Source organism: Flavobacterium sp. Arc2, from assembly GCF_041431385.1.
GTDB lineage: Bacteria > Bacteroidota > Bacteroidia > Flavobacteriales > Flavobacteriaceae > Flavobacterium.
In genome coordinates this window covers 1-57,671 of record NZ_JASMRH010000006.1, presented here as the reverse complement: position 1 = coordinate 57,671, position 57,671 = coordinate 1, and the positions used below count along the sequence as shown (strand labels likewise).

The following is a 57,671-nucleotide window of genomic DNA, read 5'->3' as shown; positions in this document are numbered from 1 at the left end:
ATTTTTAAATTTTCCTACCATCCTGGCTTAGAAACTAGCCTAAAGGAATCCAAATATAAATACAAAGTAGCAAGTTGGCTTCAAGAAATAGCACGTAACAACTATAGTTTTAGAAACGAACTCAACTTCGCGTATGCATTAGAAAAAAATGACGAACTAGTCGCTACTTATTTGAATTATAGGGAAAATCATTTTAACGTCATCAAGAGACAATTTACTCAGTTAATCTTTTTCAAAATTATTATTACTGCAGGCTTATTATCGGTTGGTGGCTATTTAGTACTCAGCCAGCAAATGAATATTGGACAATTTGTTGCTGCTGAAATCATTATTTTATTAGTTATAAACTCCGTCGAAAAAATAATTATTGGACTAGAAACTTTTTATGATGTTTTAACTTCTGTCGAAAAAATTGGACAAATCACCGACATGGATTTAGAAGAAGAATCAAAAAGTGACATTTTGAATTGCTTCACGGAAATCATCCTCGAAACAGACAACTTGCGATTTAATTTTCCAGATTCAAAACAGACGATCCTTAAGGCAATTTCATTAAAAATCGAGCAAGGTGAAAAAATATTCCTTGATGGAGAAAATGAATCAGGCAAAACAACTTTAATGCGTGTGTTATCCGGTTTAATGCAACCTACATCTGGTTCCTTTTTTATAAATGACGATACCTTTCAGAAAATTGATTTGAAACAATATCGTTCTCAAATAGGAAGTATTATTAAAGGAGAAACACCCTTTGAAGGAACAATAATTGAGAATATTGCTTTTAACGATAAAAATGTAAGTCAAGAAGATTTAAAATGGGCCATAGATGGTGTCCAGTTAACTTCCTTGATTAAAACGTTGCCCGAAGGGTTAAATACTAAAGTATTTCCTGAAGGCCGACAATTGTCTTCGTCAAATGCTCAAAAAATACTTTTAGCAAGGAGTATTATACACAAACCAAAAATTCTCTTTTACGAAGATCCGACAGATGCAATGGACGAGAACGTCGCTAATGAAATCATTGATTTCATAACATCTGATAAGAACAACTGGACCATAATTGTTTCATCCAAAAATCCGTATTGGAATACTAAATGCAACCGTAACATTACGATGCAAGGTGGTAAAGTCCTTTTAGATACTAAAAAATAGAAAAATGCTTAATATATCTGATAACAACAAACCTAAGCTTCAATCTCTGGATCATTATAAAACAATCCAGAATTTGAGTAATAAGGCGCATTATAAAATCTTAAACAGAATAATTGTTCTAATTGCTGTAATTGGGCTTGCTGCGCTTTTCTTGCCTTGGACACAAAATATATCTGGCTCTGGTGCAGTTACTACTTTAAAGCCTAATCAAAGACCGCAATCCATACAAAGTGTGATATCAGGACGCATCGAGAAATGGTATGTTCAAGAAGGTGATTTTGTCAACAAAGGAGACACAATTTTGTACATATCTGAAATCAAAGAAGATTATATGGATCCAAATCTTGTTGAAAACACTCAGAACCAAGTAAACGCGAAAAAACTGTCTTTACAATCTTATGGCTCGAAAGTAACTACACTTTCGAACCAAATTCAATCTATTGAAATTGAAAAAAAATTAAAACTAGAACAAGCACAAAATAAAATCCTACAGTCGCTTCTTAAAATAAAAAGTGATAGTATGGACTTAGTCGCTGTGAAAACACATTTGAAAATTGCAAACACACAATACAACAGATCGTTACAACTAAATACAGAAGGTTTAAAGCCAATGACTGATGTAGAAGAAAAAAGATTAAAGCTTCAAGAAGTAGATGCAAAGATTATAACGCAAGAAAACAAACTTCTTAGTAGTAAAAACGAATATATCAACTCTAAAGTTGAAACTAATAGAATTAATGCGGAATATGCAGAGAAGGTTGCAAAAGCAGAAAGTGACCAATACACAGCCTTAAGTAATCAATACGACACCCAAGCACAAGTAAGTAAACTTGAAAATCAATATGCAAATTATAGCATTAGAAATGGAATGTATTACATAAAAGCGGCACAAAGCGGCTATATCAACAGGGCTTTGCAGTCTGGAATTGGCGAGACTATAAAAGAAGGGACTCCTATTGTAACAATTATGCCCGCCGTATATGATATCGCGGTAGAAACGTATGTAAATCCTATAGATCTGCCTTTGATCAGCAGAGGAGCGAAAGTAAGAGTTTGGTTTGACGGTTGGCCAACGATAGTCTTTTCAGGCTGGCCGGATATGTCTTATGGTACTTTTGGAGGAGAAATAGTGGCTATTGAAAATTTCATAAGTGACAATGGAAAATACAGAGTACTGATTGCTCCAGATAAAAACGAAGCTAAATGGCCAAAACAACTTAGCATAGGTTCAGGAGCAGAAACAATTGCACTATTAGATACTGTTCCTATATGGTTTGAAATATGGAGAACCTTAAACGGATTTCCTCCGAATTATTACAAAAAAGCAACCACTGAAACTAAAGCAAAGAAATAATGAAGCACCTAATTCTCGTTTTTCTATTCTTAGGATTTGCTGTCTTTGGACAACAAAAAGAGGCAAACGAATTCACCTATAACGAATATTTGGGATATGTAAAAAAATACCATCCGCTGGTAAAAAATGCAAATCTAGAAATTAGTAAAGCCCAGGCTAACCTGATGATGGCTCGCGGTGGCTTTGACCCTAAAATAGACGTTGATTTTAATAAAAAACAATTTAAAGATAAGGAGTATTACTCAATTTTAAACAGTAGCTTTAAAATCCCCACTTGGTACGGAATCGAAATTAAAGCAGGTTTTGACAACAATGAAGGGATTTATCTAAACCCTGAAAACACGGTTCCTAATAAAGGATTGACATCACTAGGAATAAGTGTTCCATTGGGACAGGGTTTGCTTATCAACCAAAGAATGGCTGATGTAAGGAAAGCTAAAATACAAATTCAACTGAGTCAGGCGGAGCGAAAACTACAGGCCATCGCCGTTTTATATGATGCTTCCCTATCCTATTTTAATTGGAAAAAAGCCAACAATGAAGTAAAACTGTACGAAAGTTATAAAGTAAACGCCGAAATTAGATATAAAGGAATTCAATCCTTGATTAAATACGGCGACAAACCTGCAATTGACAGCGTAGAAGCAGGAATAATTATCAGAAACAGATTGCTTAGTTTAGAAGACGCTACACTTAAATTAAACAAAGCTAAACTTGAGTTATCTAATTTCCTTTGGTTAGAAAACAATATTCCACTAGAACTTTCGGATGACCTAATTCCAGAAACCCAATTGGAATTTACCATTCAGGAAACTTTAAAAACAAATGATTTAGTAAATCAAGATTTTGACATTGCTAATCATCCAAAAATAAATGCTCTTACTTCTAAAATTGATATTTTAACTATTGAAAAGAAATTAAAAGCGAATATGCTATTACCTAAAATCGATATTGGTTACACTTATTTATCTGAACCAAGTTATATCGACAACTATCAATTTCAAGATTACAAAATTGGATTGGATTTTTATTTTCCTTTATTTTTAAGAAAAGAGCGCGGAAGTTTGAAGTTAGCCAACTACAAAATACAAGAAACTGAGTTCGTTTTAAATTTAGAGAAAGTGCAGTTAAGCAATAAAATCAATGCTCAAAAATTTGAAATCGAATCTCTTTTGAAACAAAAAACATTAATTAAGGCCTTGGTTAAAGACAATAGCACCATGCTAAATGCCGAAGAACGTTTGTTCTCTATTGGCGAAAGCTCTCTGTTTTTAATCAATACTCGCGAGAATAATTTGGTGAGTGCGCAGCTTGCTCAAATAACTTTAGAGAATCGATTTTATGTTTCTAATTCGGAACTTTTTAAAATCATGGCCAATCCTGATTAAACAATTTTAAAATCGTACTTTTGCAAACTGAAAATAACAAAGTATGATCATAGTTAAATCCCGCGAAGAAATAGAATTAATGCGCGAAAGTGCTTTAATAGTATCGAAAACATTAGGAATGATTGCTTCTGAAATTAAAGAAGGAGTTACCACATTACATTTAGATAAATTAGCAGAAGAATTCATTCGTGACCATGGTGCTGTCCCTAGTTTCCTAGGTTTATATGGCTTCCCAAACTCATTATGTATGAGTCCGAATGCACAAGTTGTACACGGAATCCCAAACAATACGCCTCTTAAAAGTGGGGATGTCATATCAGTAGACTGTGGCGCTTATAAAAATGGATACCATGGAGATCATGCTTATTCATTTGAAATAGGGGAAGTAGATCCAGAAACTAAAAAGCTATTACAAGTTACTAAAGAATCATTGTACGTAGGTATCCGCGAATTCAAAGCTGGAAATCGCGTAGAAGATGTTGGTAATGCCATCCAGAAATATACTGAATCACACGGATACGGAGTAGTTCGTGAATTAGTCGGACACGGTCTTGGGCAAAAAATGCACGAAGATCCAGAAATGCCTAATTACGGAAAACGTGGTCGTGGAAAACTTTTTGTAGAAGGTATGGTTGTAGCAATTGAGCCAATGATCAACCTAGGAACAAAAAACATTAAACAGCACAAAGACGGTTGGACAATAACCACAGCCGATAATAAACCAAGTGCCCATTTTGAGCATGACGTTGCTCTTATCGACGGTAAACCAGAAATATTATCCACATTTGCTTATGTATATCAAGCCTTAGGAATTGTGAGTACGGAAGAGGACGAATTTAGAAAAGTACCATTAGTGTTATAATTATTTAGAACACCGATTTTTCAATAATTTTTAGAGACGTACATAAAAATTATTGAAAAATCTATGCAATAAAGTAAACTCAAAACTAACTTGTAGCCTCTAAAAACAAAATTGGATTGCTAGTTATTTGTGAAAAGAAAGATCTAAAATACAAAAGAATTATTTTATAAATTAATCTGTGAGCATCTGTGAAATATGTGTTTAAATTAATACTCAATACCATCCCTCGCCCATTGCTTATTCGTTTAAGTTATGTAGCCAGACCTGTTTTGGCTTTAGCTTTAAAAGGGGATAAATTTACCGATCCTATAGATGGAAAAAGTTTTAAATCGTTCTTGCCTTATGGCTACGGAACACAAAGGAACAATGTACTATCACCAAGCACACTTTCTTTAGAAAGACATCGTTTACTTTGGTTATTTCTTAATGAAGAATCAGATTTTTTTACTTCTAATGTAAAAAAGAAAGTACTTCACTTTGCACCTGAACAAGCATTTTATAAGTTATTTAGAAACCAGAAAAATCTGGATTATACGACTACTGATTTATTCTCTCCTCTGGCAGATGTAAAAGCAGATATATGCGATTTACCATTTGAAGACAATCAGTATGACGTAATTTTGTGTAATCATGTTTTAGAACATATCCCAGACGATACGAAAGCAATGCAAGAATTGTATCGTGTATTGAAACCTGGCGGAATGGCGATTTTGCAAATTCCACAAGATTTATCTAGAGCAGTAACTTTTTCTGACGACACAATAACCGATCAAAAAGAACGCGCTAAGATATTTGGACAGTATGATCATGTTCGTATTTATGGTCGTGATTATTTTGACAAACTAAGAAGCATTGGATTTAAAGTAATTGAAGAAGATTATACAAATAAAATTGCTCCAGAACTCGTGGAAAAATATTGTTTAGCAAAAGGTGAAATCATTCCTGTGTGTTTTAAATAACACACTTAAAACGCGGTAAATAACTGGCATAATCATGGTATAACTTAATTCGTTATATTTACATTTCAGCAATTTAATAATTATGCTTAATTCCTTTTTTCAAAAAATAGTACTGCTTTTCATCATTACTTCAGCTACTGCACAAGTAGAAAATGAAATCGCCCCGCCATTTAACATCAAGACCGTTTCCTTTATTCAGAACAATGAAAATGTTGTTCCTATATTTGAATTAGGCAGCGGATTCCAATTACAATTTGATGATTTATATGGAAATGAAGCAGATTATTATTACGAAATAATTCACTGCGACTATAACTGGAAACCATCAGAAATTCCTAAAAACGAATACCTACAGGGTTTTGACAACCAAAGGATTCAAAATTACACCAACTCGTTTAACACCTTACAGATTTATTCCCACTATACATTATCTATCCCAAATCAGTTTACGCAGCAGTTGCGTATTAGTGGAAATTACATTCTGAAAGTTTTAAATAATGATAAAGAGATTGTGTTTACACGAAAGTTTATTTTGTATGAAGATTTGGTAACAGTTCCCTTGCAGGTAAAACGAGCAAGAACGGTAAGCAATTTAGAATACAAGCACAACCTAGAATTTTCCATAAAATCGAATACGCTCGCTTTTCAAAATCCTTTAAAAAATGTAAAAGTAGTTTTACTACAAAACGGGAAATTCGATAGTGCAATGAAAAATATTCAACCGCAATATACCATTGGGAATGATTTAATCTATAAATACGATACTGAGACTCAGTATTGGGCCGGTAACGAATTTTTGTATTTTGAAAACAAAGATATTAGAGCCGCCAATAATAACGTCGCACGTGTTGATGCAACGACTGATATCTACAGTTCCTATTTATACACAAATAACGCACGTGCAAATTTTCCTTATACCGTCTACGAAGATATTAATGGAAATTTTGTCGTTCGCAATTTAAATGCGACTAATAATAGTGAGATTGAAGCAGATTATGCTTGGGTTTATTTCAGCCTCTCTGCTCCCACTTTTAACAACGACAACGCAATCTATATTAACGGGATGTTTAACAATTATAGCCTGACTCCTGAATTCAAGATGGACTACAATCCAAAAAAAGGAATATACGAAAAAGCCCTTTTGATAAAACAAGGATTTACAAATTTTGAATATGTGATTGTCGACCGTAAAGGAGCCATCGATAATAAAAATGCAATAGACGGTAATTTTTACCAAACAGAAAATGATTATACAATTCTAGTCTATTATCGTAAAAACACAGATCGTTATGATAGGGTAGTTGGAAAAGGAAACGCTAACTCCCTAAACATCATCAATTAAAAAAATAGTTAGAAAAGCCTCAATACAAAATCAAAATTTTGTAAATTTGTTATCTATTAGACACTTAACTACTATTCCATAATGGTATCTCAAATAACAAGAGGCATAAAAATTTCAGTATTGACTAGTTTTGAAGGCACGTACTTCAAGAACTATAAGATCCATTTTGCCTTTAGTTACCAAGTAACAATAGAGAACCATAGCAAAGATTCTGTTCAACTAACTTCTCGTCATTGGGAAATTTATGATTCTTTAAACAATATTGAAATTGTTGATGGCGAAGGAATTATTGGAAAAAAACCCGTTCTAAAACCTGGCGAACTTCATACTTACAGTTCTGGATGTTTATTAGGCTCTCCATACGGTGCTATGAAAGGTTATTTCAACATGATCAACTTTACGAGTACAAAAAACTTCAAGGTTTTTATCCCCACATTTAAATTATGTGCGCCGTTTGCATTGAACTAATCTTTACTCTTCTGAATATATTTCACTTTCTTATAGTTTATTTATCATATTTTTAATTTATCCTTTGTACTTTTGCTATGAAATAAATTATTCGCAACTTTTTGAATAATTTATTTGTTCAATTGTCTAATCTTACCTGTAAACTAACAGGTTATCAAATTACAATATCATGCTAAAAGGATTTTTTCACGTACCAAAAGCGGTAAACGAACCAGTAAAAGGGTATGCACCAAATTCACCTGAAAAAGCAGCCGTTCAAGCAGCTTATACTAAAATGTGGAATTCTAAAATCGACGTTCCTTTATATATCGGAGCCGAAGAAATTAGAACTGGAAATACTAAAAACATGTCGGCTCCTCACGACCATAAACATATCGTAGGAACATATCACCTTGCTGAAAAATCTCATGTTGAGAAAGCTATTGCAAATGCATTAGAATCAAGAACAGCTTGGGCAAATATGGCTTGGGAACAACGCGCAGCTATTTTCTTAAAAGCAGCTGAACTTATTGCTGGACCATACAGAGCTAGAATCAATGCTGCAACAATGATTGCGCAGTCTAAAAATGTTCATCAGGCAGAAATTGATGCTTCATGTGAGCTTATTGACTTTTTACGTTTCAACGTAGAATTCATGACTCAAATATACGGAGACCAACCAACATCTACTTCAGATATGTGGAACCGTCTAGAATACAGACCTCTTGAGGGATTTGTATATGCAATTACACCATTTAACTTTACAGCGATTGCCGGTAATCTTCCAGCAAGTGCTGCAATGATGGGTAACGTTGTTGTTTGGAAACCAAGCGACAGTCAAGTATTCTCAGCACAAATCATTATTGAAGTATTCAAAGAAGCAGGTGTTCCTGATGGAGTTATTAATGTGGTTTTCGGAGACCCTGAAATGATCACCGATACGGTTTTGGCAAGTCGTGATTTTGCAGGATTGCATTTCACCGGTTCAACTAACGTATTCAAAGATATCTGGGCAAAAATCGGAGCTAACATCCGCCACTACAAAACCTACCCAAGAATCGTAGGTGAAACAGGTGGAAAAGATTTCATCATAGCGCATTCAAGTGCGAACCCAAAACAAGTTTCTACAGGAATTGTTCGTGGAGCTTTTGAATTCCAAGGACAAAAATGTTCAGCAGCTTCTAGATCTTATGTACCAAAAAGTATATGGCCAGCAGTAAAAGAACAAATTATCGCTGATGTAAAATCAATGAAAATGGGTTCTCCTGAAGATTTTAGTAATTTCATTACTGCAGTAATTCACGAAGGTTCATTTGATAAATTGGCTAGTTTTATTGACCAAGCTAAAAAAGATACTGACGCTGAAATCATCGTTGGAGGAAACTACGACAAATCAGTAGGGTACTTTATTGAGCCAACAGTTATCGTTACAACAAACCCTCATTACTCTACAATGGCAACTGAATTATTCGGACCAGTAATGACTATTTTCGTTTACGAAGATGCTAAATGGGAAGAAACATTAGAATTAGTAGATACTACATCTGAATATGCATTAACAGGAGCTGTTTTTAGCCAAGATCGTTATGCTATTGAAGTAGCGACTGTAAAATTACAAAATGCTGCTGGTAACTTCTATATCAATGACAAACCAACAGGTGCCGTCGTAGGACAACAACCATTTGGTGGAGCAAGAGCTTCAGGAACGAATGACAAAGCAGGTTCTCCATTGAACTTATTGCGTTGGGCTTCTCCTAGAACAATAAAAGAAACTTTTGTAACTCCAGTAGATTACAGATACCCATTTTTGGGAGAATAGTTTTTTTAGTACCAAGTTTTATTTACGAAGTACAACATAAATAAAAACCCACAAGACTCAAATTCGTTTGAGATTTTGTGGGTTTTTCTATAAATAGGAATTCGAATTTCCTAACTCGTAAACTTCAAAGGTACGTGAACCACCTTCTTTGTCTCAAAGAATTCATCTTCGAAGAAATCAGCCAAATCGTATTGTGTTGCTTTTGGAAAGTCTTTCAACTCTTCCGTCAAATCTCCGCCTTTTAGATAGAGAATACCATTTCTCAACTCGTGCTTGCTTTTCTTTTTTACTTTGTCTTTTATCCAAGAAACAAAATCCGGCATATTAGTCACGGCGCGACTCACGATGAAGTCAAAATCACCTTTAACTAATTCTGCTCTTAATTGTTCTGCCTTAACATTTTCAAGTCCTAATGCATCAACAACAGCCTGAACTACTTTGATTTTCTTTGCTATTATGTCAATCAGATGAAAACGTGTTTCCGGAAAAAGAATCGCTAATGGAATTCCAGGAAATCCACCACCAGTTCCCACGTCAAGGACATAAGTACCTGGTACAAAATCTATAATTTTGGCAATCCCCAAAGAATGCAAAATATGCTTTGTATATAAAGCGTCAATATCTTTTCTCGAAATAACATTTATTTTTTCGTTCCAATCGTGGTATAAAAAGTCTAACTTTTCGAATTGCTCCTTTTGGATATCAGTTAAATTAGGAAAATACTTAAGAATCTCGTCCATCGTTCAAATTTTTTAACAAAAGTACAGTTTTTAACTCTTAAATATTTAACTCAATTTGGCATAGTTAAAATTTATAATAATTATCTTTACAACTTATTACATTATTATATGATCAAAACACCTCCTACATTTGCGAAGCAAGATAAATTAAAGTTCTTTAGAACGCTTAACTCACGGGTTAACAATTACTTCAAGGAAAATAATATCAAAAAAACGGGGAACTGGAAACTCCATTTAAAAACTATTATCCTGATAACCGTTTTTCTTGCGCCTTACTTTTTAATATTAACTCTTGATATGCCTTTCTGGGCACACCTACTATTAACAATCGTTATGGGCATAGGTATGGCTGGAGTTGGGATGAATGTAATGCATGATGGAAATCATGGTTCCTATTCTAACAAAAACTGGGTCAATAAATTCATGGGTGGTACCATTTACATTCTTGCCGGAAATGTACACAACTGGCAGGTTCAACACAATGTATTGCACCATACCTATACTAATATCCCTGGCCATGATGAAGATCTGGATGCTGGACGAATTATACGATTTACAAAAGATGCAAAATGGCATTCTTTCCATCGCTTTCAACAATACTACTCTGTCTTTTTATATGGTTTATTAACTTTCAATTGGGCAATTACAACCGATTTTAAGCAAATGAGAACCTACCTAAAAAGAAAATTATCATACGGTGAAGCCAAGAGCCCAAAAACACTTTGGACAACTTTGATTATCACAAAAGTAATTTACGTTTCTATCTGGATTGTATTACCTATCGTTATTGGAATTGCTTGGTGGAAAGTATTAATTGGTTTCTTTATCATGCACTATACTGCTGGATTAATTTTGAGTGTCGTATTTCAATTGGCACACGTTGTCGAAGAAACAGATAATCCTTCTCCAAACGAATTAGGAGAAATGGGCAACACTTGGGCAATTCACCAACTATTTACCACGACTAATTTTGCTCCAAAAAACAAAATAGTAAACTGGTATACTGGTGGTTTGAATCACCAAATTGAACATCATATTTTTCCAAATATCAGCCATATTCATTATGGTAATATTGCAAAAATCGTTAAGGAAACTGCAGCAGAATGCAATTTGCCATATTACGAATACAAAACAATGCGAAGTGCCGTTATTGCTCATTTCAAACATTTGAAAGATTTAGGAATGAAACCAGCAATGTAAGAACACACATTGTATAGATGATGCTTTACAGCGCATCTCGATAGAATCAAATAAATAATTAACCACCCTCATTTTCTATTAACAAGTTAGGGCAATCAACACTTTTTTAATGAATCATTTACTTTCAGACAGAATTAACAACCTTGCTACATCACAAACATTAGCAATGGCAGCATTAGCGCGAGAACTAAAAGCACAAGGAAAAGACATTATCAGTTTAAGTTTAGGAGAACCAGATTTCAATACTCCTGACTTTATCAAAGAAGCAGCTAAAAAAGCGATTGACGAAAATTACAGTACTTATTCTCCAGTAGACGGATATGCTGAATTGAAAGAAGCAATTTGCCGAAAATTCAAAAGAGACAATGATTTAGATTACAAACCATCTCAAATTGTAGTTTCTACAGGAGCAAAACAATCTTTATACAACATTGCACAAGTAATGTTAAACGATGGTGACGAAGTTATTTTACCAGCACCATACTGGGTTTCTTATTTCGAAATCGTAAAATTATCTGGAGGAGTTCCAGTTGAAGTACCTACTTCTATTGAAAGCGACTTTAAAATCACTCCAGCTCAGCTAGAAGCAGCTATCACACCAAAAACAAAAATGATGTGGTTCAGTTCTCCTTGTAATCCAAGTGGTTCTGTTTACAATAGAGAAGAATTAACAGCATTAGCTAAAGTATTAGAAAATTATCCTAACATAATTGTGGTTGCAGATGAAATCTATGAGCACATCAACTTCTCGGGAACTTTTTGCAGTATTGCATCTATCCCAGGAATGTTAGAAAAAACAGTTACCGTAAACGGAGTTGCAAAAGCATTTGCAATGACAGGATGGAGAATTGGTTATATTGGAGGACCTGAATTTATTGCTAAAGCATGTACTAAAATCCAAGGTCAAGTAACTTCTGGCGCTAATAGTATTGCACAACGTGCAACTATTACTGCTGTAGATGCTGATCCATCTGTGTTGAACGAAATGGTTCAAGCTTTCCACAGCCGCAGAGATTTAGTAGTAGGATTAATTAAAGAAATTCCAGGAATGAAAATCAACGTTCCAGAAGGTGCATTTTATGTATTTCCTGATGTATCTTCTTTCTTCGGAAAAACATTAAGAGGAACCTTAATTAAAGATGCTAACGATTTTTCTATGTATCTTTTGGGAGAAGCAAATGTAGCAACTGTAACTGGTGATGCTTTTGGAAATCCAAACTGTATCCGTTTCTCTTACGCAACAAGCGAAGACATCTTGATAGAAGCTCTAAAAAGAATAAAAGAAGCAGTAGCTTAATTCATTTTTTACCTATATATTACAGTGCCTCAAGATTCATTTCTTGAGGCACTTTTTTTAACTATATTCCTCAGTGAAAAATAGCCTAACCGCCATAAACATCCGAATACCAACTCTAAAGTTTAACGCGATAAAAAAAATAATCTATAAAATCTTGATTCCACAATTTTATAAAAAAGGATAGAAATGTTGTAAAACAATAAATGGATTCTATTCCCATCTTTGTATTATACATATACTTAAAAACAAATATCATGACAAATACAGATGAAAACAGAACAGAAATTGTTAGTACATTAGATGAATTAATTGCTGTTCTTGAAGACGGAAAACTTGGGTATACCAATGCCGCTGAGCATATAGAAAACTCAGCCATTAAAAGTGATTTTATACAATATGCACGAGAACGCGCCTTATTTATTGTAGAACTACAAGATGAAATTAACAGATTAGGAAAATCTACTGATACCGCTGGAGGTGGAGTATTAAGCACTTTACACCGTGCTTGGATTGACTTCAAATCAACTTTTACAAGTGGTGATACTGAGGCTATAGTTAATGCTTGTATTACTGGTGAAGAAGCTGCGATTGAAAAATACGAAGAGGCCTTAAAGAAAGAGGAATTACAAGCTAGTCAAAAAGCACTTCTTACAAAACAATTAAGTAGCATTAAAGCTATTTTAATGAAACTAAACTTAAATAATTAAGCTACCATACATACTTATATATCTTAAAATAGTTGTTAAAATCCCTTAAGAGATTTCGTGAGGGATTTTTTTTAGGCGTGTCCCAAAAGGGTCGGGCTATTCGCTGTATCTTTTATTCCGCTCCGCTACATAAAAGGATGCCGCTACTATCCCTCACGCAAACAGTGCTCTAAAAATGATCCAATTCTACCAAGCTCCGCAAAGTGTAGCTGCTCCGCAAATGTCTCCCGACTTTGCGGCACAAAATGAGTTCCTTTAAATTCCAACCATTTTTCTCAAAATAATTTGCGAATTTGCGGTCACCAAAAAAAGCAATTCAGTATTTTTACATTTCAATAAAGACAACAAAAACATGAAAATACTATTGCTAGGTTCAGGTGAATTAGGAAAAGAATTTGCAATCGCAGCGCAACGCATCGGGCAAACCATAATTGCTGTTGACAGCTATGAAAACGCACCCGCCATGCAAGTTGCACATGGTTTTGAAATTATTAATATGCTTGATGGAGTAGAACTCGATCGTATTGTAGCAAAACACAAACCTGATTTTATTGTTCCTGAAATAGAAGCTATTCGTACTGAACGTTTTTACGATTACGAAAAACAAGGGATCACTGTAGTTCCCTCTGCAAAAGCGGCCAACTTTACTATGAACCGTAAAGCCATTCGGGATCTCGCTGCCAAAGAACTGGGCTTAAAAACTGCCAATTATCGCTACGCCACTACTGCCGAAGAATTGCAAAAAGGAGTCGAAGCCGTTGGGATGCCTTGTGTGGTAAAACCATTAATGTCTTCCTCAGGAAAAGGACAATCGACTATAAAAACAGAAGCTGACATCGAGAAAGCTTGGAACTATGCCGTGGAAGGATCAAGAGGAGATGTTGTAGAAGTGATTGTTGAAGCTTTTGTCAAATTCAATTCGGAGATTACCTTGTTAACCGTTGTTCAAAATAATAATCCAACTTTATTTTGTGCACCCATTGGTCACCGTCAAGAACGTGGCGATTACCAAGAAAGCTGGCAACCCGCCAGAATTTTAGATAAGGACTTGTATGAAGCACAAGATATGGCCGAAAAAGTGACTGAAGCTCTTGGTGGAGCAGGTCTTTTTGGGGTAGAATTTTTCTTGGCTGATGATGGCGTTTATTTCTCTGAATTGTCCCCTCGCCCACATGATACAGGAATGGTAACGCTAGCAGGAACACAAAACTTTAATGAGTTTGAATTGCATTTACGTGCTATTTTAAGCTTACCTATATTCGAAATTACCCTAGAAAAAGCAGCTGCCAGTGCGGTAATTTCAGCTTCAGAAAATAGTTCAAACCCCACATTCACCGGATTAGAACAAATTGCCTGTCTCCCTAAAACTGATTTTAGACTCTTTGGCAAACCCTCTTCACGACCGTATCGCAGAATGGGAGTTGCATTAGTCAATGACGCATTACAAACCCCAATCGAAGAAATTGTCGAAAGAGCAAAAGCAGCTGCTGCCTTAATTAAAGTAAATTCGTAATCATGAAAAAAATACTTTTAGCAACATTTTTATTCGTTACAGCCATAGTAAGTGCTCAAGAAAACAAAGAAGAATCAAAATCTCAAATTGTTGAAGCTTCTTGTGGCCAGTGTCAATTTGGAATGAAAAAAAAAGGATGTGACTTAGCAGTGCGTATCGACGGAAAATCATATTTTGTAGATGGTACTGCCATCGATTCTCATGGTGATGCTCACGCTAATGATGGTTTTTGTGTTACTGTTAGAAAAGCAGCCGTTGTGGGTGAAATAAAAAACAATCGTTTTGTAGCTTCATCATTCAAATTACTTCCTGAAGAAAAGAAAACACAGCAAAAATAGTGTCGCTAATCATTCAAAATATCAGCAAACACATTGCACTTACTCCAAAAGAGCAACTGCTGTTTCTCTCTAAAACTGAGACTCATACTTTTAAAGCAAAAACTATTCTATTGAATTCTGGACAAATTTGCAAACATTCCTATTTTGTGAATTCGGGAATCTTGAGAAGTTTCAATATCAACGATAATATAGTCGAACACATTTTAACTTTCGCCTGCGAAGGCTGGTGGATTGGCGACATGTATAGCTTAATTTCACAAAAACCGGGCAATCTATTTATTGAAGTTTTAGAAGATGCCGAAATCGTTCTCCTTTCAAAAGAAAACCAAGAACTTCTATATATCGAAATCCCAAAACTAGAACGTTTTTTCAGAATCCTGACTGAAAACTCCTTGGTTGCGAACCAAGAACGCCTCATGGATAATCTAAGTTTATCCGCAGAAGAGCGCTTTGAAAAATTTCGCATAAAATACCCTACGCTACTTCAAAAAATACCTCAAAAACAAATTGCCTCCTACATCGGTGTTACTCCAGAATTCTTTAGTAGGATGAAATCGAAGTTGCTCAGAAAGTAGTGGCCAGTACTCAATCTTTTTTAGTAGCAGTCCTATCAAGCGAATTTATTATAAATACCCAATCTTTAAAACCTCTCCACTAAGTAGTTATTTACTGAACACTTATTACCCTCAACACTAAGTACTAATTTTCTTAATCTAGGTTAAGTGCGATCACGCTACACTATTTGTAAATTTGTAGTATAAAATCACTAAATTTAATTCATCATGGAAAATACAGTATTACATAAAGCAGATACAAGAGGACATGCAGATCACGGATGGTTAAATGCTTACCATAGTTTTAGTTTTGGAAGTTGGTACAATTCAGATCGGGTACAATTTGGAGCGTTACGCGTTTTAAATGATGATACAATTGCTGCAGGAATGGGTTTTGGCACACATCCTCACGACAACATGGAAATTATCACCATTCCGCTTGAAGGAGATTTAGCGCACAAAGACAGCATGGGAAATACGGAGATCATTAAAAATGGCGATGTACAAGTCATGAGTGCTGGAACTGGAGTGAAGCATAGTGAATTTAATCCAAACGACGACCAAAGAACGAAATTGTTGCAAATATGGGTTTTTCCAAACCAACAAAATATAGCACCGAGATACCAAAAAATTTCTTTGAATCCCGAAGAAAGAAAAAACAAACTACAACAAATCCTTTCGCCTAATGCAGAAGATGAAGGCGTTTGGATACATCAGGACGCTTGGTTTCATTTGGGTAAATTTGACAAAGGAGTAACCGCAGCTTACAACTTGAAAAAAGAAGGAAATGGTGTTTATGCTTTTATACTTTCTGGTAGCCTGACGATTAACGGTCAAGAATTAGAAACTAGAGACGGTTTCGGAATTTGGAATGTTAATTCTCTGGATATTAAAGCAGCTTCTGATGCCGAGTTTTTATTAATGGAAATTCCAATGAAACATTAATCTGAACCCCATTATGACTGAAGTAATAGAATTAGAACACAATGATCAAAAGGGTACTTTATATTTAAAAGTAGATAATAAAACCGAAGCAAAATTGACATTTGTCTTTGCTGGTGCAACTAAAATCATCATCGACCACACGGAAGTAAACCCCAGCAACAAAGGAAAAGGTTTTGGCAAAAAATTAGTGTTTGAAGCGGTAAAATTTAGTCGTGAAAAAGGTATAACAATTCTTCCATTGTGTCCGTTTGCTAAAAGCGTTTTTGATAAAACACCTGAATTAAGAGATGTTTTGTAATCTAACCCGAAAGGGATAATTTTAAAAATTAAAGCATGGAAAATGTATTCGACGAAGATATTACGGGACACATAGGCACTCAAAAGTATTTGTGCACTATTACTTGGAGAAACGGCCAACTTATTATGGATGAACCTGAGAGTATTGAAGGAAAAGACCTTGGTCCTGATCCTTACTCTACACTCCTAGCCTCATTAGCATCATGTACGCTATCTACTTTAAGAATGTATATTGATCGAAAAGGATGGGATATTCCTGAAATAAATATTTCATTAAACTTTTACCAAGAAAGTGACCCTGAACTCACGACAACAATTTCAAGATCAATTAGTTTTCCAACAGAAATTGAAGACGATATTAAAAAGCGATTATTAAATGTCGCCGAAAAATGTCCGGTGTCAAAACTATTAAAAAACAACATTGTAATTAATACAACGCTATAATTATGGGCGCAAAAGACATTACAAAATAATATACAAACGGTGAGGTTACCGTGGTGGCAATCCGCAAAATGCATTCACTCCGGAAACTGTGTTAGAAACAATCCAGGTGGGTTCCAACCAAAAGAAAAGACTTGGATCAAGATTGACTCTTCTTCGACGGAGAAAATTATAGATACAATTAATAAATGCTCCTAGGGCGCATTAACGTATTACAAAAACAAATAAACATGAAAAAAATTATCGCTTTTGGCGCTTCATCCAGTAAAGACTCTATTAACAAGCAGTTAGCTACTTATGCTGCGGGACAATTTGAAAATGCCTCAATAGAAGTTTTAGATTTGAATGATTATGAAATGCCCATTTTCTCAACAGACAAAGAAGCAGCAACTGGAATTCCAACCTTAGCAACAGATTTTTTTGATAAACTGGGAACCGCAGATTTACTTGTGATTTCTTTTGCAGAACATAACGGTGCTTATTCAACGGCATTTAAAAATATTTTTGATTGGACTTCTAGAATTCACGCTAAAACATTTCAAGACAAACAAACCCTAATATTAGCTACATCACCAGGGCCAAGAGGAGGAAGTTCCGTTTTAGAAATTGCAAAAAATCGTTTCCCTTTTCAAGGTGCTGTGGTAAAAGGAAGTTTTTCGTTACCTAATTTCAATGAAAATTTTGACACGACTAATGGAATCATTAATGCCGATTTAAACAATCAGTTGTTAGAAATTATAAAATCAATCGAATTATAATTTATACTCACTTACTCAGGAAATATTTCCATTTTTAGTGAGAAAAGCGTTGTTATAAGCACAACGCTTTTTTTATTTATTGAAAAACGACTGTTTCTCTTTAGCCCTGATGGAAGTGAAAATCCTTTATATCCTGAAGCAAATTCAGGATATAAAGATTGCAGCGTACAGCAGGAAGATTGTTGATTAGAAGAACAAAAGTTGCTGCTCCTAAAAAAAATAGTATTTTTGCAGACGGTTTTATTTTAATTATTGGAGAAAATTGAAACCTTAAACTTTAAACAACTTTTTATGAAAGCATACGTATTTCCAGGTCAAGGTGCACAATTTACAGGAATGGGCAAAGACTTGTATGAAAGCTCTGCATTAGCAAAGGACTTATTTGAAAAAGCAAACGAAATATTAGGTTTCCGTATCACAGACATTATGTTTGAAGGTACTGCCGAAGAATTGAAAGAAACTAAAGTAACGCAACCAGCGGTATTTTTACATTCGGTGATTTTAGCTAAAACTTTAGGTGATGATTTCAAACCAGAAATGGTTGCTGGACATTCATTAGGAGAATTTTCGGCATTGGTTGCTAATGGAGCTTTATCATTTGAAGACGGATTAAAATTAGTTTCAAAAAGAGCTTTGGCAATGCAAAAAGCATGCGAAATAACACCTTCTACTATGGCGGCAGTTCTAGGACTTGCTGACACTATTGTGGAAGAAGTTTGCGCTTCTATTGACGGTGTTGTAGTTGCTGCAAATTACAACTGCCCGGGACAATTAGTAATTTCGGGAGAAACATCGGCTGTTGAAGCAGCATGTGTTGCTATGAAAGAAGCTGGAGCAAAACGCGCTTTATTATTACCCGTAGGTGGTGCATTTCACTCGCCAATGATGGAACCGGCAAGAGAAGAACTAGCAGCAGCGATTGAAGCGACTACTTTCTCGACTCCAATTTGCCCGGTATATCAAAATGTTACTGCAACTGCAGTTTCATCTCCAGAAGAGATCAAGAAAAACCTTATCATACAATTGACAGCTCCAGTAAAATGGACGCAGTCTGTACAGCAAATGATTGCTGATGGTGCTACTTTATTTACTGAAGTTGGCCCTGGAAAAGTATTAGCTGGGTTGATTGGAAAAATCGATAAAGAAGCAGTTACAGCTAACGCCTAAATTTCAGGTAGCAGTTTTTACAATTTATACTTAAACATACCATCTCCATAAGCGAAAGTTTATGGAGATTTTTCACTTCATATAAGTAACAAAAACAGGAAAGTGATTCCTTTTTAATTAAACAGCTGTGTTATCTGAAAAATTGTACATTTAACCAACAATTAATGTAAATTATTAAACCATATAAAATATGAAAAAAGTACTTTTAAGTTTAGCCTTTGTTTTAGCCCTAATGACATCATGTAAACAGGAAACTAAAGACCAAGTAGGTGAAGCAACTGATGCAATAGGTACAGAAATGGGCGATGCTGTAGATACAGCAGCCGTTAAAGTTGGTGCAGCCTTAGATTCTACTAAAGTTAAAATTAGTAAAACGATGAAAGAAGGTGCTGAAAAAATGGACAAGAAAGCCGACAGAATGAAAGAAGACGCTGAAAAATAATCTACAAAAAAATGGCTGCCAACTGGCAGCCATTTTCTTATTCTTTACTTCTTATCTTCTGTTCCCATTTCCAGGCACTAGCCATCGCCTCTTCAAGAGTAGATTGTGCTTTCCATCCAAGAACCGTATTTGCTTTATCAGTATTAGCATAAGCCGAAGTAATATCTCCTTCTCTGCGAGCTACAATTTTATAGGGCAATTTTTGTCCGCTTACTTTTTCGAAAGATTTGATAACTTCCAAGACTGAGCTTCCTGTACCTGTACCTAAGTTAAATGTTTCTACTTTAGCGATATTTTTTTTATTTAATAATCGTTGCAAAGCGATTACATGGGCTTTCGCCAAATCAACTACGTGAATATAATCCCTTACTGCTGTTCCATCAGGTGTCGGATAATCATCCCCGTAGACAGAAAGTTCTTTTCGCAATCCAAAACCGGTTTGTGTAATAAACGGTACCAAGTTTTGAGGTACTCCAATAGGTAATTCTCCAATTTCAGCTGAAGGATGCGCTCCTATCGGGTTGAAATAGCGTAATAAAATAGCATTTATATTAGTTACTTTGGCAACATCGGTGATAATTTCCTCTCCAATTTGCTTGGTATTTCCATAAGGAGACGCCGCTATTTGAATCGACGCGTCTTCCGTAATTGGCATTTTTTCGGCTTGACCATAAACGGTACAAGACGAACTAAAAATAAAGTTAGCTTCGGTCATTTTCTGCAATTCCTGCAACACATAGACCAAGGCATTAATATTATTTTCATAATACAACAACGGATTTTCAACGCTTTCACCCACCGCCTTTGAAGCTGCAAAATGAATTACCCCTGAAATGTCATGGTGTCTTTTAAAAAAATCCTGTACTTTATTCTTATCTCTTAGATCCAATTTTTCGAATGCCGGAATTTTTCCTGTAATCGCATCGATACCATCTAACACTTTTAAAGAAGTATTAGAAAGATCATCTACAATCACTACTTCAAAACCTTCATTTTGTAATTCGACCACCGTATGAGACCCTATAAAACCCAAACCTCCCGTTACTAGTATTTTCATCTTTTGTTGATTTAGCGTTTTGTTGATTTATTAATCTATAAACTAATTTAACACTTTTTTATTTAAGAAATTCTAAAACACTGTCTGTTATGAATTTTATTTGTTCGTCATCTAATTCCGTATGCATAGGAAGAGAAATCACTTCTGTTACCAATAGATTAGTTACAGGAAAATCTTCCTCTTTGTATCTTGCATCTAAATATGCTTTTTGTGAATGCAGTGGAATTGGGTAATAGATTGCACAGGGAATATCTTTGCTTAACAAATGCTTCATCAAACCATCTCTGTCTGCATCTACAATACGCAAAGTATATTGATGAAAAACGTGACAGTCACAGATGTCACAAATACTTGGCGCTATGATGTTTTTATGTCCTTCAAATGCTGCAGAATATTTGCGTGCTGCATTCTGTCTGGCGCTATTATATTGATCCAATAAAGGCAATTTTGCATTTAAAACTGCTGCTTGAATACTATCCAAACGAGAATTTACTCCTACCACATCATGATGATAGCGCTCATACATTCCGTGATTTACAATTCCGCGAAGTTTATGAGCCAATGCATCGTCATTTGTAAAAATTGCTCCTCCATCGCCATAACATCCTAAATTTTTAGATGGGAAAAATGAAGTTGAAGCTACATGTCCAATAGTTCCGGCTTTCTTTTTAATTCCATCAGAAAAATTACAATTAGCACCAATAGCCTGCGCATTATCCTCAATTACATATAGGTTATGTTCTTTAGCAATTACCATAATAGCTTCCATATTAGCAGCTCTACCAAATAAGTGAACAGGCACTATTGCTTTTGTTTTAGGCGTAATTGCTTTCTTAATTGCATCGATAGAAATGTTCATATTAACCAAATCTACATCGACCAAAACAGGAGTCAGTTGCAATAAAGCAATCACCTCAACTGTTGCGGCAAAAGTAAAATCAGCCGTGATTACCTCGTCCCCGGGTTGTAAATCTAATCCCATCATCGCAATTTGTAAAGCATCCGTTCCATTTGCACAAGGAATCACATGCTTCACATCAAGATATTCTTCTAATGATTTTTGGAATTGATGAACCTGTGGTCCGTTGATATACGTATTGGTATCTAAAACTTCTTGAATTGAAACATTAACCGTTTCTTTTATTTTTTCGTATTGACTTTTTAGGTCAACCATTTGGATTTTTTTCATTTATATTTAATTTAAACCAATTAACCTCTACGTTCAAAAAAGATCCAAAACAAGCAAAATAGATACATTGCTATTTTACTATTAAGCTGTGGCGCTTTTATAAATTGAAGTAATTATTTTAGACTTTATTAAAACTCTTATCTGCAAAAATATGAATTTAAGCAGTAAGATTTAAATGATAAACAAAAGAAACTGTATTTTAGCAAAATAAAAATTCCGGTATGCTTTTTCTTTATAACACAGTAATACAAATTACTGGTTCATTGCTCAACGTCATTGCACTTTTCAATTCAAAAATCAAGCTTTTTATTGATGGCAGAAAAATTGTTTTCACCACTTTAGAACAAAAAATAAAGCCTTCGGATAAAACAATTTGGTTTCATGCGGCCTCATTAGGCGAATATGAACAAGGATTACCGGTAATAGAAAAAATTAAAGAAAAATATCCGCAGCATAAAATAGTACTTACTTTTTTTTCTCCGTCTGGATATGAAGTCCGCAAAAACAATACCGTTGCAGACGCAACAGTGTACTTACCGTTAGACTCCAAAAAAAATGCGCAACGATTCTTAGATCTCGTTCATCCCGACATGGTGTTTTTCATCAAATATGAATATTGGCTAAATTATTTAAATGAATTGAACAAACTAAATACGCCCACCTATCTAATCTCTGGAATTTTCAGAGAAGAACAAATGTTCTTTAAATGGTACGGAGGCTTTTATAGAAAAGCATTAGACACTTTTACCTACTTTTTTGTACAAAACGAAGGTTCCAAGAAATTACTACAGCAATTAGGAAAAACTAATGTGGTCGTTTCAGGTGACACCCGCTTTGACCGCGTTGCCGCTATTTTAGAGAAAGACAATGATTTAGATTATATTTCGCAATTTAAAAACAATACTCTAACCATTGTCGTAGGAAGCTCCTGGCCAAAAGACGAAGCCTTATTGCTAGATTTTATAAATACAAACACACTAGATGTAAAATTCATTATCGCTCCTCACAACATCAAGAGCGACGAAATTGAACAGTTGAAAAACAGCATCATAAAAAAAACAGTCTTATTCTCAGAAATGAAGGGTAAGAATTTTGCAGATTTTGATGTGTTTATTATTGACACTGTTGGTATTCTTACTAAAATCTATAGTTATGCAGACATCGCCTTTGTAGGTGGTGGTTTTGGCAACCCTGGCGTACACAACTTACTGGAGCCCGCTACTTTTGGAGTTCCGATAATCATAGGACCCAATTATTCTCATTTTGCCGAAGCAATCGCCTTAGTCAATATGGGCGGTTGTATCTCTGTATCTAACAAAACCGAATTAATTGCTGCCTTTAAAGATTTAATCATAGACAATAGCTTCCGAAATGAAAAAGGTCATATCTGCAGCACCTTTGTGCAGATGAATAAAGGGGCAACGGGAATAATAATCAATTATATTAAAAACTGAACCTTTCCTTGAAATGAGATGCTTGTCTTCTGGAAATTTCAACCTTCGAATCATTATGCAAATGAGCCAACAAATTTCCACTGAACCAAACGTCCATTTTAGAAATGTAATCAATATTAATAATTTGGTTTCTATTGGCTCTACAAAATAATGCTTCAGGCAATTTCTTTTCTATTTGATTTAATGATTTATTAAGCATTGCTTTTTCGTTTAAAAAAAACACCTTGGTATAATTACCATCCACTTCAAACAAATAAATATCTGAAATTTTAACTAACCAGCATTTCTCTCCATCTTTAATAAATATTTGATTAGAAAGGGATAGTTTTTCAATGCGTTTTTCTGAGATTTCCTGAACCTTAGTTGTTACTTTTTCTAAAGCCTTTGCAAATCTCACAGGATTTATAGGTTTTAGCAAATAATCCAAGGCATTATATTCAAATGATTTTATGGCATATTCATCAAATGCAGTTGTAAAAATAGTTATGGGAACATTGTCTAACATTTCCAACAATTCAAAACCGTCTTTTTCGGGCATATTGATGTCCAAAAATAGCAGATCAGGTTGTGTTTCATTGATTAAGGCATACCCCACATCAACGTTTTCAGCTTCGCCAATCACTTCTATATCGGGATGGTTTTTCAACAATTCTTTTAGCTCATTTCTAGCCAAACGCGAATCTTCAACTATGACAGCTTTAATAGTTTTCATATATAGGAAATATTGTTAGTAGTGGAATAAGTAGTTCGCATAGGTTTAATCGGTGTTTGCACAGAATCCTCGGTATGCTCATTTTATCTATTAAACAATTGGGATATTAATTTTTGCAATTACATGACTTTTTATTTCTTCCAAAGTAAAAGAAGCTTCTTTACCGTACAATAAAGAAATTCTTTCTTTGATGTTTTTAATCCCAAGTTGGGTCGAATTTTCACCCAGCACCAACTTCCCTGAATTGCGCACCATAATGGTTAAAAAATTACCGTCAAAAATAGTACTCAATCTGACTTCGCCCCCTTCTTTTAATTTTGAAACTCCATGTTTGATCGCATTTTCAATCAGTAGCTGAATAATCATCGGCGGTATTTGAAGCTTAATGGTTTCGGCTTGAATTTCTTTTACATACTGCAATCGGTCTTCAAGTTGAATTTTGGAAATGGCAATAAAATTATCGACCATTTCCAGTTCTTCTTCCATAACAATAGTATCTATATTGCTCTTGGTCAAGGAATACCGCAGCATTTCAGACAAACGAGTAATCATTTCACGAGACTTTTCTGGATTTTCTAAAATCAAACCTCTTATGTTATTTAAACTATTAAACATAAAGTGTGGATTGATCTGACCTTTTAAGGCATTAAGCTGAGATTCTTTCAGCGTGGATTCGAGTAAAGATCTTTCCAAAATATTATCTTTTAACTGAAGTGTTGACTTGTATACGGTGTAAAACAATGTCCACAAAAAGAAAATGAAACACATGATAATAGCAAAAGCTACTTGCGCTTTCATTTTTTGGGAGGGATGATTAAACACATCCGGCCTTTTATAAACATAAGTCAAAACAAAATAATTGTATGACTTAAGTACTAAGTAATATAAAAAAGCTGCTAAAATAAAAAGAAATATAAATTTAGTAAGTTCCCACCCATTAAACTCAACGAGATTAATTCTACTGTTAAAAGCATGCCTAATCCCTAAGCATATCACTATAAGAAACAATACATTCATAAAGTAATCCAAGCACAACTGCCACGTTTCATAATTAAGAACGTTTCTTTTAGGAATAATAATTTGTGGTAAAAATGTAAACCCAAAAATTACTCCCCAAAATAAAAACTGATAAAATATGAATTTAATATTTTTATTTAATTTCATTTTTTGATAACGTTTATTTCATCAGTATACCCATTTACAATCCCACTCATAAAAACAATCCATACAACAACAGCGATCAGTACAATTATTGTTACTATATTTTTTTTTAATTTCATATCCTTTTATACATTACGAAACCCATCAAATTCACAAAATGGTGTTAGTAGCTTTTAAATAATTTCATTCACAATATAAACTAAAAACTCAATAATGGTATTAACTAAAAACAACATAATTTGTATCATCTTTTTAAAAGTTTAGGTTGAATACATTAAACCTTTGGCAAAGCTATACTCTACCAAAGATAAAGGTTTAATAATTAGTTTAAGTGTTGAGCGAAAAAACCCATCATTGTTTTATATAATTCGATTTGATTTTCCTCTCTTGCAAACCCATGTCCTTCGTTATACTTTAACATGTAAGGGACCGCAAATCCTTTTGTTCTTAATGCCGTCACGATTTGGTCAGATTCTGCCATTTTTACTCTTGGATCATTTGCGCCTTGTATAACGAACAATGGCTTTGTAATTTTATCGACTTGATACAACGGTGACACCTGCTTAGCAATTTTTGCTTCTTCAGCGTTATCCAGATTATACCAAATCTTTTTTACTGCTTCTTTATAAGGCTTCCAGTACTCAGGAAAGGAAGAGAAGAATGTTTCAATACTAGAAACACCAACATAATCGACACCACAAGCATACAAGTCCGGAGTCTTAACTAATCCCATTAAAGTGGCGTATCCTCCATGACTGGCTCCATAAATTGCAATTTTATTTTTGTCTACCCAGCCTTTTTGTAGTACATACTGAACGCCATCTTCAATATCTTCCATCACTTTTCGGCCAATTTGATTGTAACCTGCTTTCAAAAATTCTTTCCCATACCCTCCTGAAATTCTAAAATTAACATGTAAGGTGGCGTAACCCCGACTGGCAAACAATTGCGATTCTTGATTATAACCCCATGAATCCCTTACTCCTTGAGGACCACCGTGCGGATTCACGATTAACGGAACTTTTTTTCCTTGCATTGCTTCTTTTGGCAATGTTATATATCCGTGTATGGTCAAACCATCTCTGCTTTTAAAAGTTATCGGTTGCATTACCGCCATTTCATCTTCCTTTAATTTGGGCATTAAATCATACATAAAATTAATTTTATCCGTCAAAACATCATATTGATAATATTTTCCAAATATTTTATCACTATCAACAATTATTAACATTTTATCTTCATTGTCATTTTGAGAAACAATTCTAAACTGTTGCTTCCCAAATTCTGCAGACAATCTTTTATTTATTTTTTTAAAAGTCTTACTCAATGGAATTACCGTAATCTTCTCTCCGTTAAAACCAACATAATCTAATTCATAATTTCTTTTTTCAGATAAACTAAAAATAGATGCGTCATAGGTTTCGTTAGAAAATATTTCTTTCAATATTTTATTTTGCTTCAAATCATATAAAACAATTTTCATCTTGTCTGAATCCAAATTCGTAACAACATAAGCATCGTCAGGATTTTCACTTGCATAATTAAATTTTAACACACCAAAGGTGTCTGATGAACCAAATTCTTTGACTAATTTAAATTCAGTATCATTTGCAGCTTTATAATAATATTGATAATCAACACTATTGAATTGTTTCACAAAACCTTTTAAAACCCCATCTTTATCAAAATTATACACCGCGATAGGATTTTTCAGATCTGCATTGGCATATAATTTTTCAAATACTCCAGTGGTAATATTAATTTTATAAGGCTCCATTACCTGCGGATTGTCTTTATTCATCATAACAACAATAAATTCTTTTTGCTCCTTCAGAATCATAGAAATAGAGGCCTGCACCCCCTCAAAAGGAGTTAGATCTAATATGTTAGTTCCATCGATATTAGCCGAATAAATATGTTTATTTTCATTCCCTCCTTTATCCATGACATACCCTAAGCGCGTGTTGTTTAACCATTCGTAACTTCTAATTAATTCTTTTTTCTCTTCAATAGCTAATGTCACTTCATTTGTTTTGGTGTTTTTTACATAAACATGACTTTTACCATTTACATCTTTTTCAAAATAGGACATATACTCCCCGTTTGGCGACAATCTAAATGTTCTAGCCTTAGGTTTGGCGAAAAAATCTTCAACAGAATATTTATAATTCCCTTTTTCAAATGAAGCTAATTCATCCAATACTTCTTTTGAAGACGCCAATAAATTAGTATCCAGTTTTGAAGTTACGGATTTACCTTCTTGTGCAAAAGTATTTACCGTCAAGAGAAAGCTACATGCTAATAAAGTTATTTGTATTTTTTTCATGATTACAATTATTTATAAAATTTTATTAATACCAACTACCACTCCTGCGATAAAAATGGTAAGCATTACTCCTATAATTAACAGTACTACGCGTATAGCTATAGTTTTAAAATTTAAATTTTTCATTTTATTAAGTTTTATTGATTGTGAAACTTCTACTTAAGAGCATCTTTTAATTGATACATTTCTATTTATAGCATTGCTAATTTTGACAGTTATAGTGAAAGCAAGAGCCAACATAACTATAGAGCGAATTCCAATTCGACCACTTAAATTAACAAATACAGGTATTTAAGCAAATAATATCCGGCAACTCCAAATACCGCACCTACAGCGAAACTCAATATTATCTTTTTCGCACTACTCTTTTCTGTTTTCATTATTATGTTTTTTTATTTTTTGATGAGGCAAATGTATAACGGCGGCTTTTAAAATTTTCTTAAAAAATGACGAGTGGCCATTTCAAAATGGCGAACGGTAAAACTGATAAAATCAAAATCCCCAACATGTATACCGTTAGAATCACAGTCAAAATCTATAGCTATGCAGATATCGCCTTTGTAGGTGGTGGTTTCGGCAATCCTGGCGTACACAACTTACTGGAACCCGCTACTTTTGGAATCCCAATAGTAATTGGTCCAAATTATTCTCATTTTGCAGAAGCAACTGCTTTAGTTAATATGGGAGGATGCATCTCTGTTTCTGACAAAGCCCAATTAAACGCTGCTTTTAAAGACTTACTTGTAGATGCCAACTTCCGCAGCGAAAAAGGTCATATCTGCAGCACTTTTGTTCAGATGAATAAAGGAGCAACAAATATGATCATGAAAAACATTGCTCAATAGCGTTCAAATTGAACTCCCATTGCTAATTTAGACGGACGTATAATTCTTCATAATCGTACAAAACGAGTTCCTGATTTATTGTAAGAATAGTTTTGGTTAACCATTAACTAAAAAATAGTTTCTCAAAAATAAAAAGCAACGATAAAAAAGCAGAGACTAGCATAACAGCATTCTCTGCTATGAAAAGCTAATTTATTTACCCTCAATTAATTAAAAAACCTAGCGCTTCTATTTCGTAAAAAGAGTTCCATTTATTATAGCAGAAAATAGATCAGTACTAAATTAATAGTTCTCCCAAAAACATTCTACTGTACAATCCTCATCAATAGGTACTGTGACTGTAAAAATGAGCAAATAAAAAAAAACAAAAATATTTTAAAAAAAAAACAAAAAAAAAATTTACATATCAAATATTTTATATCTTTGCGTCGAATTAATAATTAACCTTTATATTAAATTAAGATGAAAAAAGTATTTTTAAGTTTAGCTGTTGTTGCTGTTTTAACTGTTGTATCTTGTAAAAAATCTGACGCTGCTGCTGAAGAAACTATGGCTGCTGACACTACTGTTGTAGCTGTTGATTCTGTTGCTGTTGATACTGTTGCTGTAGCTGTTGATTCTGCTGCTGTTGAAGCACCTGCTGCTGAGTAATTTTAAATTACATCACAAAATTAAAGCCATCCGCGCAAGCGAGATGGCTTTTTTTATTTATAGGAATTCCTAAAAAAGGGTCTCTGAAATACTTATTTCAGAGACCCTTTTTTACCCCTATTAAAACAACTTGCGTCAATCTTCAAAAACAAAATTATTATTCGAAAAATCCAATATCTCCGAGATTGGACCATATTTAGTTATCTCGAGAATCCCTTTTTGAACCATCAACTCTGTACTATACTTTCTACTTGTTGCTACTACCACATTTTCAACGACTACCCTAAAGAAAAACTTTCCCTTAGTCGTTTTAAACTTCACATAAGAACAAGTCTCTAAAACCGACCGTATGTGTTCTGCTGCCGATTCGCAATCCATTCGCAACTCATATGCGTTACTCGTAAAAATTGTCTTCCCTTTTCTGGAAGTAAATTCAAACTTATAATCACCACTAAATCTTTTACTAATTACAAAAGTCGCCATAAATAATTATTGAAATAAAACAGATCATTATAAACAAAGACTAAACTAGCTTTTACAATAACAAACTACACATAGAAAACCAATCCACCGAAAATACAATCTTAAATCAACATCTTCCTAAAAAAGGTTTCGATTTTAAACAAAAAAAAAAGCTCCAAACATAGTTTGAAGCTTTCTTAGTACTCAGAGCGGGACTTGAACCCGCACGAACATTGCTGTTCACTGGATTTTAAGTCCAGCGTGTCTACCAATTTCACCATCCGAGCATTATATGGTGTCGAGCGAAAAACGGGGCTCGAACCCGCGACCTCGACCTTGGCAAGGTCGCGCTCTACCAACTGAGCTATTTTCGCATTTTCAATCCTTAAAAAGAACCGCGATACTTGTTCTGTATTGCGGATGCAAATTTAGGACATTTATTGAATTAAACAAGCGTTTTTTAGAAAAAAATTAAATAAAAAAGCTAACGTTTTGATAACCTAAACTTTAAAAATAAAAAAAATTATTTTCGAGTAAGCATTCTCTTGATTTCATTGAGTTTCATCAAAGCCTCAACAGGAGTTACGGTATTTATATCAAGATTTATAATCTCTTCTTTGATTTCTTCCAATAAAGGATCGTCCAAATTAAAGAAACTCATCTGCATTTGCTCCGCCTGTTCGCCTTTCAGGCTCGAGCCATCTTTTTCAGATTTGATTCCGTTCAACATATCACTAGAATGATTCTTCTCTAATTTCTTTAAAAGCTTTTGCGCTTTTAAAATTACGATTTGCGGCATCCCGGCCATTTTTGCTACATGAATTCCAAAACTATGAGCACTTCCTCCTTTTACTAATTTTCTAACAAAAAGAACCGTGTCTTTTAACTCCTTCACCGCCACATTATAATTCTGAATTCGAGGTAAAGATTCACTCATCTCATTTAACTCATGATAATGCGTTGCAAATAGTGTTTTAGGCCTAGATGGATGCTCATGTAAGAATTCTGCAATTGCCCAAGCAATTGAGATTCCATCATAGGTACTCGTACCTCTTCCTATTTCATCTAACAACACCAAACTCCTGTCTGAAATATTATTCAAGATCGAAGCCGTTTCATTCATTTCGACCATAAAAGTAGATTCTCCCATCGAAATATTATCGCTAGCCCCCACTCTGGTGAATATTTTATCGACTACTCCCATTCTCACGCTGTCTGCGGGAACAAAACTCCCCATTTGAGCTAAGAGTACAATTAAAGCTGTTTGGCGTAAAATAGCTGATTTTCCAGACATATTGGGTCCCGTAATCATGATCAGCTGCTGAGTTTCTCGATCGAGAAATACATCATTAGCAATATAAGGCATCCCAACAGCCAATTGTTTTTCGATAACAGGATGTCTTCCATTCTTGATTTCCAGTTCGAATGTTTCATCTAGTTCAGGACAAACATATCTATTCTCAATAGCTAATTGGGTAAAAGAACACAGACAATCTAACTGAGCCACCAAATTAGCATTCAGTTGAACTGGCTTTATATACGTTGCAATCCAAGCAACTAATTGCTCAAACAACTCTGCCTCTATTTTTTGTATTTTTTCCTCAGCACCTAGTATCTTAGTTTCATATTCCTTCAACTCCTCGGTAATATAACGCTCTGCATTTACTAAGGTTTGTTTTCTAATCCACTCCGCAGGAACTTTATCTTTGTGCAGGTTTCTAACTTCGATGTAATACCCAAAAACATTATTAAATGAAATTTTCAACGAAGAAATACCTGTCAATTGAGACTCTCTTTTTTCAATTCCATCCAAAAACTCCTTCCCAGACGTTGAAATCGCACGTAAATCATCTAATTCAGCATTAACACCTTTTGCAATAGCATTACCTTTAGCGATCGCGACCGGCGCATCTTGATTTAAGGTAGTTTTGATTTTTTCCCGCAATAAATCGCAGCTATGCAAACTGTCACCAATGATCTTCACCGCTTCTTGCGGACTTTCTAACGCCAAGGTTTTTATAGGAATAATAGCGTCTAAAGATTCCTTCAAATAAACCACTTCACGTGGCGACACTTTCCCTGCGGCTATTTTAGAAATTAAACGCTCTAAGTCGGAAATTTGCTTTATTTGGTATTGCATTTTTTGCAGCACCTCCTGATTTTCTTGTAAGTAAGAAACAACCTTGTGACGGCTTCGTATTTTATTACTGTCTTTTAAAGGTAATGCCAACCAACGTTTCAGTAAACGACCACCCATTGGCGAAAGCGTTTTATCAATAACATCTAGCAGCGTCACCGCATTTGGATTATAACTGTGGTACAATTCCAGATTCCGAATCGTAAATCGATCCATCCATACATAAGCATCTTCAGCTATTCGTTGAATTGCCGTGATATGCTGCACTCTATTATGTTGTGTTTCAGATAGGTAATATAAAATAGCACCTGATGCTATAATTCCTTCTTTCAAATCCTCAATACCAAATCCTTTTAAAGACACTGTTTGAAAATGCTTGGTCAGGATTTCGAATGCGTAGTCTTCTTTATAAATCCAATCTTCCAAATAAAAACAGTGGTAGTCATCCCCAAAGTTTTCCTTGAAATCATTTTTATTATTTTTTTGAATCAAAACTTCACTAGGACTGAAGTTCTGTAATAGCTTGTCTATATATTCTGCATTTCCCTGAGCCGTAAGAAACTCCCCAGTTGAAACGTCTAAAAAAGAAATTCCAATTGACTTATTGGCAAAAAAAACGGAAGCTAAAAAATTATTTGCCTTAGATTGCAAAACCTCATCATTCATGGAAACTCCCGGAGTCACAAGCTCAGTCACTCCTCTTTTCACAATGGTTTTAGTCATTTTAGGATCTTCAAGTTGGTCACAAATAGCAACACGAAGTCCAGCTTTTACTAATTTTGGCAAATACGTATTGATGGAATGATGCGGAAAACCAGCTAATGCAGTCTCTGTTGCAGAACCCGCACCACGCTTTGTCAGGGTTATTCCCAATATTTTGGAAGCCCTAACAGCATCATCTCCAAATGTTTCGTAAAAATCACCTACTCTGAACAACAAACAAGCATCAGGATACTTCCTTTTGATTTCATTATATTGTTTCATTAATGGTGTTTCCTTAACTTCTTTATCTTTAGATGCCAACTTATATTGTATTTAATTAATGTAAAATGTGACAGCGAATTTAAATATTTTATAGCGAATAACTATCACTTCAAAAATTAAAACCATTTTTAAGGAAAAATTAAGCTATTGGCATGATTTTTTCTTTAATTTTGTTCTACTAATAATAAAATCAAAAAGTAATGAAGAAAATAATTGTACTAGCGATGCTCACTATTCTAGGAGTAACTACTTCTAATGCACAAGAAACTACAAAAAAAATAAAAGCAAAAGTTGCCAAAGTTGATGGAGCTGGGTTAGTTTTTGTTTCAGAAACAATTGATTACGGAACGGTTGCTCACAATTCAGACGGAAAACGCGAATTTGTTTTTACTAATAATGGTACTAAACCTTTAATCATAACAAATACTCAAGGTTCATGCGGTTGTACTGTTCCTACTTCTCCAAAAGAGCCAATTGCTCCAGGAGCAAAAGGTGTTATTGGTGTAAAATATGCAACTGACAGAGTTGGAGCCTTCACTAAAACAGTGACAGTAACTTCAAATGCTAGTGGACAAGCAACTAAGATTCTTACTATAAAAGGTATTGTTTTAGGTGATGATGCTTCAAAAAGCTAAATTTTAATTACAGCATTATAAAAAAGCTTCCATAGTTCCGGAAGCTTTTTTTTATTTAAATAATTCCCAAGAAGAATGAGAAAGCTAGAAAACAGCGAATTAGAAAGAAAATCCGTTGAAGATTTTAAAAGCTCAGAAAAGACATCTATTATTCTAATCTTAGATGACATCCGTAGTTTACACAATATTGGCTCTGTATTTAGAACTGCCGATGCCTTTTTAATCGAAAAAATATATTTGTGTGGTATCACTGCAACACCCCCAAATAAAGAAATTCACAAAACAGCACTTGGAGCAACTGAAACGGTAACTTGGGAACACAACCAAAATGTTCTTGAAGTAATCGAAAACTTAAAAAAAGAAGACGTTACCACACTCGCAATCGAGCAAGTAGAAAGCGCTATTTTTCTTCAGGATTTCAAAGTCGAGAAAAACAAAAAATATGCTTTGGTTTTTGGAAATGAAGTTCATGGTGTCTCTCAAGAAGCTGTTGCATTATGTGACGGATGTATCGAAATTCCCCAACTTGGTACTAAACATTCTTTAAACATCTCCGTAAGCGCAGGGATCGTAGTTTGGGATTTATTTTCTAAAATGAATTGGCCCTCAAAATAAGAAACATAAATAATCGGCTCATAATAATATAATTTCATTGATTATCATTATTTTGCCAATTATTATTATTTTCATGAAAAAGCTATTCTTACTTTTTATCCTACTTACTACAATTGCCTTGCAAGCACAGTACACGACAATTCCCGATGCTAATTTTGAACAAGCATTGATTAACAGAGGCATAGATATCGGTCCAATTGACGGAAGAGTACTTACGGCTAATGTGAGTGGAGTTTCAAGTATAAATCTTCAATTTGCTAACATTACTGACTTAACAGGCATAGAAAGTTTTACGAGTTTGATTTATCTCGCCACCAGCATAGGAAATCAATTTGACAGTTTAGATCTTTCTCAAAATGTCAATTTACAAGTTTTATTCTGCGATCAAAACGGTTTAAAAACCCTAGATGTTTCTAAGAATATTAATTTAACACAGATAAGCTGCGCACAAAATCAATTAACAAGTCTAGACGTTTCTAAAAACACCAACCTTGCGCGGTTAGACTGTAGGAACAATGAACTTACAACACTAAACTTAAAAAACGGAAATAATTCAGCTCTTGATTCCACTTTAAACCCCGATCTATCGTGTATTTTAGTTGATAATGTAGCTTACTTTAATGCCAGTTACACTGTTTTTAAAGATTTAACTTCACGTTTTTCAGAAACTTGTCAAGTAAACGTCGCTCCAATAATTACAGCAACCGGTAATCAAGTCTATTGCCCACAATCATCACTAAAAATAGCTACCGCAGTAACTATAACAGATCCTGATGATACAAGCACAGATGCCATTTACATTCAAATATCTTCTGGATATGTTAATGGACAAGATAAGTTATCTTTTGTCGACACTTACAACATTACATCCAATTGGGATCCAACAACGGGAAAGCTAAAATTACACAATCAAACAAACGCTCAAGTTCCCTATATTGATTTTATCGCTGCCATTAAAGACGTAGTATTTAGTAACTCAAATAATTCTCCATCTGGTATTCGCGATTTTTCAATAAGTATTGGTGAGGCTAATTATTTACCATCAAATGGTCATTATTATCAATATTTCTCTAATTTAGGAATTACATGGACCAATGCTAAAGCAGCAGCAGAAGCAAGTAACTATTACCGCTTACAAGGATACTTAGCTACTATAACTGCAGCAGACGAAGCCAAGATTTCTGGAGAACAAGCCGCAGGAGCCGGATGGATTGGCGGAAGCGACGCTACAACTGAAGGCGTGTGGAAATGGGTAACAGGTCCTGAAGGTCTTGCGAATGGTGGAACAGGAACAACTTTCTGGAATGGGCTCGCTAGTGGTTCAACAACACCTCCTTATAATTTTGCCTTCTGGAATACCGCCGAGCCAAATCAGTACAATGGAGCCCAAGAAAATTACGCTCACATTACCGCACCTGGTGTTGGTATTACAGGGTCTTGGAATGACTTAACAAATACTGGGGATCCTGCCGGTAATTATCAACCTAAGGGCTACATTGTAGAATACGGAGGAATGCCCGGAGACCCTATTTTAAACATAGCAGCATTTACTACGATAACAATCCCCAAAATAACAAGTTCAACTGGAGACCCTCGATGCGGATCAGGAACTGTCACTCTCCAAGCAACAGCTTCAGACGGAGCAATAAACTGGTACGCAAATGCAACTGGCGGAACTTCTTTAGCAACAGCAAACAGTTACACAACTCCAGTTCTATCTACAACAACCTCCTATTTCGTAGATGCCACAGATGGAAATTGCCCAAGCAACCTTAGAACAGAAGTTACTGCAATAATAAAATCACCTCCAACAATTACAGCCACAACTCCAGGTTCAGTTTGTAATTCTGGAACTGTAACTTTAGGAGCAGTAGCCTTTGCAGGAACAATCAATTGGTATAACGTTTCCACCGGAGGAAGTATTTTAGCCACTGGATCAACATTCACAACTCCAAGTATCTCGACCACTACAACCTATTACGCTGAAGCCATTGCTGACGGTTGTACAAGCTTATCACGAACTGCCATTACAGCTACAGTTAATAATTCTCCCACAATTACAGCAACAACTGCATCATCTCGTTGTGGTTCAGGATCAGTAATTCTTGAAGCTAATCCTTCTACTGGAAATGTAAATTGGTTTGATGTTGCTATCGGAGGTTCACCAATATTTACTGGGAATTCATTTACAACCCTAGCCTTAAACACATCAACAACCTATTATGCTGAGGCCGTTTCAAATGGTTGCAAAAGCAACAGAACTCCAGTCACAGCAACAGTATTCCCTATAAATACAATTACCGAGGAAGTGATTTTATGCCAAGGAGAAACTACGACATTAGACGCTTCAATACCAAACATGATCTATCTATGGTCCCCAGGAGGCGAAACTACTCAGACTATTGTTGCTTCTACAATAGGGAATCATAGCGTGACAATTAGTTCACCCACGATTATTTCTTGTGAATCCAAAAAAGACATTAGTGTAATCGAACATCCACAACCTATTATCAGTTCAATTGCTGTAAATGAAAATTCAATCGTAATAGAACTCGAAAACCCTGAAGACTATTTTGAATACTCGATTAACAGCACAGATTTTCAAGCTTTAAATCAATTTTCTTATATTCCAACTGGCCAACACACGGCTTTTGTAAGAGAAAATAATGGTTGTAATATAGTAACGCAACAATTCATAATCTTTACTATTCCTGAATTTTTCACACCAAATAATGACGGCTTTAACGATGTATGGAGAATAAATGAAATGGTGGATTACCCTAATTCAATCGCTCAAATCTTTGACCGATATGGTAAGTTAATTATAGAACTAAACTCTTCTAATAATAGTTGGGATGGAAAATACTATAGCAAAAATTTACCTACAGATGATTATTGGTACCGTTTAAAACTAGACAATACCAAGTCAGAAATACGAGGTCATTTTACATTAAAAAGATAAACTACCCTGCAATTTTCTTCCTGATTTCTTCTAAAATATAAAGATAATCTTCTTGGTTTTTCACGAAATCCTTGTTGGAAACATCAATAATTAAAACATTCAAATCTGTTTGCGATTTAATATAATCAAGATAGCCACTATTGATCTTGTCCAAATAATCAGCAGGGATTTTTTGTTCGTAGCTTCTGCCCCTTTTCTTTATGTTCTGCAAAAGCCGTTCTGAGTTTTGGTACAAATAAATATACAAATCTGGTTTAGGCATTTCTCTGTACACAATATCAAAAAGATTTCGATACAGCCTGTATTCATCTTCTGCTAACGTTATTTTAGCAAAAATTAAAGATTTAAAAATATGATAATCTGCAACTAAAAAATCTTTAAACAAATCAAACTGCGCTAAATCATCTGATAATTGCTGATATCTGTCGGCTAGAAAAGACATCTCAAGCGGAAAAGCATATCTATTTTGATCTTTATAGAACTTTGGCAGAAAAGGATTGTCAGCAAAGCGCTCCAACACCGTTTTTGCATTGAAGTCTTCGGCAATTTTTGTTGCTAAAGTTGTTTTCCCTGCTCCAATATTTCCTTCCAGAGCAACATAATTAAATTGCTCTAAAGCAATATTTTGCAACGGACTTTCTACTGTTTCGATAGTTCCACACACACTCTGATCTGAAGAAACCTCTAATAACTCTGATATGTTCTTTTTCAAGAGTGGATGCTTCCAATCCAAATTTAAATCTTGAATAGGTAACAACACAAATTTTCTATCTTGCATCAATGGATGAGGAATCTTCAACTTCTCAGAATCAATTATTTCTTCATCAAACGCAATTAGATCAATGTCGATAATTCGAGATTGATACCCTTTTTTATTACTGCGAATACGTCCTAATTTCTTTTCAATCTTTAAGGCTTGAGTAAGAATCTTATGGGCCGAAGTAAAAGTGTGTAAAACTAACGCACAATTATAGAAGGCATCACTATCAAAGCCCCAAGCGGGAGTTTCATATATTTTGGAAACTTTAATTACCGTACCAATTTCCTGATGGATCAATTCTATACACTGCTTCACGTTTTCAAGTCGATTCCCTTGATTACTGCCGATAGATAAAATAACTTGATGTTGTGATTTCATATTAGGCACAAATTAACTAAAACAATTTTAGAATTAGCGATATATTTGCACAAAGTATAAGTGGTAATTTCAGTTTTTGCAAATGTAAATCTGTAACAATTCACATTTTTTACTACGAATATATAAAAATATAATTATGAAGTTTTTAGGAAATGTATTGGCGACCATTATTGGTCTATTTATTTTTTTCATGCTGTTCTTTTTTGGAATACTAATTATCGGGGCAGTCTTTGGTGGTGACTCCGAAACGATAAAAGTTAAAAATAATTCTGTAATCGAATTAAACCTCGAAGATATAAAGTACGACTATGCTGGAAAATACGAAGATCCGTGGATCACTATTTTTGCAGATAAAAAAAGCGTTGGACTTAGTGATGTTATCAAAGCGATCGAAGAAGCTAAAACAGACGATGATATTAAAGGTATATCTATCTTAAATAACCAATCTTCTTTAGGAATGGCGCAAAGCAAAGCTTTGAGGGATGAGTTAGAAAGTTTTAAAAAGTCAGGGAAGTTTGTAATGGCTTATGCCAATTCCTATACTCAAAAAGAATACTACCTGAACTCAGTAGCAAGTCCTATCTATATAAACCCAGTAGGTGATATGGATTTTAAAGGATTATCTGCTGAACTGATGTTTTTCAAAGATTTTCAAGAAAAAACTGGAGTAAAAATGGAAGTGATACGTCACGGAAAATACAAAAGCGCTGTAGAACCTTTCCTTGAGAATCAAATGAGTGATGCCAATAGAGAACAAGTTACGGCCCTATTAAATTCAGTTTGGAATTCAGTAACAGCTGACATTTCGAAAAGCAGAAATATCTCAGTTGAAAAATTGAATGAAATTGCAAATGGTCTTTTAGCTCGAACTCCAGAAATGGCAAAAGAGCAAAAACTAGTAGACATTATTGCCTACGAAGATGTGTACCACGACGCCATCAGAAAAGCATTAAAAGTAAAAAAAGATGAAGACTACAACAAAGTCAGCATCTTTGAATACACAAAAAAGATGACTACTACTGGCGTAAGTATAGATTCAGAAAATCAAATTGCTATTATCTATGCACAAGGAGAAATTCAAAGTGGAGAAGGAGATGTCAACACCATAGGAGAAGGTTCGATGCGCCGCTCTTTGCAGGAAGCTAGAAAAAACAAAGATGTAAAAGCTATTGTACTTCGTATTGACAGCCCTGGAGGAAGTGCACTTACATCAGATCTAATTTGGAGAGAAATAGAACTGACTAAAAAAGTAAAACCTATAGTTGTTTCTATGGGTAATTATGCCGCTTCAGGTGGATATTACATTGCTTGTAACGCCAATACTATTTTTGCTCAAAACAATACTATTACTGGTTCTATTGGTGTTTTTGGAATATTACCTAATTTCAGCCAGTTAACTACTAAACTTGGCATCCACACACAGCAGGTGACTACACATGAAAATTCGGCACAATATAGCCCGTTTGTACCATTGGACGATAAGTTTAAAGCAGTGACTCTAGAAGGTGTAGAACACATCTACAAAACGTTTGTTACTCATGTTGCTGAAGGACGAAAAATGACTTTCGCACAAGTGGATTCAATTGCTCAAGGAAGAGTTTGGGCAGGATCAGAAGCTATCAAGCTTGGTCTTGTTGATAAAATTGGAAGTCTTAACGATGCGATACACGAAGCAGCAACTCTAGCAAAAATAAAAACCTACAAAACACAAAACTATCCTGAATACAAAAAAGATTTAAATGATCTTTTAGCTAATTTACCTTTTTCAGAATCGAAAGCAAACCTTATAAAAGAGGAAATAGGAGAAGAAAACTATAAAATATTACAAGAAATAAAAAAGATAAAATCTCAAAAAGGAGTACAAATGGCAATGCCTTTTGAAATAAACATTCAATAAAGTACGGATACCTTTTAAAAGTTATACCGTTTACCTATTTAATCTAGTCCAATAAAAATTAGATTAATAAATTACTATTAAATCCGTTTGATCTCTTTTCAAACGGATTTTTTTATGCTTTTCCAAATTATTATTTTCAAGGAATTCGTTAATCTTTTTATAGTGAAAATTAAGCAAAACATTATTTATGAAAACTTTAGAGTATGACTAATTCATAAAATGCTATTTTTGTAAATAAATTACGGCAACATATTTGCTGTCGAAGCTATCAATAAAACACCTAAAAACATATGCTAAGTAAAATTTTAAAAATAATCGGAAGTATACTCATTCTGCTTGCGGTAACCTTATTTGCAGTTCCTTATTTTTTCAAAGATCAAATAAAAGCTAAAATCACAGAGGCAATAAACAAAAAAGTAGATGCTAAAGTTAGTTTTGAAGATGCTGATTTAAGTCTGTTTAAAAATTTTCCCAACGCGAATGTTACTTTATACAAGTTGAACATTATCAATAAAGCCCCGTTTGAAGGTGATACACTTGTGTCAATAGGAGAAATAGATTTAAAGATGTCTATTAAGGAACTTTTTAAAGGAAAAGATGAAGCCATGGATATTCAAGGAATAGCCACAAAAAATGGTATGATAAACATTCTCTTCAATAAAGACGGAATAGGAAATTATGATATTGCTTTAAAAAGCGAAGAAAGCAATGCCGCGAGTAAGCCTTTGACATTAAACATTAAAAAGTATGAAATCGAGAATTTCAAGTTCAAGTACTTTGACGAAAGTTCTAAAATAAAAATGGTAATTGACAGTATAAACCATGAAGGAACTGGCGATTTTGCAGCATCAAAATTAGATTTGGTTACAAAATCAACTGCAAAAATCACCCTTGACATGGATAAGGTCAACTATATGAAAAATGTACCCCTGACATTAGATGCCGTTTTAGGAATCGATTTAGCAAAAAGCAAATATACTTTTAAAGAGAACAAAGCATTAATCAATCAATTGCCTTTAGAATTTGATGGATTTATTCAACTCGTTGATGCCGGTCAGGAATATGATTTAAAATTTAAAACACCTACATCATCCTTTAAAAATTTCCTTGGAATTATCCCCGCTGTTTATGCAGCCAATTTAGATAATGTAAAAACAACAGGTGATTTTACCGTGGCTGGTTTTGCAAAAGGATTGTATAGTGATACAACGGTACCAAAATTCAATATCGATATTGCCTCCAACAATGCTTCGGTTCAATATCCTGATTTACCAAAGTCAATTCAAAATATAATAATTTCTAGTAAAATTATAAATGAAACAGGTATTTTGAACGATACCTACATCAATCTTGACAAACTCTCTTTTAGAATAGACCAAGATGTTTTTAATGCTAAAGCAAACATTAGAAACATCACTGAAAATGCACTTATTGATGCTGTCTTAAAGGGAACAATCAATTTAGCTAATGTGTCTAAAGCTTATCCTATAAAATTAGAAAAACCGTTAACCGGAATTTTAAAAGCAGATGTAACTACTAAGTTTGACATGCAATCTGTGGTGAAAAGCCAATATGAAAAAATCAATAATGCTGGTACCATGAGTTTGTCTGATTTTAAATATGCCGACGAAAACGGAAAAACAATGAACATCAGCAACGCTCTGATTCAGTTTAATCCAAGTCAGGTAAATTTAAAACAATTTAACGCTACAACAGGAAAGAGTGATTTAAGTGTTACTGGGATTTTAGAAAATTTTTACGGCTTTATTTTTAAGAACCAAGAACTGAAAGGAAATTTCAATCTGAATTCAAATCAGTTAGCCGTTAGCGATTTTATGACTACAGCAGAAGCGGGTAAAACGGATACGAAAACAGAAGCGATGAAAATCCCTGCCTTTTTAAACGCCTCGCTTACCGCCAAAGCAAATACGGTACTGTATGACAACTTAACATTGAAAGACGTGTCTGGAAAACTAATTGTAAAGGACCAGAAATTAACAATGGAAAACATAAAAACCTCTATTTTTGATGGAACCATTGGCTTGAACGGAGCAGTTTCTACAAAAGAAAAAGTACCTACTTTCAACATGGATCTTTCGCTGAAACAAGTGGATATCGCACAATCATTTACGCAGTTAGATTTATTGAAAAAATTAGCTCCAATAGCAGGAATTGTAAACGGGAAATTAAATTCAACAATCAAACTGAACGGAAATCTTGACGCCACCGCGATGAAACCTGATTTAACAACATTAACTGGCGATTTATTAGGACAACTATTATCAACAACTCTAAATTCTACCAACTCCACTTTATTGACTGCGTTAGGCTCTAATTTAAAATTCATCGACGCAAGTAAAATCAATTTAAACAATCTGAAAGCAGCCGTTACTTTTAAGGATGGTATGGTAAGCGTAAAACCTTTTAACATCAATTACAAAGATATTAAAGCGACTATTGGAGGAACACATGGATTTGACCAAAGTATGAACTATAATATCAAATTTGATGTGCCTGCTAAATATTTAGGGACGGAAGCCAATGAATTGATTGCAAGACTGACTCCTGCAGAAGCAGCTAAATTAGAAAACATTCCAATTAATGCTTCCTTGACCGGAAATTTTACTAATCCAAAAATCTCTACTGATATTAAAACTGCCGTAACTAATCTGACGAATCAATTAGTGCAACAGCAAAAAGAGCGATTAGTAAAACAAGGCACATCAGCTTTGACTGATTTAATCAATAAAAATAAAAAAACTGCTGACACTACTAAAACAGCAACATCTGCGATTCCTACTACTAAAGAGGAAGCAAAAACTCAGGCTAAGGAAGAGGTAAAAGCTAAAGCCTCAGATTTAATCAATGGTTTGTTTAAGAAAAAGAAAGCTGCGGAACCAAAACCTGCAGAACCCACAACCACCCCATAAATTTCAAGGTTTATTTCGGTGAAATATAAAAGGAGTACTCACAAACTGGTAGTGAGTACTCCTTTTTATTTATATCAAAAGCCAGTTTAATTTTTATCTTTTTTACTCCCGTTTAACTGACACCTACTATCGCACCTATACTACTCTCATAAATAAGTACGGGCTCTCATTTTGAAACTGGGAAAGTAAAACTAGTTCTTGTCTCGCGTGAGGGATAAAAGCGGCATCCTTTTATGAAATGAAATGGAATAAAAGATATAGCATATAGCCCGACCTTATTGAAAAAATATTTTTCTTATTTTTTCAATAAGGTCACGCCAAAGCCTACTTTATCATACTGCAATCTGGACTACATACCCCTCAGAACTGCGAACATTAAATACTGTTTCGTCCTCAAAAATTAAGTACTGTCCTTTAATTCCAGTTAGCTTCCCTTGAAAACTTGGGGTTTTTTCTAGACTCAAGCTTTTTACTTTCGTTGGGTATTCAAGAACAGGATAATGCATCTCGTACAAGTCGTTTTTATTCAAAAAGAAATACTCTTTGGCCTCATCAGGAATAAGGTTTTCCAATTTTAATCTTTCGGCTACTAAATCAACATGTTCGACATTATTAGTTAGCATCTTACGCCAGTTGGTTTTATCAGCATAGTGATTTTTTAGCGCTACCTCAGTAATTCCGGCTAAATAACGATTAGGCACTTCTACAATAGAAATGGCTTCATTTGCTCCTTGATCAATCCATCGCGTAGGCATTTGCGTTTTTCTAGTCACCCCTACTTTCACTTCGCTTGACAGGGCTAAATACACAATATGAGGCTGCAGCTGCACTTTTTCCTCATAAGCTAAATCTCTATCTTGAATTCCTAGATGAGCAGTACTCAACTCCGGTTTCATAATCCAATCCCCCACTGCCGCACTTGAATAAAAACAGTCGTAACAAAATCCCTGACGGAATATCTTTTTCTTCTTTTTACAATTCAAACATTGATAGCCTACAAAATTAATTTCAAGGTTTTTATCCAATAATTGATTCACATTTAGAAAACTATCTTCAAAAACTAAATAATATTGAATTGGGTTCCCAAATTCAGTTTGCATTTTAGTAAGTACTCCTTCGTATTGCATAGGTTTGATTGTGGATTATAAATTTTATCTTTTATAGATAGTTTTTCTTAGAACTGCCTATTTCATAGCCCGAAATGATGGGCAATCGCTAGGAATTCTATAAATTTTTACTATTTTTGATAATGTTGTAAAGTTAGTATTTGTTATTTGATATTCAAATGCAAATTCTAAAAAGCCAATCCTAAAACTCAACCTTTAAAAATGCCAATTCAATTAATAAATTCATTTGCCTCATGGGTTCTAAAACAACGAATCCATCAGATCGAACTTTTTCTGAAATACCCTAATGAGGTTCAGAATGAGTTGCTTATGAATTTAATTCAATCTGCAAAAAATACGGAACTAGGTAAGGGGTATGACTATGCTTCCATAAATTCCTATGCTACTTTTGCCGAAAGGATTCCGATTAGTACGTACGAAGAATTCCAACCCTTGATCGAACGCACCCGTGGCGGTGAACAAAATCTGTTTTGGGAAACTCCTATAAAATGGTTTGCAAAATCAAGCGGAACGACTAATGCCAAAAGCAAATTTATTCCAGTAAGCCCGGAGGCCTTAGAAGATTGTCATTATAAAGGAAGCAAAGATTTGTTGTGCATGTATTTGAACAATAATGAAAACTCCGAACTCTTTACGGGGAAAAGTCTTCGCTTAGGAGGTAGCTCTCAAATATATGAGGACAACAATTCCTTCTTTGGAGATTTATCTGCTATTCTGATTGAGAACATGCCTATTTGGGCTGAATTTAGTAGCACACCAAGCAATAAGATTTCACTTATGAGTGATTGGGAATCAAAAATTGCCGCTATTATTAATGAAACTAAAAAAGAAAATGTAACCAGTTTTGCTGGTGTTCCTTCCTGGATGCTCGTTTTAATGAATAAAATGCTCGAGGAAACCGGAAAAGGAAATTTACTTGAAATTTGGCCTAACCTGGAAGTCTATTTCCATGGCGGTGTGAATTTTGAACCTTACCGCGAACAATATAGAAAAATACTCCCTAAAAAAGATTTTAAATATTACGAAATATACAATGCTTCCGAAGGATTTTTTGCCATTCAGGATTTAAATAATTCCAGTGATTTATTGTTAATGCTCGATTACGGTATCTTTTATGAGTTTATCCCAATGGATACTTTTGGAACACCAGATCAAAAAGCTATCCGTTTAGCTGATGTAGATATTTTTAAAAATTACGCAATCGTCATCACGACTAATTCTGGTTTATGGCGCTATCTGATTGGCGACACCGTTCGTTTCACTTCTTTAAGTCCCTACCGCATTCGAGTAACAGGAAGAACGAAGCACCACATCAACGTGTTTGGAGAAGAATTAATGGTCGAAAATACAGATATGGCTATTGCCAAAGCTTGTAAAATGACCCAGAACGAAGTCGTAGATTATACCGTTGCCCCAGTTTTCATGATTGACAAAGAAAAAGGAGCACATGAATGGATGATTGAATTTAAAGAAACTCCAAAATGCATTGACACTTTCCGAAATATATTAGACGAAACATTACAAAACTTAAATTCTGATTACGAGGCCAAACGTCTCAATAACATGACTTTAAATCCGTTAATTATTAATGTAGCTCGCAAGAATTTGTTTTACGACTGGCTGAAAGGTCGGGACAAACTAGGCGGCCAACATAAAATTCCGAGATTATCCAATCAAAGAGATTATTTAGAAAAATTGAAAGAGATGCAGGTTAAAATATTATGCTAAAGAATGATGAGAAAATTATTTTACATCTTAACAGCACTACTTCTCCTCAGTTCCTGCGGACCGCACCGCATGGGTTGTGGAGCACGCGGAATTTGCAAGAATTCACAACAATTAGAATGGGTGCAGCCTGAAAAGAGCGTATCGATTAAAGATGTCGGATAATAACACAAACTAAAAATAGCATAAACAAAGAATTCCCGTGTCGTTATAAAATGACACGGGAATTTTTCATTTTACAACCTCTTTTTATGAAGAAAATATTCAAAAACAAACACTGACAAATACGCCAAACTGACAAACTAAATCGATCTGCTATTCTTCATTTTCATGCAATCGTAAAAAAGTAAAAAATAGACTAAGTTTGCAACTTTAATATCCCGTTGAAAAGATTTCTCGAAGCAGAAGAACTCTAAAATCTTATCTTTTAAATACTATAGCAATGGCCAAAAAAATTATTGGTATTCACGAAAAACCTTCTATACTGGAAAGCATACCTCTCAGTTTTCAGCATCTTACCGCCATGTTTGGCGCAACAATATTAGTTCCTATTTTATTGGGTGTCGACCCCGCTATTGCCCTATTGATGAACGGAATTGGGACTTTAATTTATACTTGGGTAACCAAAGGTGGCATTCCCGCTTATTTAGGATCCAGTTTTGCCTTTATCGCACCCGCTTCACTGATCATTAGTAGCTATGGTGGTTTTGGGCATGCTCAATCTGGATTTATATTTTTCGGATTGTTTTTTGTTGCAATCTCCTTTGTTGTGAAAAAATGGGGAATAAAATGGATTGATGTAGTAATGCCACCAGCAGTAATGGGCGCAGTCGTTGCAATCATTGGTTTGGAATTAGCTCCCGTTGCAGCACAACAAGCAGGACTTGCCCCTTGGCCTACAGATGTAGGCAGCGTTGTTGCTCCTTTTGTATCTGACAGTACTGTGATACTGGTTTCGATGTTTACTTTGGGTATTGGGATTATAGGAACTGTATTGTTCAGAGGATTTATGCAGGTGATTCCAATTCTCTTTGCCGTGGTCGCAGGCTATTTTCTTGCTCTCTTCATGGGAGTTGTGGATACCACCAAAATCAGTGATGCAGCTTGGTTTGCCCTACCTACATTTCAGGCTCCGGTTTATGATATAAATGCAATCATTATTATTGCTCCCGCGTGTATTGTGGTTTTAGCCGAACACATTAGTCATTTGATAGTCACTGGAAAAATCACTAATACTGATTTAATGGAAAACCCAGGACTACACCGCTCGTTACTCGGTGATGGAATCAGTAATATTTTATCTGGTATGGCTGGTTCGCCGCCCAATACTACTTATGGTGAAAACATAGGTGTAATGGCGATCACTGGCGTGTATTCTGTTTGGGTTATTCGCGGGGCGGCTCTTTTAGCAATTGCTTTTTCGGTTGTCGGAAAAATTTCTGCGGCCATATCCTCCATTCCAATTCCAGTAATGGGCGGAATCACTATGTTGCTGTATGGCGTAATTGCAGTACAGGGTTTCAGAATGTTTGTAGAGCAAAAAGTCGACTTTAGCAAAAGTAGAAATATGGTATTGGGTGCTATTACATTTATTGTAGGTGTCAGTGGCGCCAGAATAACACTTGGAACTGTTCAGCTTAAAGGGATGGCTTTTGCAGCCATTGTTGGTGTGCTGTTGTCATTAATCTTCTGGCTACTAGATAAGCTTGGTCTAATGAATGAAGAGGCTTAATGAATTGCTTTTTTCTCTTCGAGAAAAAAAACCATGTAGTTCGCTAGTTTAATAGCCTCTCGTACAAGTAATGTACGCCAAGAAATACAAAACTAAAAACAAGAAAACCACTCAAGTCGAGTGATTTTCTGTTTGTAAAACTATGTAGTTATGATTGCTTCAGTACATTTTATTTTGATATTCCTTTTGCACGATCAACACACTTATTACCATTAGAATGCTACCTATTATTTACATCTCCATCATATCAATATGTCTGTCATGGTATCCTAATAAGTATAAAACACCGTCTAAGCCTAAGCTAGAAATAGAACTTTCTGCGCTTTCTTTTACGGTCAACTTTGCATGAAAAGCAATTCCTAAACCGGCTAAATTCAACATCGGTAAATCGTTTGCTCCATCCCCTACAGCAATTGTTTGGTTGATGTGGATGCCTTCTTTTTCAGCGATTGCTCTCAAGTATTCGGCTTTCTTTGCGCCATCTACTATTTCGCCCAGATACTTACCTGTCAATTTACCATCTATAATTTCCAATTCATTAGCATGAACGTAGTCAATTCCCAATTCTTTTTGCAGGTATTTACCAAAGAAGGTAAACCCTCCTGATAAAATAGCCGTTTTATAACCGTAATATTTTAAGGCTTTCATCAAGCGGTGTGCTCCTTTTGTAATGGGCAAATTTTCGGCCACACCTTGCAGTACTTCTTCGCTTAAACCTTCTAACAAAGCCATGCGTTGTTTAAAGCTTTCTTTAAAATCAATTTCGCCATTCATCGCCGCTTCTGTGATGGCTCTTACCTGCTCTCCTACACCCGCTAAATCAGCTAATTCATCAATAACCTCTGTTTGGATTAGAGTCGAGTCCATATCAAAGCAAACTAAACGTCTGTTTCTTCTAAACATATTGTCCTCTTGAAAAGAAATATCCACATCCATAGACCTGGAAATTTCCATAAAACTGGCCGTCATTAAAGTCTTGTTTTCCATAATACCTGACACAGATAACTGCACACAAGAACGAGGATATTCTTCTTTAACAAGAATAGAGGCTCTACTGGTTAATCTTTTTATTGAATCAATATTCAAATGCTGGTCGGACATTATTTTAGTCACTGCAGCTATTTGCTTAGCAGCTAATGTTTCTCCTAGAATGTTAATGATATACCGTTGTTTGGACTGCGTTTTTACCCAACTCTCGTAATCATCAATAGAAATGGGAACAAATTTAACCTTAATCCCTAATTCATATCCCTTAAACAACAAGTCTTTTAAGACGGGAGCAGAAGTAGAACCCGCTTCAATTTCGAACAAAATCCCCAAAGACAGTGTTTCGTGAATATCTGCCTGTCCGATGTCTAGAACAATCGCATTATAGGTAGCTAACACTGCCGTTAAGCCAGCTGTAACACCTGGTTTATCCTGTCCAGAAACTTTTAATAAAATAATCTCTTTGTCTTCTGTTGCCATTTGATCCTTATTGATTTAGAAGCAACAAAAATCGGCAATCTATTTGTTTATAAAAAAGAATCGCCTTGCTTTTTTCAAACAATAACAAATAGTTCAAATTACCCACAAAAAAACCCGCTCAATTGAATGAACGGGCTATTGTTTTTGAGAAAAACGCAATTTCTATGATGCTATTTCTAATCGCTTCAATAAATTCTTATTTAGAGTTTCTATTGCATAGTCCTTATCAATTTCTAATACTTTAGTATCAGAACTTGGTAATTCATACATAGCATCCGTTAAGACTGCCTCACATAATGAACGCAATCCACGAGCTCCTAATTTATATTCTAATGCTTTATCAACAATAAAATCTAATGCTTCGTCTGTGATTGAAAATTCAACCTCATCCATTAAAAACAACTTTTGATATTGTTTGATTAACGCATTTTTAGGTTGCGTCAAAATCGCACGAAGGGTTTCTCTGTCTAAAGGATCCATATGAGTCAATACCGGCAAACGACCAATAATCTCTGGAATCAATCCAAAATCTTTGATGTCTTTAGGAATGATGTATTGCAATAAATTCTCTTTGTCAATATTATCCACATTTTTTGATGTAGAATACCCTACTGCCTGACGATTCAATCTTTTAGAAATAATTCTTTCGATTCCGTCAAAAGCACCACCGGCTATAAACAAGATGTTTTGAGTATTAACTTCCACAAATTTTTGGTCTGGGTGCTTACGTCCTCCTTTAGGTGGTACATTAACAACCGTTCCTTCTAATAGTTTCAATAATGCTTGTTGCACTCCTTCTCCAGAAACATCACGGGTAATAGACGGGTTGTCGCTCTTACGGGCGATTTTGTCTATTTCATCAATAAAAACGATTCCACGTTCTGCTTTGGCAACATCATAATCAGCTGCTTGAAGCAAACGTGTCAAAATACTCTCTACGTCTTCCCCTACATAACCCGCTTCTGTCAATACAGTTGCATCCACAATTGCTAAAGGAACATCAAGCATTTTAGCAATGGTTTTAGCTACTAATGTTTTTCCTGTTCCGGTTTGTCCCACCATGATGATGTTGCTTTTTTCAATCTCTACCTCATCGTCTAGTTGCTGTTGCATTAAACGTTTGTAGTGATTGTAAACTGCAACTGACATTACTTTTTTAGTTTGATCTTGTCCGATTACATATTGATCTAAGAACGCTCTAATTTCTTTTGGTTTCTTTAAAATAAGATCCCCAACTAATTTTGAACTTCCACTTGATTTCAATTCTTCTAAAACAATTCCATGTGCCTGCTCAATACATTTATCGCATATGTGCGCATCAATTCCAGCAATCAATAAATTGGTGTCTGGTTTTTTTCTTCCGCAAAATGAGCATTCTAATTTTTCTTTCGCCATCTTTATTTGTTTAAAGTTTAAACGTTTAAAGTTTAAAGTTACCATGACAACCTTAAACCTTAAACCTTAAACTTGTAACTATTTTTCTTATCCTCTTCTTAAAACTTCATCAATCATTCCGTATTCTTTTGCTTCATCAGCAATCATCCAGTAGTCACGTTCGCTATCGTTATGTACTTTTTCAAATGTTTGTCCTGAATGTTGAGAGATAATTTTATACAACTCGTCTTTCAGTTTCAACATTTCACGCAAGTTGATTTCCATATCAGTAGCAACACCTTGTGCTCCTCCAGATGGTTGGTGAATCATTACTCTTGAATGTGGTAATGCGGAACGTTTCCCTTCGGCACCTGCACATAATAATACCGCTCCCATAGAAGCTGCCATTCCTGTACAAATTGTAGCAACGTCTGGCTTGATGTATTGCATCGTGTCATAAATCCCTAACCCTGCATAAACACTTCCTCCAGGAGAATTCAAATAAATTTGAATGTCCTTAGAAGCATCTGCGCTTTCTAAGAATAGTAATTGTGCTTGAACGATATTTGCAATTTGGTCATCAATTCCTGTTCCTAGGAAGATAATTCTGTCCATCATCAGTCTCGAAAAAACATCTAATTGAGAGATGTTCAACTGGCGTTCTTCAATAATATAAGGAGTCATATTAGTTGGGTTCATTGCCGCAACGATTTTATCGTAATACATTGCATTTACCCCGTGATCCTTTGTAGCAAACTTTTTAAATTCTTTACCGTAGTTCATATTTTATTTGTTCTAAGTTTTACGTTATATCTAGTAGCCTTTTTTAATGCAAAGGTCATACCTCTTTATAAATGATGTCAAACTGTCTTATTTTTAGCCCAGGTAGTAGTGAAAAGCTTTTTGAATTCCGGTTTTTAGTTTTTTTATTCTTGTAAAGCGACCAAAGGAAGCTCTTGCAAGAGTTTTAAAAACTAAAGCGGAAGAAAAAACTTGTAACGCATAACTGGATTAGCTCCTAAAATTAATTAAAACAAAAGAGCGCCAAAAAGAATTTTCCTTTGACGCTCAAATATACTTAATTTTTTAGAAATTATTCTCCGTAAGACGCAGCAATAAATTCATCGTAAGTAACTTCTTTAGTTGTTGGATTTGCTTTTTCTTTAAACAATTCTAACAATTTTTCTGCTACAACTTGATCAGAAAGTCTTTTTACTTCGTCTTGGTTAGACAATACTCTCGCAACAATTCCTTGAACTTCTTCGTCCGTAGGATTTGCTTGTCCGTATTGCGCCATTTGTTGACGGATATTTTTTGTAGTGAATGTTTTCAAGTCTTCAAAAGTGATTTTGATGTCAGATTGAGCCATTGCTCTACCTTCGATCAATTGAAAACGCAATCCTTTTTCAGAACGTGCATATTCAACTTCAGCTTCTTCAGGAGACAATTTTTTCTCTCCTACAGTTTGCAACCATTTTTTAAGAAATTCTGCAGGTAAATCAAATTTTGTGCTTTCGATTAAAAACTCAGTAACATCTCCTAATAATTTTTGGTCCGCTTGAGTAGCAAATTGCGTCTCAGCATCTTCTTTGATCTTCGCTTTCAATTCGTCAAGAGAAGCTACTGCTCCTTCTCCAAAAAGTTTGTCAAACAACTCTTGGTTTAATTCAGCTAATTCAGTTGTGTTGATCGCTTCGATTGTAAAATCTACATCCACAGCAAGTGTGTGAACGTCATCATGACTTACTTTCATCACGTCCATCAATTGATGTGCGTCTTCAAATAAACCGTTAGTATTTACAGTAACAACGTCACCTACTTTTTTACCGATGAATTTATCAGCAGTTGCTTTGTCTTTGAAAACATCCAAAGAAATAGTAGTTCCACTATTAATTCCTTTTTCTTCGTTTAAGAAAGTTCCAGTTAAATCAGAACCTGCTACAACTACTTCTTGAGGAACTGCAGTACCAAATTGTTTTTGGATACGCTCAACTTGACCGTCGATTAATTTAGCATCAGCAGAAACTACATATTTTACGATGTCGTTTTTAGCCTCTAAGTCTAAAGTAAAATCAGGAACTAACCCTATTTCGTACTCAAAAACCAATTCTTCAGCATCCCAAGAAAAATCTTCGTTTACTTTAGGAAGCGGAGTCCCTAGAAGGTTTAATCTTTCACCTTGTAAAAAACGCTCTAAAGCTAAATCAACCACTTTAGTAACTTCTTCTACTTTTATTGCTTTACCGTATTGTTTTTCAACAAGATCTTTAGGCACAGCGCCTTTTCTAAATCCTTTAACGGTTGCCAAAGGCATTTTTTCGTTTATTCTTTTTGCTACTTGACCTTTGTAATCCATGTGAACCACTGTTATTACAATCGTCTCGTTTACAGCGTCTATTGCTACTCTTTTGATATCCATCTTCTTCTTTACTTTACATTATAAATTCAGAGTGCAAAATTATAAAATTTTTCGAAGCCATCCAAGCTTTTTAATCCCGAACCTTCACCGTTGAATTGCAACCCATTCTAAGTCTAAAAATCAATGGCTTTTGCTTGTTTTGGGCGTGCCCCTTCCGCTTGCTTCGTCGTTCCTCCTCGCCGCTGCGGGTCAGGCTGTTCGTTCCCGCTTTTATTGCTTTGCCCTGCGGGACAAAACAATAAAGAGCTCCACTGCCATCCTTCACGCGAGACCAAGTAGTCATCAAAAGAAACTTCTTCAAGAATTTATCAGATAATTAGTATATATTTGAATTATAAAGATAATACAGCTGTCATACATATCTATGTTGAATTGTGTGGCTTTGTATGGTTTTGTCACATATATGTATTAGTTAAGTGACAAACTCAAAAAAAAATCATATGACAAATAAAACCTTAATAAAATTCCACCTATTTGACTTAACATTTACGCCATATAATGGAACAGCTAAATCATCAAAATCAATAATAGTTGAATGCCTTCAAAGAATTAACGATGAGAGAACTCAAAATGGACAAGCAATTGTCTTAGATAGGCACGAAGATAGAAAAGATGAGTTACCAAGAAATTTATTTGTAGCATCTGCTGCGTACAGTCATAATGAAAAAATATATAAATGCAGGATCGCCCTCATTAGAGCCGGGAAAATACCGACTCTTGTCAACAAATCAAATTATTCTATAGCTGAATTCAATAAATTAGATTCACATGACATCGCTGAAATAACTAATTTTTATATTAACGTAAACGGAAAATTTCCCGTTGTCTGTTGTGAATTTAATTCCAATGGACCTAGAGTTAATGACATCGAATACTATTTTAGACAAATATCTTCACATAAGATGCTACGCATATCGAAATCTTGTAAAGCATCAATACACATGAAGATGCCTATAAATGATGTCTTGGATTCTATAAGTGATGTGTTAAAATTTGAAATTAAAGCTAAGCCGAGCAGACTTAATTATCTTACAGATGAAGTCAAAGGAGCATTTATAGGCAATATGAATATGCTGGCAAATACAATTGAGCCTAGATCTATAAAAATAGACGCGTTTTTTAGAGATCGTGGGAAAAATTCAAAAGAAGTAAGTAAAAAAAACCTTAAGGCTTTAGCATTTGTTAAAAATGTACTTTCGGCAATTCAAAAAGACAACAAAATTGCAGAAGAAATTGACGACTTCACGCTGGAATTTGAGAGAGAAGATGGTACTGAAGACGTTTTTAATTTATTAAAAGGAAAAGTAGAAATAGAAGCCGAATGTTCGTTAAAAACATCTGGCAACCTTGACACTAAAGAACTATTTGAAAAAGTTTCATTGCAATTTAATGATTATTTAAAAGAATATAATGGCTAAGATTTTAGACAAATACTATGATAAACCGATACTATATGATTATAGTTTATCTATTTTAATAATATTATCTCTTTATATATTAAATGAGCGTAAATTAATAAAATTACCTTCTGGTGAATTTAATTTTGATTTTGCATCTGACATAGGTGCTATTGGCCTAACAATTTCTGGTTTCATTCTAACTTTAATTACAATTTTAATTTCTTTCAAAAGTTCTCAAATACTTTCTAATGAAGAATTGAAAAATGATTCAAACCCTTTTAAAATTTTCTTAGCAAGCAACCTCTACAAAAGGGCTATAGAAATTTTACAAAAAGGTGTTATTTCATTAATTATAATATCTTTTCTTATTTATTTTTCAAAATTAATTTTACCTAAAGAAGAATCTCCCTACATGTTCTTCTTAAACATAACAGGACTTATAATTATATTAACTACTTTTTTAAGATGCTATTATGTGTTAGGTTTAATTTTAAAAATGCAGAAATAAGTTGACCCCAGCCGCACCTGCTGCCTTGAGCATCCTGCTGCTCAAAGCCTACTGACTTTCAGCACCTGTTGACAAAACCTGTAACGCTCGCGCAACCTAAAAAATAAATAATTATGAATATTGACGAACATTTCGGATTTGGCCAATACAAGAATCTAACTTTATTAGAAGTCTATTCAGGTACAGAAAAAATAAATAGTACGTTGCTCAAAAAATATTTAAAAAAATCTCTTAATGATACCAATGTTCCAAAGTCTAAAGAATTTGAATTTATTGACGAACTTGTAATTACAGAAGATGAAATAATAATTTTCCCTGATAATACTTTTGACGAGCATAAGACTGCTGGTGCAGATAATTTATTTTATTTAGGAAATATTTCCCAGCAACTAGAAATCTATTTCAATAAGTTTTTTGAAATTAAATGGATTGGAATAGCAGAAACTTTAGAAAAATTTAACCAAGTACACGTCATCGGAGCAAATCCTGAATACATAGAATGGTGTATTACTAAAGGATATATTAAAATTACTCAAGACACTAAAAACGAATTAGAAAAAAAGAAAATAAACAGATTATTAGGAATAAAAGTGACCGAAATAAAAACGAACAAATATTCATACAAACCTATTATTAAAACTAAATACTATAAGTTTAAAACCTAAAAAACCCTATCGCTCTGATACGCGCAAACGTTAGCGCAGGTATTCACCTGTGCCCACAAAGAGAAGCAAATACGGTAAAAAGTTACAGACTTAAAAAAGTTTACAACTTTTTTATTTAATTTTAAATTAAAAACGGCAACAAAATATAAAGCCACCACTACTGATGATGCCTATTTCATAACAATAACTACGGTTGGTTGGCTTGATGTATTTACAATAAAGCTGTTTTAAAAAAAATGTTCATAACTATGTTTTTTCCAAACAGGCTAAATAGTTACAACTAAATAATTTTTACACTCATTTTAAGTGTTTTTTTTTGTAATTTAGCTAAGACTTTAAAAATCAACCGCTTGCCAAATTAACTCCTACTATATTGATACGTAAAATATCAATAAATGATTTTAGAACAACATTTTTTGTGGCCCTTGAAATTAAATGACATAACCTTCCTTATCAACCGCAAGGCTTATGCGTCAATAATCATTTAAGCCGGTCTAGAGAGAGAAGACATTGGAGAAAGAAAATAATTATGAATTCTTTTCGAACAAATAGTTCTCTTTTAAATTGATCTAAAATAAGAACTATCTATAATCTAACGCCTTTTTATCGTTGTATAAAAAAGCGCTCTTATTTTATTATAATCTAAAAATAAATCCATGCGAGTTTCTGTTATTCGAAAAAATGTAAAATTCATCCCTGATTCAACTAGAATTGTCGCCCGTTATTTTATGAGCGGTGATTTACGGACCCAAAAAATGGTGAGTAACGTAATGGCTTTGGATGAAAAACAAGTCAGACACACCTTAGAACAAACACTCCGTCAGTTTGCCAGACGGCATCGAAATATTTCAAGCATATTTTATAAACATTGTGAAAACATCAGAGTAGTTATTGAAGGGATGCAAATCAATTATGACGGCATGTCACATGAACGAAAAATGCTCATTGGCTCTTACTGTACCATGGAATATGCTATCGAATCAGCAGCTATTTTCAACCCTTCCATTGTTGAAGATTTTGATCAGTCAAACCTCAAAAATGGAGAGAAACGTGTGGTTATTTCTTTCCGTGCCACCGGAGAAGGCCATATCTCATCAATCGTTTTTAGAAGGGGAATCCTTGATATAAATAACGATCTTCGAGTTATGAAAATTGGTAATAACATTGACCAAGCACAGATTGTGCGGGAACAATTATATAACAAAGACCGATTTGTTATAAAATTGACAGAGATGCATACTCAAGACAAATACTCGACTAATATTATGCAAGAACTGCCTCAGGAATTTGAATATCAAGCATTAAAAGACCTCATTGATAAAGGCTTAAGCGATCAATCAATAAGCCAGGACATGAGAATTGCACTCGAAGAAATGATCTGGTTGGCGGATTCATTTTATGATATAGAATTCAAACACGATTCTGACATCTCCGAACGTGTCATCTTTCCAATATCCGCTTCTGAAAGTCGTGGTATTGAGGATGCCCGTTTTGTGCGCTTTTTTGATGATCACGAATCAGAAAGAATAATTGGAACTTATACCGCTTATAATGGTCATACCATTCTTCCAAAAATGATTTCTACTGAAGATTTTTATACGTTCAGTGTCATGCCTTTGTATGGAGCAGGCGCTCAAAATAAAAACCTGGCATTATTCCCTAGAAAAATTAAGGGCAAATACGCCATGCTTTCTAGAATTGATGGGGTCAATAATTATCTTATGTATTCCGATACAGCGACGCAATGGGACAAGCCCGTTATGCTTCAGGAACCGCGATACCCATGGGAATTTACACAAATTGGAAACTGTGGATCACCGCTTTGGACCGAAGAAGGCTGGTTAGTCGTTACCCACGGTGTAGGGACTATGAGACAATATTGCTTGGGTGCTTCTCTATTTGATCTTGATGATCCTTCTAAGGAAATTGGCAAACTAAAAGAACCCTTGCTTTCACCACGAGAACATGAGCGCGAAGGTTACGTACCTAATGTAGTGTATTCTTGCGGCTCGCTTATTCACAACAACAGCCTTATATTGCCTTATGCCGTATCAGACTACTCCTCTACGTATGGGGTCGTGGATATGGTAGAATTATTGGATGCATTGAAGAAAAGTAAATGATGGTTGTACGCTTTGCTATTTTGTGGGTATTTCATTGAATAGAGTTGCCCTCGGAACGTACCCTTGCAATAAATAATTAGAATAAGTTAAATTCACTCACCGAAATCTATTTAAGAAAGCCTATCCTTTACTTCCTCAACCTGTCTTCTTAGTTCCATCAGTACCCCCCCGCTAGCGCGAGCGCAATGTCATTAAGTTAAGGGTTTATTTTACTGATTTTCAGTGTATTACGTGTTTTATTTGTAGAAAATTTCGTA

At 34.6% G+C, this 57,671-nt stretch carries 47 protein-coding genes, 2 tRNA genes and 2 pseudogenes (1 of these 51 running past the window's edge); 35 read left to right on the top strand and 16 right to left on the bottom strand.

Going from position 1 to position 57,671, the window contains the following annotated elements; genetic code table 11:
- From QO182_RS05385 to pruA, 8 genes are all read left to right on the top strand, one after another.
- Window positions 1–1,149: the 3' portion of a peptidase domain-containing ABC transporter gene (locus tag QO182_RS05385; RefSeq protein ID WP_371560334.1), read on the top strand. The gene continues 510 nt to the left of window position 1, outside the view; 1,149 of the gene's 1,659 nt are visible here — the last part of the coding sequence; its start codon lies beyond the left edge, outside the window; its stop codon occupies window positions 1,147–1,149.
- A 4-nt stretch (window positions 1,150–1,153) separates the two neighbouring features.
- Complete coding sequence (locus QO182_RS05380) at window positions 1,154–2,503, top strand: HlyD family secretion protein (protein ID WP_371535823.1); 1,350 nt, start codon at window positions 1,154–1,156, stop codon at window positions 2,501–2,503.
- Entirely contained in the window at window positions 2,503–3,891 is a 1,389-nt protein-coding gene (locus tag QO182_RS05375; RefSeq protein WP_371535821.1) for a TolC family protein, read from the top strand. Before QO182_RS05380 ends, QO182_RS05375 begins: the two co-directional genes overlap by 1 nt.
- A gap of 43 nt (window positions 3,892–3,934) precedes the next feature.
- Window positions 3,935–4,753: a type I methionyl aminopeptidase gene (gene map / locus QO182_RS05370; protein WP_371535818.1), complete on the top strand. Its 819-nt coding sequence runs from the start codon at window positions 3,935–3,937 to the stop codon at window positions 4,751–4,753.
- A 188-nt stretch (window positions 4,754–4,941) separates the two neighbouring features.
- A complete protein-coding gene (locus tag QO182_RS05365; RefSeq protein WP_371535816.1) occupies window positions 4,942–5,712 on the top strand; it encodes a class I SAM-dependent methyltransferase in 771 nt (256 codons plus the stop codon).
- Between the two features lie 82 nt (window positions 5,713–5,794).
- A complete protein-coding gene (locus QO182_RS05360) occupies window positions 5,795–7,054 on the top strand; it encodes a DUF5103 domain-containing protein (protein ID WP_371560332.1) in 1,260 nt (419 codons plus the stop codon).
- Between the two features lie 81 nt (window positions 7,055–7,135).
- Window positions 7,136–7,522, top strand: coding sequence for a Co2+/Mg2+ efflux protein ApaG (gene apaG, locus QO182_RS05355; protein WP_371535811.1), 387 nt, complete (start codon window positions 7,136–7,138; stop codon window positions 7,520–7,522).
- Window positions 7,523–7,691: 169 nt separating this feature from the next.
- Window positions 7,692–9,320: an L-glutamate gamma-semialdehyde dehydrogenase gene (pruA, locus tag QO182_RS05350; protein WP_371560329.1), complete on the top strand. Its 1,629-nt coding sequence runs from the start codon at window positions 7,692–7,694 to the stop codon at window positions 9,318–9,320.
- A 110-nt stretch (window positions 9,321–9,430) separates the two neighbouring features.
- Here the strand turns inward: pruA and rsmG are convergent, their stop codons facing one another.
- Window positions 9,431–10,060 (bottom strand): 16S rRNA (guanine(527)-N(7))-methyltransferase RsmG, encoded by a 630-nt coding sequence (gene rsmG, locus QO182_RS05345; protein ID WP_371560327.1) that lies wholly within the window; start codon window positions 10,058–10,060, stop codon window positions 9,431–9,433.
- A 108-nt stretch (window positions 10,061–10,168) separates the two neighbouring features.
- Here rsmG and QO182_RS05340 point away from each other — a divergent pair, with 108 nt between their 5' ends.
- The 13 genes and pseudogenes from QO182_RS05340 (at window position 10,169) to QO182_RS05280 (ending at window position 19,719) form a co-directional block, all read left to right on the top strand.
- Window positions 10,169–11,260: a fatty acid desaturase gene (locus QO182_RS05340; protein WP_371535803.1), complete on the top strand. Its 1,092-nt coding sequence runs from the start codon at window positions 10,169–10,171 to the stop codon at window positions 11,258–11,260.
- Between the two features lie 109 nt (window positions 11,261–11,369).
- Complete coding sequence (locus QO182_RS05335; protein ID WP_371535801.1) at window positions 11,370–12,557, top strand: pyridoxal phosphate-dependent aminotransferase; 1,188 nt, start codon at window positions 11,370–11,372, stop codon at window positions 12,555–12,557.
- Window positions 12,558–12,811: 254 nt separating this feature from the next.
- A complete protein-coding gene (locus tag QO182_RS05330; protein WP_371560325.1) occupies window positions 12,812–13,264 on the top strand; it encodes a PA2169 family four-helix-bundle protein in 453 nt (150 codons plus the stop codon).
- A gap of 349 nt (window positions 13,265–13,613) precedes the next feature.
- Window positions 13,614–14,777, top strand: a pseudogene (gene purT, locus QO182_RS05325) (formate-dependent phosphoribosylglycinamide formyltransferase); the annotation flags it as partial.
- Between the two features lie 2 nt (window positions 14,778–14,779).
- A complete protein-coding gene (locus QO182_RS05320; protein WP_371535795.1) occupies window positions 14,780–15,115 on the top strand; it encodes a DUF6370 family protein in 336 nt (111 codons plus the stop codon).
- Window positions 15,115–15,690, top strand: a complete 576-nt coding sequence (locus tag QO182_RS05315; RefSeq protein WP_371560323.1) for a Crp/Fnr family transcriptional regulator — start codon at window positions 15,115–15,117, stop codon at window positions 15,688–15,690. The genes QO182_RS05320 and QO182_RS05315 overlap by 1 nt, the downstream gene beginning before the upstream one ends.
- 207 nt (window positions 15,691–15,897) lie before the next feature.
- Complete coding sequence (locus tag QO182_RS05310) at window positions 15,898–16,614, top strand: pirin family protein (RefSeq protein ID WP_371560321.1); 717 nt, start codon at window positions 15,898–15,900, stop codon at window positions 16,612–16,614.
- 13 nt (window positions 16,615–16,627) lie between these two features.
- Complete coding sequence (locus tag QO182_RS05305; protein ID WP_371560319.1) at window positions 16,628–16,912, top strand: GNAT family N-acetyltransferase; 285 nt, start codon at window positions 16,628–16,630, stop codon at window positions 16,910–16,912.
- Between the two features lie 35 nt (window positions 16,913–16,947).
- Window positions 16,948–17,355: an OsmC family protein gene (locus QO182_RS05300; RefSeq protein ID WP_371535785.1), complete on the top strand. Its 408-nt coding sequence runs from the start codon at window positions 16,948–16,950 to the stop codon at window positions 17,353–17,355.
- A 39-nt stretch (window positions 17,356–17,394) separates the two neighbouring features.
- Window positions 17,395–17,550, top strand: a complete 156-nt coding sequence (locus QO182_RS05295) for a (4Fe-4S)-binding protein (RefSeq protein ID WP_371535782.1) — start codon at window positions 17,395–17,397, stop codon at window positions 17,548–17,550.
- Window positions 17,551–17,582: 32 nt separating this feature from the next.
- Window positions 17,583–18,110 carry an NADPH-dependent FMN reductase gene (locus tag QO182_RS05290; protein WP_371560317.1) on the top strand — a complete coding sequence of 176 codons (528 nt, stop codon included), beginning with the start codon at window positions 17,583–17,585 and terminating at the stop codon, window positions 18,108–18,110.
- Window positions 18,111–18,401: 291 nt separating this feature from the next.
- Window positions 18,402–19,277 (top strand): ACP S-malonyltransferase, encoded by an 876-nt coding sequence (fabD, locus tag QO182_RS05285; RefSeq protein WP_371560315.1) that lies wholly within the window; start codon window positions 18,402–18,404, stop codon window positions 19,275–19,277.
- Between the two features lie 190 nt (window positions 19,278–19,467).
- Entirely contained in the window at window positions 19,468–19,719 is a 252-nt protein-coding gene (locus QO182_RS05280) for a hypothetical protein (RefSeq protein WP_371535775.1), read from the top strand.
- A 37-nt stretch (window positions 19,720–19,756) separates the two neighbouring features.
- Here the strand turns inward: QO182_RS05280 and galE are convergent, their stop codons facing one another.
- Both galE and QO182_RS05270 read right to left on the bottom strand, forming a co-directional pair.
- Entirely contained in the window at window positions 19,757–20,776 is a 1,020-nt protein-coding gene (gene galE / locus QO182_RS05275; protein WP_371560313.1) for a UDP-glucose 4-epimerase GalE, read from the bottom strand.
- A 58-nt stretch (window positions 20,777–20,834) separates the two neighbouring features.
- Window positions 20,835–21,965, bottom strand: a complete 1,131-nt coding sequence (locus QO182_RS05270) for a DegT/DnrJ/EryC1/StrS family aminotransferase (protein ID WP_371560311.1) — start codon at window positions 21,963–21,965, stop codon at window positions 20,835–20,837.
- 221 nt (window positions 21,966–22,186) lie between these two features.
- Here QO182_RS05270 and QO182_RS05265 point away from each other — a divergent pair, with 221 nt between their 5' ends.
- A complete protein-coding gene (locus tag QO182_RS05265; RefSeq protein WP_371560309.1) occupies window positions 22,187–23,419 on the top strand; it encodes a 3-deoxy-D-manno-octulosonic acid transferase in 1,233 nt (410 codons plus the stop codon).
- On the opposite strand, the gene QO182_RS05260 is transcribed toward QO182_RS05265, so the two are convergent.
- The 3 genes from QO182_RS05260 to QO182_RS05250 form a co-directional block, all read right to left on the bottom strand.
- Complete coding sequence (locus QO182_RS05260; protein WP_371560307.1) at window positions 23,409–24,131, bottom strand: LytR/AlgR family response regulator transcription factor; 723 nt, start codon at window positions 24,129–24,131, stop codon at window positions 23,409–23,411. The two genes, QO182_RS05265 and QO182_RS05260, sit on opposite strands and share 11 nt — an antisense overlap.
- Before the next feature lie 90 nt (window positions 24,132–24,221).
- Complete coding sequence (locus tag QO182_RS05255; protein ID WP_371560305.1) at window positions 24,222–25,295, bottom strand: sensor histidine kinase; 1,074 nt, start codon at window positions 25,293–25,295, stop codon at window positions 24,222–24,224.
- Window positions 25,296–25,614: 319 nt separating this feature from the next.
- The gene (locus QO182_RS05250; protein ID WP_371535758.1) at window positions 25,615–27,618 is read right to left on the bottom strand and encodes an alpha/beta hydrolase family protein; all 2,004 of its coding nucleotides are present in this window, start codon (window positions 27,616–27,618) and stop codon (window positions 25,615–25,617) included.
- 512 nt (window positions 27,619–28,130) lie between these two features.
- Here QO182_RS05250 and QO182_RS05245 point away from each other — a divergent pair.
- Both QO182_RS05245 and QO182_RS05240 read left to right on the top strand, forming a co-directional pair.
- Window positions 28,131–28,463: pseudogene (locus tag QO182_RS05245) on the top strand (3-deoxy-D-manno-octulosonic acid transferase); the annotation flags it as partial.
- A 462-nt stretch (window positions 28,464–28,925) separates the two neighbouring features.
- Window positions 28,926–29,114 (top strand): hypothetical protein, encoded by a 189-nt coding sequence (locus tag QO182_RS05240; protein ID WP_339918861.1) that lies wholly within the window; start codon window positions 28,926–28,928, stop codon window positions 29,112–29,114.
- A 135-nt stretch (window positions 29,115–29,249) separates the two neighbouring features.
- Here QO182_RS05240 and QO182_RS05235 read toward each other — a convergent pair whose 3' ends face one another.
- The 4 genes from QO182_RS05235 to mutS all read right to left on the bottom strand — a co-directional run bounded on the left by QO182_RS05235 (window position 29,250) and on the right by mutS (window position 32,736).
- Window positions 29,250–29,597, bottom strand: a complete 348-nt coding sequence (locus QO182_RS05235) for a DUF1508 domain-containing protein (RefSeq protein WP_371535755.1) — start codon at window positions 29,595–29,597, stop codon at window positions 29,250–29,252.
- 180 nt (window positions 29,598–29,777) lie between these two features.
- Window positions 29,778–29,863, bottom strand: a tRNA-Leu gene (locus QO182_RS05230).
- A gap of 14 nt (window positions 29,864–29,877) precedes the next feature.
- Window positions 29,878–29,950: transfer RNA gene (locus QO182_RS05225), tRNA-Gly, on the bottom strand.
- A gap of 149 nt (window positions 29,951–30,099) precedes the next feature.
- Complete coding sequence (gene mutS / locus QO182_RS05220) at window positions 30,100–32,736, bottom strand: DNA mismatch repair protein MutS (RefSeq protein WP_371560304.1); 2,637 nt, start codon at window positions 32,734–32,736, stop codon at window positions 30,100–30,102.
- 161 nt (window positions 32,737–32,897) lie between these two features.
- Here mutS and QO182_RS05215 point away from each other — a divergent pair, with 161 nt between their 5' ends.
- The 3 genes from QO182_RS05215 (at window position 32,898) to QO182_RS05205 (ending at window position 36,909) form a co-directional block, all read left to right on the top strand.
- On the top strand, window positions 32,898–33,332 hold the full coding sequence (locus tag QO182_RS05215) for a DUF1573 domain-containing protein (RefSeq protein WP_371535749.1): 435 nt from the start codon (window positions 32,898–32,900) through the stop codon (window positions 33,330–33,332).
- Between the two features lie 75 nt (window positions 33,333–33,407).
- A complete protein-coding gene (locus tag QO182_RS05210; RefSeq protein WP_371535746.1) occupies window positions 33,408–33,947 on the top strand; it encodes an RNA methyltransferase in 540 nt (179 codons plus the stop codon).
- 73 nt (window positions 33,948–34,020) lie between these two features.
- On the top strand, window positions 34,021–36,909 hold the full coding sequence (locus QO182_RS05205) for a T9SS type B sorting domain-containing protein (RefSeq protein ID WP_371560302.1): 2,889 nt from the start codon (window positions 34,021–34,023) through the stop codon (window positions 36,907–36,909).
- A gap of 1 nt (window position 36,910) precedes the next feature.
- Here QO182_RS05205 and folK read toward each other — a convergent pair whose 3' ends face one another.
- Window positions 36,911–38,047, bottom strand: coding sequence for a 2-amino-4-hydroxy-6-hydroxymethyldihydropteridine diphosphokinase (folK, locus tag QO182_RS05200; RefSeq protein ID WP_371560299.1), 1,137 nt, complete (start codon window positions 38,045–38,047; stop codon window positions 36,911–36,913).
- 136 nt (window positions 38,048–38,183) lie between these two features.
- On the opposite strand from folK, the gene sppA reads away from it, so the two are divergent.
- A complete protein-coding gene (sppA, locus tag QO182_RS05195; RefSeq protein ID WP_371560297.1) occupies window positions 38,184–39,944 on the top strand; it encodes a signal peptide peptidase SppA in 1,761 nt (586 codons plus the stop codon).
- Window positions 39,945–40,234: 290 nt separating this feature from the next.
- The gene (locus QO182_RS05190; protein ID WP_371560295.1) at window positions 40,235–42,874 is read left to right on the top strand and encodes an AsmA-like C-terminal region-containing protein; all 2,640 of its coding nucleotides are present in this window, start codon (window positions 40,235–40,237) and stop codon (window positions 42,872–42,874) included.
- Between the two features lie 332 nt (window positions 42,875–43,206).
- Here the strand turns inward: QO182_RS05190 and QO182_RS05185 are convergent, their stop codons facing one another.
- Window positions 43,207–44,001: a DUF2797 domain-containing protein gene (locus QO182_RS05185; RefSeq protein ID WP_371535736.1), complete on the bottom strand. Its 795-nt coding sequence runs from the start codon at window positions 43,999–44,001 to the stop codon at window positions 43,207–43,209.
- 201 nt (window positions 44,002–44,202) lie between these two features.
- On the opposite strand from QO182_RS05185, the gene QO182_RS05180 reads away from it, so the two are divergent.
- Together QO182_RS05180 and uraA are read left to right on the top strand one after the other, a co-directional pair.
- Window positions 44,203–45,729, top strand: coding sequence for a GH3 auxin-responsive promoter family protein (locus QO182_RS05180; RefSeq protein WP_371560293.1), 1,527 nt, complete (start codon window positions 44,203–44,205; stop codon window positions 45,727–45,729).
- Window positions 45,730–46,168: 439 nt separating this feature from the next.
- Window positions 46,169–47,458: a uracil permease gene (gene uraA / locus QO182_RS05175; protein WP_371535733.1), complete on the top strand. Its 1,290-nt coding sequence runs from the start codon at window positions 46,169–46,171 to the stop codon at window positions 47,456–47,458.
- Between the two features lie 231 nt (window positions 47,459–47,689).
- Here uraA and serB read toward each other — a convergent pair whose 3' ends face one another.
- From serB to QO182_RS05155, 4 genes are all read right to left on the bottom strand, one after another.
- Window positions 47,690–48,925, bottom strand: coding sequence for a phosphoserine phosphatase SerB (gene serB, locus QO182_RS05170; RefSeq protein ID WP_371535731.1), 1,236 nt, complete (start codon window positions 48,923–48,925; stop codon window positions 47,690–47,692).
- Between the two features lie 162 nt (window positions 48,926–49,087).
- Window positions 49,088–50,320, bottom strand: a complete 1,233-nt coding sequence (gene clpX / locus QO182_RS05165) for an ATP-dependent Clp protease ATP-binding subunit ClpX (RefSeq protein ID WP_371535730.1) — start codon at window positions 50,318–50,320, stop codon at window positions 49,088–49,090.
- Between the two features lie 87 nt (window positions 50,321–50,407).
- Window positions 50,408–51,082, bottom strand: coding sequence for an ATP-dependent Clp endopeptidase proteolytic subunit ClpP (gene clpP / locus QO182_RS05160; protein WP_371535728.1), 675 nt, complete (start codon window positions 51,080–51,082; stop codon window positions 50,408–50,410).
- 310 nt (window positions 51,083–51,392) lie between these two features.
- Window positions 51,393–52,718, bottom strand: coding sequence for a trigger factor (locus QO182_RS05155; RefSeq protein WP_371560291.1), 1,326 nt, complete (start codon window positions 52,716–52,718; stop codon window positions 51,393–51,395).
- Window positions 52,719–53,158: 440 nt separating this feature from the next.
- Between QO182_RS05155 and QO182_RS05150 the strand changes: the two genes are divergently transcribed.
- The 4 genes from QO182_RS05150 to QO182_RS05135 all read left to right on the top strand — a co-directional run bounded on the left by QO182_RS05150 (window position 53,159) and on the right by QO182_RS05135 (window position 57,414).
- Window positions 53,159–54,136, top strand: coding sequence for a hypothetical protein (locus tag QO182_RS05150; RefSeq protein WP_371560289.1), 978 nt, complete (start codon window positions 53,159–53,161; stop codon window positions 54,134–54,136).
- On the top strand, window positions 54,129–54,626 hold the full coding sequence (locus tag QO182_RS05145; RefSeq protein WP_371560287.1) for a hypothetical protein: 498 nt from the start codon (window positions 54,129–54,131) through the stop codon (window positions 54,624–54,626). The genes QO182_RS05150 and QO182_RS05145 overlap by 8 nt, the downstream gene beginning before the upstream one ends.
- A gap of 113 nt (window positions 54,627–54,739) precedes the next feature.
- Window positions 54,740–55,291, top strand: a complete 552-nt coding sequence (locus tag QO182_RS05140; protein WP_371560285.1) for a hypothetical protein — start codon at window positions 54,740–54,742, stop codon at window positions 55,289–55,291.
- 656 nt (window positions 55,292–55,947) lie between these two features.
- On the top strand, window positions 55,948–57,414 hold the full coding sequence (locus QO182_RS05135; protein ID WP_371535722.1) for a glycoside hydrolase family 130 protein: 1,467 nt from the start codon (window positions 55,948–55,950) through the stop codon (window positions 57,412–57,414).
- Window positions 57,415–57,671: the final 257 nt, after the last annotated feature.

Bases quoted from the DNA above. Each gene is read 5' to 3' on its own strand.
- QO182_RS05380 (WP_371535823.1), top strand. From the start codon at position 1,154: ATGCTTAATATATCTGATAACAACAAACCTAAGCTTCAATCTCTGGAT.
- QO182_RS05375 (WP_371535821.1), top strand. From the start codon at position 2,503: ATGAAGCACCTAATTCTCGTTTTTCTATTCTTAGGATTTGCTGTCTTT.
- map (WP_371535818.1), top strand. From the start codon at position 3,935: ATGATCATAGTTAAATCCCGCGAAGAAATAGAATTAATGCGCGAAAGT.
- QO182_RS05360 (WP_371560332.1), top strand. From the start codon at position 5,795: ATGCTTAATTCCTTTTTTCAAAAAATAGTACTGCTTTTCATCATTACT.
- apaG (WP_371535811.1), top strand. From the start codon at position 7,136: ATGGTATCTCAAATAACAAGAGGCATAAAAATTTCAGTATTGACTAGT.
- pruA (WP_371560329.1), top strand. From the start codon at position 7,692: ATGCTAAAAGGATTTTTTCACGTACCAAAAGCGGTAAACGAACCAGTA.
- rsmG (WP_371560327.1), bottom strand. From the start codon at position 10,060: ATGGACGAGATTCTTAAGTATTTTCCTAATTTAACTGATATCCAAAAG.
- QO182_RS05340 (WP_371535803.1), top strand. From the start codon at position 10,169: ATGATCAAAACACCTCCTACATTTGCGAAGCAAGATAAATTAAAGTTC.
- QO182_RS05335 (WP_371535801.1), top strand. From the start codon at position 11,370: ATGAATCATTTACTTTCAGACAGAATTAACAACCTTGCTACATCACAA.
- QO182_RS05330 (WP_371560325.1), top strand. From the start codon at position 12,812: ATGACAAATACAGATGAAAACAGAACAGAAATTGTTAGTACATTAGAT.
- QO182_RS05320 (WP_371535795.1), top strand. From the start codon at position 14,780: ATGAAAAAAATACTTTTAGCAACATTTTTATTCGTTACAGCCATAGTA.
- QO182_RS05310 (WP_371560321.1), top strand. From the start codon at position 15,898: ATGGAAAATACAGTATTACATAAAGCAGATACAAGAGGACATGCAGAT.
- QO182_RS05305 (WP_371560319.1), top strand. From the start codon at position 16,628: ATGACTGAAGTAATAGAATTAGAACACAATGATCAAAAGGGTACTTTA.
- QO182_RS05300 (WP_371535785.1), top strand. From the start codon at position 16,948: ATGGAAAATGTATTCGACGAAGATATTACGGGACACATAGGCACTCAA.
- QO182_RS05290 (WP_371560317.1), top strand. From the start codon at position 17,583: ATGAAAAAAATTATCGCTTTTGGCGCTTCATCCAGTAAAGACTCTATT.
- fabD (WP_371560315.1), top strand. From the start codon at position 18,402: ATGAAAGCATACGTATTTCCAGGTCAAGGTGCACAATTTACAGGAATG.
- QO182_RS05280 (WP_371535775.1), top strand. From the start codon at position 19,468: ATGAAAAAAGTACTTTTAAGTTTAGCCTTTGTTTTAGCCCTAATGACA.
- galE (WP_371560313.1), bottom strand. From the start codon at position 20,776: ATGAAAATACTAGTAACGGGAGGTTTGGGTTTTATAGGGTCTCATACG.
- QO182_RS05270 (WP_371560311.1), bottom strand. From the start codon at position 21,965: ATGAAAAAAATCCAAATGGTTGACCTAAAAAGTCAATACGAAAAAATA.
- QO182_RS05265 (WP_371560309.1), top strand. From the start codon at position 22,187: ATGCTTTTTCTTTATAACACAGTAATACAAATTACTGGTTCATTGCTC.
- QO182_RS05260 (WP_371560307.1), bottom strand. From the start codon at position 24,131: ATGAAAACTATTAAAGCTGTCATAGTTGAAGATTCGCGTTTGGCTAGA.
- QO182_RS05255 (WP_371560305.1), bottom strand. From the start codon at position 25,295: ATGAAATTAAATAAAAATATTAAATTCATATTTTATCAGTTTTTATTT.
- QO182_RS05250 (WP_371535758.1), bottom strand. From the start codon at position 27,618: ATGAAAAAAATACAAATAACTTTATTAGCATGTAGCTTTCTCTTGACG.
- QO182_RS05240 (WP_339918861.1), top strand. From the start codon at position 28,926: ATGAAAAAAGTATTTTTAAGTTTAGCTGTTGTTGCTGTTTTAACTGTT.
- QO182_RS05235 (WP_371535755.1), bottom strand. From the start codon at position 29,597: ATGGCGACTTTTGTAATTAGTAAAAGATTTAGTGGTGATTATAAGTTT.
- QO182_RS05215 (WP_371535749.1), top strand. From the start codon at position 32,898: ATGAAGAAAATAATTGTACTAGCGATGCTCACTATTCTAGGAGTAACT.
- QO182_RS05210 (WP_371535746.1), top strand. From the start codon at position 33,408: ATGAGAAAGCTAGAAAACAGCGAATTAGAAAGAAAATCCGTTGAAGAT.
- QO182_RS05205 (WP_371560302.1), top strand. From the start codon at position 34,021: ATGAAAAAGCTATTCTTACTTTTTATCCTACTTACTACAATTGCCTTG.
- folK (WP_371560299.1), bottom strand. From the start codon at position 38,047: ATGAAATCACAACATCAAGTTATTTTATCTATCGGCAGTAATCAAGGG.
- sppA (WP_371560297.1), top strand. From the start codon at position 38,184: ATGAAGTTTTTAGGAAATGTATTGGCGACCATTATTGGTCTATTTATT.
- QO182_RS05190 (WP_371560295.1), top strand. From the start codon at position 40,235: ATGCTAAGTAAAATTTTAAAAATAATCGGAAGTATACTCATTCTGCTT.
- QO182_RS05185 (WP_371535736.1), bottom strand. From the start codon at position 44,001: ATGCAATACGAAGGAGTACTTACTAAAATGCAAACTGAATTTGGGAAC.
- QO182_RS05180 (WP_371560293.1), top strand. From the start codon at position 44,203: ATGCCAATTCAATTAATAAATTCATTTGCCTCATGGGTTCTAAAACAA.
- uraA (WP_371535733.1), top strand. From the start codon at position 46,169: ATGGCCAAAAAAATTATTGGTATTCACGAAAAACCTTCTATACTGGAA.
- serB (WP_371535731.1), bottom strand. From the start codon at position 48,925: ATGGCAACAGAAGACAAAGAGATTATTTTATTAAAAGTTTCTGGACAG.
- clpX (WP_371535730.1), bottom strand. From the start codon at position 50,320: ATGGCGAAAGAAAAATTAGAATGCTCATTTTGCGGAAGAAAAAAACCA.
- clpP (WP_371535728.1), bottom strand. From the start codon at position 51,082: ATGAACTACGGTAAAGAATTTAAAAAGTTTGCTACAAAGGATCACGGG.
- QO182_RS05155 (WP_371560291.1), bottom strand. From the start codon at position 52,718: ATGGATATCAAAAGAGTAGCAATAGACGCTGTAAACGAGACGATTGTA.
- QO182_RS05150 (WP_371560289.1), top strand. From the start codon at position 53,159: ATGACAAATAAAACCTTAATAAAATTCCACCTATTTGACTTAACATTT.
- QO182_RS05145 (WP_371560287.1), top strand. From the start codon at position 54,129: ATGGCTAAGATTTTAGACAAATACTATGATAAACCGATACTATATGAT.
- QO182_RS05140 (WP_371560285.1), top strand. From the start codon at position 54,740: ATGAATATTGACGAACATTTCGGATTTGGCCAATACAAGAATCTAACT.
- QO182_RS05135 (WP_371535722.1), top strand. From the start codon at position 55,948: ATGCGAGTTTCTGTTATTCGAAAAAATGTAAAATTCATCCCTGATTCA.